Here is a 57,206-nt window from a genome sequence, read left to right as displayed (position 1 = left end):
GTGCTCGCCACCGCCGATCTCACGCCCGGCGTCCGGTATCTCGGCGACATGCTCTGCGCGCGAATCGATGTCGCCTACGGCGTGCGTTTGATGGCGGCGGGCACCCGCTCCGGCGACGACCTCGTCCGTGCGCTCGCCTTCCTGCTGCGCGCCAATATGCGCGAGAACGCCAGCTATACCGCCGGGTCGATCCGCGATGCGCGCCAGGCTCTCGCATTGCTCGAGGGACGCGATGTCTGGGGCACCGCGATGTGCTCCCAGCATCTCGGGCAGATGGCCTCGCAGGCGGCGCGGTACGAGGAGGCCGTGGCCTACTACCGGCGCGCGGTGGAGCTGATGCAGGAGTTGCGCTGCTTCGAGGAGAGTGTGGAACTGCGCAGCTTCCTCGCGGTCTCCATGGTCGGCGCCGGACAGCTGGCCGATGCGCGGCGGGAACTCGAACACGCGCTGGGCGTCATCGACGACGGCGTCGGATTGGACGAACCGGTGACGCAGCCGAACCACCGCAAGGGTGCCGTCGTAGCCGGGATGGCGGAACTCGAACTGGCGGAAGGTGATATCGAGCGCGGTCTGCGCACGTTCCGGCGCAGCCTGCAACTGTTCAACTGGCCGTATGCCGGGGCCGGTCCGGGGCCGGGGGACATCATCGTCGCCAGCGCCGTGCTCGACGCCCACATTCTCCACGACGCCGTGCACGAGGTGCCGGAGTTGCCCGGTCAGGTGGCCAGGGTGGCGCGGGAGCGGCTCACCCAGTTCATCGACCTTCCGCAGATCGGCGGCGCCGCCGGTGCGCTCGGTTCCTATCTGGTCCGGACCGGAACCGATCCGGAAACCGGTGCGACGCTGTTGGCGCTGGCGATGAAAGTTGTCGGCCGCCAGGACTATTCGTCGATGCGCTGGAATCGGCATCTGGATCTGGCGCGGGCCACCGTCGGTACGGAGATGATCGATGCCGGACAGGATGCGGTCTCGAGTCTCAACCGCCGTTCGGCCGCACAGCGCATCCTCGCGATGCTGCCGGAACTGGAAACTCTGCTCGGCGCCTGAGGCGGCGGTCGCGCGATCTCCGCGGGAGGTGGCGACGGCTGCCCACAGCACTGTCCGCCGGTCACCTTCGCGACCGGCGGACAGTGTGGCGGTGGATTCGATCACGCCCGGCGCATGTAGGCCCGGATGGCCAGCGGGGCGAAGATCGCGATCACGACCGCCGAGCCGATCAGGCACCACGCCAGGTTGCTGCTGTAGACGTTGCCGTTCATCAGCTCGCGGCACGAATTCACCATGTAGTACACGGGATTGGCCTTGTTGATGCCCTGCATCCAGCCGGGCATGGTGCTGACCAGCGCGAACGCTCCGGACATGAAGGTCAGCGGGAACATGATCATCATCGAGATGCCCTGGACCGAGGCGGCGCTCTTACCGGTGACACCGACCAGCGCCCAGATCCAGCTGACCGCGAACGAGCAGAACACCACGACCAGACCGGCGACGACCACGCCGACGACGCCACCCTCGGGCCGGTAGCCCAGGATCAGGCCGACCACGATGGTGAGGACGGTGGCGATGCCGTAGCGCACCATATCGGCGATCAGCGCGCCCGCCAGTGCCGAAACGCGGGCGATGGGAAGGGATTTGAAGCGGTCGAAGACGCCCTTGTCCATATCCTCGCGCAGCTGGGTGCCGGTGACGACCGAGGTGAGTACGACCGTCTGGACCAGGATGCCCGGAATCAGCACCGGTAGGTAGGCCTGCACGCTGCCGCCGATGGCGCCGCCGAAGATGTAGGCGAACAGGGCGGTGAACAGGATCGGCTGCACGGTGACGTCGAACAGCTGTTCCGGATTGTGCTTGATCTTGAGGATGCCGCGATACGCCATGGTGAGCGAGTTCTCGACGGTCTGGCGCAGTGAGATGCGGTTGCTGGCAACGGGAATCGCGGCGCGCGCGGCGTGCCGGCCGGTTGCGGGGGCGGGAAGTGTGGTGGTCACGATATGTCCTTCGGGGGAGTGGGGAACGTGGCGGGGGCCGGTCTCATGCCGCGGTGCCCTCGGAATCGGTATCGGCGTCGTCGGATTCGGCGGCGTGGCCGGTGAGGGCGAAGAACACCTCGTCCAGGCTGGGCTTGCTGACGGTGATCTCGTCGACGCGGATATCGTTGTCGCGCAACCGGATCAACAGATCCGCGGTCACGCTCGGATCGCTGAGCGGGGCGGTGACGCGACCGGCCTCGGGCGAGATGCTCGCCTCGACCAGCTTGCCGTCGGCGCGGGAGAGGAATTCGCCGATCAGGGTGCGGGCGCGTTCGATGGCGTCGCGGTCGGCGACGGTGATCTGCAGCGCGGACTGCCCGACCGAACCCTTGAGTTCGTCGGAGGTGCCGTCGGCGATCACCCTGCCGTGGTCGATCACCGCGATGCGGTCGGCGAGCTGGTCGGCCTCGTCCAGATACTGCGTGGTGAGCAGCACCGTGGCGCCCTCGCGCACGAGCCGGCGGATGGTCTCCCACATCTGCGCGCGAGTGCGCGGATCCAGGCCGGTGGTCGGCTCGTCGAGGAACAGCAGCGGCGGCGTCGCGATCAGGCTGGCCGCCAGGTCCAGGCGCCGGCGCATACCGCCGGAGAAGTTCTCGAGTGCCTTGGTCGCCGCCTCGGTGAGCCCGAATTCCTCGAGCAGTTCGGCCGCGCGACGCTTGGCCTGCGACCGGCTCAGCCCGAGCAGCCGGGAGAAGATGATCAGGTTCTCGGTGGCGCTGAGCTTTTCGTCGACCGAGGCGTACTGGCCGGTGACACCGATCAGCGAACGGACCGCGGTGGGTTCGGCCACGACGTCGTGGCCGAAGATCCGGGCCCGGCCGTCGTCGGGGCGCAGCAGGGTGGCGAGCATGCGGATGGTGGTGGTCTTGCCGGCCCCGTTCGGGCCGAGCACGCCGTAGACGGCGCCCTGCGGCACCGCCAGGCTCACGCCGTCGACGGCCCGCTGCTCCCCGAAGACCTTGACCAGCCCGTCCGCCTCGATGGCGAGTGCATCAGCAGGTGCGTAAGAAGTCATGCCACAACTGTGCGGGGGCCGACTTGCACCCGTCTTGCACCGCTGTTGCACGGTCGCGCAAGGGCGATCGCGGGCCGCTTGCATATCGCACCGCCCACGCAAGTGGCGGCATCATCGCAGGTGGAAGCGTTGATCAGAGCTGCGACGCGGTGATCGGTGTCACCGCGGCACGGTCACTGGGTCGCCTGCTCCAGCAGGTGCTCGCGCAGCTTCACCCGATTCGGCTTGCCGGGGCCGCGCATCGGGATCTCGTCGAGGATCGCCAGCTCCCGCGGGGCGGCGATCGGGTCGAGCTCAGCAACCACATGTGCGCGCAATTCGTCCAGCGTGGGGGTCGTGCCCGGATTGGGCACCACCGCCACCGCCACCCGCTGACCCAGCCGCGGATCGGGCAGACCCAGCACCACGGCCTCGTTGATCGCCGGGTGGGTGGCGAGCACGGCCTCGACGACCTGCGGGATCACCAGCAGGCCACCGGTCATGATGGCCTCGTCCAGGCGCCCGGTGATGGTCAGCACGCCGTTGTCGAAGGTGCCGGCGTCCTCGGTGCGGAACCAACCGGGTTCGGCGAACGCCGGGTGGTCGGGGATGCCGCGATAGCCCTTGGCCAGCATGGTCCCGCCGAGCAGTACCCGTCCGTCCTCGATGCGCACCTTCGCACCCGCCAGCGGCACGCCCTCGTAGACGCAGCCACCGCAGGTCTCGCTCATGCCGTAGGTGCGGACCACGTTGATGCCGGCCGCGCGGGCCCGGTCGAGTACCGGCTGGGGTGTCGCCGCGCCGCCGACCAGTACCGCGTCCAGCGCCGCGAGCGCCTGCGCGCCGACCGGATCGTCGAGTGCCTTGATGAGCTGCGTCGGCACCAGTGAGGTGTAGCGCCGGGGCGCGGTCATACCGGACACCGCCGTCGCCAGCCCGCCGGGCAGGAAACCACCCGAGACGTCCAGCACCACCGGTTCGGTGCCCGCCTGGATGCTGCGCAACAGCACCTGCACTCCGGCGATGTGATGGGTGGGCAGCGCCAGCAGCCACTGGCCCGGACCGCCGAGCCGCTCGTGGGTGGCATCGCCGCTGGCGCGCAGGGCGGCCGAGGTGAGCATCGCGCCCTTGGGGACGCCGGTGGTGCCGGAGGTGGTGACCACGAGGGCGACGTCGTCGTCGATCTCCTCACCCGGGCGCAGTGCGCTGGAGAGTCGATGGGATTCCCGGCGATCGCCGGTGGGGATCGGCAGCCACGCCGGACCGTTGCCCTCCAAGGCTTCCCGCAGATGCGGCAAGATGTCACCCACCGCGGCTCCGGTGGGCATGGGGAGGGTCCGCAGGGTGGTGCTCACGTTCGCGATCGTGTCATGTCGAGGTCGATGACCCGTGAACGGGTCCGCACTTCCTTCGCTGAATAAGGGGAGAAGGTCAGTCCGACGTCGGTGTCGCCAGCGGCCAACCACCCGCTGCCAGGTGCGATGCCACTCGAGCGATATCGTCCTCGCCCGGCAGCTCCTTGGCAACTCGGGCGATCGCCGCCTCGATCTCCTCCTGGGCGATCTCGTCGTCGCCGGCGCGTTCGCGCACCAGCTCCTCGACCACCAGATGCACCTCGTAGTCGGTGAGCCGGCGATGCAGGACGGCCAGCAGCGCGACATAGTCCGATTGGGGCACACCCTGCGGATATCCGGCGCGCAGCCAGCCCAGCACCTTCTGCAGAACCGACGGCGCGGCCTCGTTCGATTCGGGTTGCTGTGGCGATGCGGATTCGGTGGTCACGTATGTCCTTTCGACGATCGGGGCGGCGCCTCGCGGCAGCTCAGCCCTGACCGAACAGATGGATGCCGAGTCGGGCGGCCAGAAAACCTCTGGCAACGAACAACACTCCGGCGATGACGGTCAGCAATACCACCGAATAACACAACCCCGCGCAGGCCGCAGCCGCGCGCCGGCGGGTGGAATCCGGTTGTGGCGCATCTCCCGCGATCGAATGCAGCCGCACCCCGAGCGCGAAGATCGCCGGCAATCCGGCCCCGAAGATCAAGGCGGCGGCGGTCACTCGCCACAGCTCGGTCAGATCGTCGATCAGGGTCTGCATCAGAAGTTCCTTGCGGCGCGATGGGCGGCGCGTGAGTCGCCGGAGGGGGAGGTCGTGTCACCGGAGTCCGCGGCGCCCGAATCGGTGGGCCCCGAATCGGGGGTACTCACGGTCTGCCCGGGGGCGGCGGACCGGGATTCGACGGCCGGTCCGGTGCCGTCGGCCCCCGGCAGGCTCGTCCACTGCTCGTTCACGTTCGCGGCGTGCACCGGGGTCCGGCGCGAGCGCAGATAGATCAGGCCGGCCGTCGCGATCAGGAGAGCGAAGACGACCAGCACGCCGGGCAGTCCGCCGATCAGATGCGCCAGCGCCCAGCAGATCGCACCCGCCAGCCCGGCCAGCGGCAGGGTGAACACCCAGGCCACCACCATGCGCCCGAGCACCGACCAGCGCACCTCGGCGCCCGGGCGGCCCATGCCGGTACCCAGGATGGCGCCCGTCACCGTCTGCGTGGTCGACAGCGGCAACCCGAAATGCGCCGAGGTGAGAATGATCGCGGCACTGGTGGATTCGGCCGCCAGGCCCTGCGGCGGGGTGATGTCGACCAGACCCTTGCCGAGGGTTCGGATGATGCGCCAGCCGCCCAGCGAGGTGCCGGCGGCGATGGCCACCGCACAGGCCACGATCACCCACAGCGGCAGCGGGTCGCTGGGTTGCGCCGACCCGTAGGCGATCAGCGCCAGGAAGATGATGCCCATGGTCTTCTGCGCGTCGTTGGTGCCGTGAGCCAGCGACACCAACGAGGCCGAGCCGATCTGGCCCCATCGGAAACTGCGGTTCACGATCCGCTGATCACTGCTGCGGGTGATCCGGTACACCAGCCAGGTGCCGATCGAGGCGACCAGTGCCGCGACCACGGGCGCCAGCACCGCGGGCACGATGATCTTGGTGAGCACGCCCTTCTGCCCGGCCGACCAGATCACCCCGCTCCAGCCGAGCGCGGCGATGGTGGCGCCGATCAAGCCGCCGAACAGGGCGTGTGAGGAGCTGGACGGCAGGCCGAAGAGCCAGGTGAGCAGATTCCACAGGATCCCGCCGACGAGGCCCGCGAAGACGATGGCGAGCAGGTCCGCGCCGCCCACCTCGTCCAGCCGCACGATGCCCTCGGCGACCGTGGCGGCCACCTCGACACTGAGGAAGGCGCCGATCAGATTCAGCCCGCCGGACAGCAGCACCGCGGCGCGCGGGCGCAGGGCGCCGGTGGCGATCGAGGTCGCCATGGCGTTGGCGGTGTCGTGGAAGCCGTTGGTGAAGTCGAAAACGAGAGCCGTGACGACGACGATGAGCAGAACGAACAGTTCGGCGGTCACGCCTCCAGTGTGCGTTATCGATCCGTTAACGCGATGGCCAGGTTCCCGACATGTCCGACCGGCCGGGATGGTAAGGCGGGGTCATTCCGGTGGCCTGCGGGTGTCGCGGCGCATCGGATGGTCGGCGGGCACCTCGACCAGAACGATCGGAACACCGTCCGGGTCGCGCAGCCACATCTCGATCAGGCCCCAGGGTTCGCGCACCGGCGGCCGGTCGATGGGGATGCCGCGGGTCGCCAGTTCCGTGGCCGCGATGCTCGCGTCGCGCACCTGCAACCACACCGCGCCCGCGAAGCCGGCGGGGGCCGTCTCGTCGCGTCCGTGCGCGGCCACCTCGATCAGCGACTGCCCGGCGAAGAACACCGTGCCGCCCGGATACTCCCGCGCGATCGCCAATTCCAGCCCGTCTCGGTAGAACGCCAGCGTGCGTTCGTAATCGCTCGGCCGCAGGATGATTCGACTGCTGAGGATGTCCACGAATCGAGCCTAGAGGGACCGCCTCGGGCCGAGAGGCGGCTTCGCGAGGTCCGCCGCGATCCGTCCGGACTCCGTGACCGAATGACGGCCACGGAGTCGCCGGGAGGCCGCTCAGAAGTAGTACGGGTAGGGACTCCAGTCCGGCTCGCGCTTTTCCAGGAACGCGTCGCGGCCCTCGATCGCCTCGTCGGTCATGTAGGCCAGGCGCGTCGCCTCACCGGCGAACAGCTGCTGGCCCACCAGGCCGTCGTCGGTCAGGTTGAACGCGTATTTGAGCATGCGCTGCGCCTGCGGGGATTTCGCGAGGATGTCGGCGGTCCACTCCAGCGCCTCGTCCTCGAGCCGGTCGTGGTCGACGACCGCGTTCACCGCACCCATGTGATGCATCTGCTCGGCGGTGTAGGGGCGGCCCAGGAAGAAGATCTCCCGGGCGAACTTCTGCCCGACCATCTTCGCCAGGTAGGCACTGCCGTAGCCGCCGTCGAAGCTGCCCACATCGGCGTCGGTCTGCTTGAACCGGGCGTGCTCCCGGCTGGCCAGGGTCAGGTCGCAGACCACGTGCAGGCTGTGCCCGCCACCGGCCGCCCAGCCGTTGACCAGCGCGATGACCACCTTCGGCATGAACCGGATCAGCCGCTGCACCTCGAGGATGTGCAGGCGTCCGGCGCGGGCCTTGTCGACGGTGTCGGCGGTCTCACCCTCGGCGTACTGGTATCCGCTGCGCCCGCGGATGCGCTGATCGCCGCCGGAGCAGAACGCCCATCCGCCGTCCTTGGGACTGGGCCCGTTCCCGGTGAGCAGGACCGCACCGACATCCGGCGTCGTCCGCGCGTGGTCGAGCGCGCGGTACAGCTCGTCGACGGTGTGCGGCCGGAAGGCATTGCGCACCTCCGGACGATCGAAGGCCACGCGCACGGTGCCCTGTTCGATGTGCCGGTGGTAGGTGATGTCGGTCAGGTCCTCGAAACCCGCGACGGGCTCCCAGAGTTTCGGATTGAACGTCACCCGAGCCATCATGCACCCCACCCGTCACCGGCTGTTCGCCCCCGCCGGGGCGGGCCGTCAGCAATGTGATGTTCGTCCGATTCGTCCTGTAACCGGAGAGCTACCGACGGGTTGGGTTGGACGGTGTAAGAACTGGCGTTACCGTGCAGGTATGAGTGAGCGCGCGGAACCGGCGATCGACACCAGTGCGGTCGATGCCGATCGGTACGAGAAGCACGGCGGATTTCCCAAGGTGGAGGAAGCCGAACTCGGCGCGAACTACGCGCCGTTCCTGGAGGCGATGCGCACCCTCCAGGACCTCACCGTCTCGGTCGATTGTCCCGACGAGGTATTCGGGCAGGCCCTCGTTCAGGCCAACGCGCTGGCCGAACTGCTCGAGCCCTATCGCGCACCGGAATTGCAGGGCCCGTCGGGACGCGTGCCGGCGCTGCCGGGGCGCGGCAGCCTCCTGCTGCCGCCGTGGGTGATGACCGAGGCCGGTCCCACCGGTGTCCGGATGCGCGGCGAATTCCGCCGATATCACCTCGGCGGCAACAACGCCGTGCACGGCGGCGTGCTGCCGCTGCTGTTCGACGATCTGTTCGGCTCGCTCGTGCACTATGCGGGCCGGCCGATCAGCCGCACCGCATTTCTGCACGTCAACTACCGCAAGGTGACCCCGTTGGAGACGCCCCTGACGGTCGAGGGGACCGTCGATCGGGTGGAGGGGCGCAAGACTTTCGTCTCCGCGCGACTGCGCGACGAATCCGAAACGTTGCTCGCCGATTGTGAAGGGCTCATGGTGCAGTTGCTGCCCTGGCAGCCGTAGTCGGCGAGAGGACGGTGTGTCCGGTGCGTCCGATGCGTATAGTTACCCGCGCTCGCTCATCGAAAAACTATCCGGAGGAACCTGAAAGTGGTTGCAGCACTGTCTGAATCCCTGCTCGATGACGCCAAACGCCCGGCCTTCCTGGCCGACGCCCAGGAGGTTCTGGATGCGGAGGTGTCGGATAAGGGGGGTGCATCGGGCCTGGCCGTGAAGGGCGGCTACGCCGCGGTGAAGAAGGTCAGCCCGACCATCGTCTCGGACGCGCTGGAGTCGTTCGCACCCAAGTTCGTCGAGCGACTGGAACCGTACTGGGCTCAGTACCAGGCGGCGGGTAGCGGCTCGTTTGCCGATCTGCTGGTCGCCAACTCCGACGAGGTTGCCGAGTCGCTGCTCGCGGTGACCGACGCTCGTGCCGAGGCCTCGTCGCGTCCGGCGCTGAAGAAGGCGTACTCGTCGCTGCGTTCGTCGGCGAAAAAGCATGTGGTCGAGGCGCTCCCGCGCGTCGGCGACCTGGTCCAGCGGCACGCCGGCTGAGTTGCGGTTCTGCGACCCCGTCGTTCGGCATCCGGATGGAGTGTGATCCCCGGATGCCGAACGGCGGGGGGCCCGCGGCCGGCTCGATCAGCCCGGCGTCGACTTCCCGAACCGCTCGGCCTGGAGATTGGGTTAGCAAAACCTAACTCGATGAACGGGGTGTGAGCGGGTCGACGTCCCCTCCGGCCGGAAGGTCTGACAGTCTGAGAGTGTGAATCCATCGACAGCACAGGCCCAGGTCGTGGTGGACGAGCTGGTGCGCGGGGGTGTGCGCGATGTCGTGCTGTGCCCGGGCTCGCGCAACGCGCCGCTGGCCTTCGCGCTGCAGGCGGCCGATGCGGCGGGGCGGCTGCGACTGCATATGCGCATCGACGAGCGGACCGCCGGATTCCTCGCGGTCGGCATGGCGGTGTCCACCGGGGCCCCCGTGCCGGTGGTGATGACCTCGGGAACCGCGGTGGCCAACCTCGGGCCCGCGGTGCTGGAGGCGAACTACGCCCGGCAGCCGCTGATCGTGCTCAGCGCCAACCGTCCCTACGAGATGCTGGGCAGCGGCGCCAATCAGACCGTCGAGCAGTTCGGCCTGTTCGGTAGTCAGGTGCGTGCCGCGATCAGCCTGGGCCTGGCCGAGGAGGAACCGGGTTACCGCAGCCAGAACAGCGTGTGGCGGGCCGCGGTCTGCCGCGTCCTGGCCGCCGCGCGCGGCACCCGGTCCGGCAACGCCGGGCCCGTGCACTTCGACATCCCGCTGCGGGAACCGCTGGTCCCCGATGCCGTTGCGGGCGAGCCGATTCCGGCCGGACGCATCGGCGACGCGCCGTGGACCGAGACCCAGTACGCGACCCTGGACGTCCCGCTGGAGATCGATCTGACGCCCGATACCGTCGTCATCTCCGGTCACGGCGCGGGCTATCGCGCCGAGCTGGCGCAGCTGCCCACGGTCGCCGAGCCCACCGCCGCGATGCCCGGCCCGGCCCTGCATCCACTGGCGCTGCCGTTGCTGAAGCCGCGGCAGGCGATCATCACCGGCCGTCCCACGCTGCATCGGCAGGTGTCGAAGGTGCTGGCCGATCCGGATGTCACCGTCTTCGCCCTGACCACCGGCCCGCGCTGGCCCGATGTCTCCGGCAATGTCGTCGGCACCGGCACCCGCGCGGTCACCTCCGGGGCGCCGCGTCCGGAATGGCTCGAGCAGTGCCGCGAACTCGACGCGATGGCCTGCCGCGCGATCCGGACCGAACTGGCCCGCCATCCCAAGCCGACCGGCCTGCATGTGGCCTCCGTGGTGATGGACGCCCTGCGCGAGGGGGACCAGCTACTGCTCGGCGCCTCGAATCCGGTGCGGGACGCGGCGCTGGTGTCGCATCCCCATCCCGGGGTGAAGGTGCTGTCCAACCGCGGTGTGGCCGGTATCGACGGCACGGTGTCGAGCGCGGTCGGCGCGGCGTTGAGTCATCCCGGCCGGACCTTCGCGCTGATCGGCGACCTGACCTTCCTGCACGATGCCTCCGGCCTGCTGATCGGCCCGGGGGAGCCGCGTCCGGCGGATCTCACCATCGTGGTCGCCAACGACGACGGCGGCGGCATCTTCGAACTGCTCGAACAGGGTGATCCGCAGTACGCCGGCGTCTTCGAGCGCATTTTCGGCACTCCGCACGGGATGGATCTGGCAGCGCTGTGCGCCGCCTACCGGATTCCGCATCGGCAGGTCGATCCGGCCGAGCTGGCGGTGGAACTGACCGGGCACGCCCACGGCATTCGCGTGCTGGAGGTCGCGACCGAGCGATCCAGCCTGCGCGAGTTGCATGCCGCGGTGCGCGCCGGCATCGAATAGGTCAGTATTCGGCCTCGGGCTCGTCGTATTCGTCGTCGAGCGGCACGGGAATCGACTGCTCGATGAGGTCGGCCTCGGCGGCTTCGCGGTCGGCCGTGGCCACGGGCAGATCGACTTCGGATTCCTCCGGAGCGACCTCGAGGCTCTGCTCCAGCTGATCGGCCTCCGGAACCATGTCCACGGAGGTGGTGTCGATGGTGGGATCGGTCATCGGTTGCTCCCTTCCGCTGGGGGTCCGACATGTCGGATACGGCGATCCGGCACTGTCGAGGATGCCCTCACCCGCTCCGGCTGGCAACCCGCTCGCGTGCTGTCACCGATGAATTCCGGCGGCTCGCCCCGTCCCTTCTGTGGGTGCCTGTGCCGGTACAGGCCGTATTCGGAGGAGGATCACATGGCGACACCCCACTTCGATCTGGAGAGCGCCACCGATGCGATGGTCGAGATCGTCAGCGGCATCGGCGCGGAGGATCTGCCCGCGGCGACCCCGAGCCCGGGCGTCACCGTGCGAGATCTGCTGTTCCACACCATCGGCTTCAGCGAGGCGTTCCGGCAGGGCGCCACCAAGGAGGGCATCGGCCGTTCCGCACCGCCGGAGCAGGCGCCGGACGCCGACCTGCCCGGCGGTTGGGGCGAGCTGATCACCGCCCAGTTGAAAGCCCTCGCCGAGGCGTGGCGCGACCCGGCCGCCTGGGAGGGCGATACCGAGGTCGGCGGCGTCACCGCCCCCGCGCCCGCGATGGCCGGATTCGCCCTGAACGAGGTCGTGATGCACAGCTGGGACCTGGCCCGCGCCACCGGCCGCCGCTTCGAGCCCGCCGACAAGGATGTGGCGGTGCTGCTGGAGCAGTTTCGCGATACGCCGCGCGAAGGCGTTCCGGGTCTGTTCGGCCCGGTGATCGAGGTCCCGGCCGATGCGTCGGACTGGGAGCGCCTGCTCGGCCTGACCGGCCGCGACCCGTACCGGCCGGCCTGAGCGCCGATCGGCGCATCAGACCGGCAGGCGCATTCCGCGTTCTGGCAGATCCCAGGTCGGCGTGCCGTACACGGTGAACTTGTCGATCCCGGATTCCGGCGAAACCCCCAGGCCGAGAACGGAGAACGTCACGGTGGCGTGGGTGGTTTTCGCGGCGTGGGTCATCGCATCTATCGCGTCCGTGGTGCCGTGGTGCCGTGCTGCGAGCTCGGACGCGAGTTCGTCGATGTTCTCACCTCGTCGCGGACAGAACGACAGCGTGAAGGTAGTTCTGTCGCCGCGCCGGGCACGACATGCGATGAAGTCGTTCTTGTAAAGTCCGGCGGCGTCCACACCGCACTCGACCAACTCTCTCAGCACCTCCCAGGCCGGATCGCCGAAACTTCGCACGAGCTTCATGGGCAGGACGACATCGCGACAGCGAGGGCGCAGGTAGGCCTTCTCAGTGACCTCGCCGAGTGCGTCGATTTCGATCGCAACGAAGATGGGAGCGAAGTACTTTTCGTCGTCGGGCAGAGTGAGCACTTCCTCGAAACCGGGCCAGGCCCGACAAAGTCGCTCGAAGGCTCCGGGTGAGGCGTTGGGGGTGCCGTAAACCTTCAAACCCGCCAGCCGATGTGGCAATGCAGCGTGATGGACCACCCCCAGCCATGTCCACAGCGGTTTGCGCGCCGACTGCCGCAGGCTGAGGGGATAGATCGCCTCGAGAAAGGTTTCGATCGTTTCGACAACCGACCTGTCGGCGACGGGCAGCAGCGCGGCCAGCTCTCTGATTGCGGCCGACAGCGCGATGAACCTGGCCGAGTTGCCTCGGCCCGGCGGAATGATCTCGGTGCCGTAACGAACGGCGGGAGTTCGTGCCCCTCGTCCTCCGGTAAGGCTGATTTCGAAGGGCATTCCGGTGCTGGTCAGTTGACTGGCACGTCTGCCGTCGGGTCCGCGCGCGTTCAGGCGTCCCGCACACGCACTTCGCAGGGCAGTGCGCAGGACGTCTGCCGCGCAATCCGGCGCCATGCGCTGTGCGACGTCGACGAGAAAATCTCCAGCACTTCGGACCAGGGCATCGGTCATATTTGCCGGCTCTGCTCGGCGCTGACGCCTGGGCCCGTCGCTGTCGTCGCCGCGACGGATTGCGCGGTATTCCGTTGACTCTGCCCGGCATCACTCGGGTCTGCGCCGGAGGGATGGAAGAACGTGTAGTCCGTCAGTGACCCTTGCGTCATCAAGTTGAGCGGTTTCATCTGACCGTCGACGACCATATACGCGTTGTCCGGGCCTTCCCGCACGATGACCGCACTGTGGTTGCCCCACCGCACGATGTCGCCCGTGTGCGCCGCTGAGGGGTCGATCTGTGTCAACTGGCCGAGTGCGTTGCCGTAGGCGCCGTCGGCGTTACAGCCGTTCGGATTGTTCATTTCCTTGTTCACGACGTCGGCCACGACAGCGGAGACTTTCTGCGCGCTGCCATCCGGCAGTTTCATGTCGACCATCGAATGGCTGTTCGCGGGAACGGGTCCGGGCGAAGTAGCCGACGCGGACACCACGCCGGGTTGGAACCCGGTCAGGGGTTGGCTACTCGTGGCCGCCGCAGGCTGCACGAACGGTGCACTCGGAGGCTGCTGTCCTTGCCTGCCGAAACGTGAACCAGAAGTGCCGTCCGGGTTTCCGACGCCTCCCGAGTTTCCGACACCGCTCCCGAACGGCCCGTTGCCCTGGCCCATTCCCCCGAGTGCTGAACCCAGTCCGGGCATCATGTTCAGCAGGGGATTGACCGGTTGGGCGGAGTTTTGTGCCGATGTGGCAGCCGCCGGCGCAGCGGTGGCGCTGTTCTTGATGTCGTCAATGGCTTGGTTGAGCCATGATGCGGGCTCGGTTGTCGAGGTCTGTGTGCCGTCGGTGCCGGTTGCATCGGTGCCGGTTGTGTCGGTGCCGGTCGCGTCGGTTGTCGTGCCGTCGCCGGTCGCCGACGGATCGGTCGCGGTTCCATCGGTGAGACCGGCGGGAAACAGATCCGAGAAGTTCTGGGGTTGATCGTTCCCCTGACCGTTCAGAGCATCCTGCCCGGTGGTCGTAGTACCGCCGTTGTTGTTGCCTCCATTGTTGTTACCGCCGTTGTTGTTGCCCCCGTTGTTGTTACCTCCGTTGTCGTTACCCCCGTCTTTCTTGCCTCCGTTGTTGTTGCCGCCGTTGTCGTCGCCACCGTCGACCTTCGCAGCCTTGTCGCTGTAATCCTTGATGGCGGCCTTGTATTTTTCGTGCCAATCGTCGACTGCCGCGTGAATCGCGGAGACGTAGAACATCTGCTCAGCCTGAGCGGTCAGATAGAAATTGCCATCACTGGACTTCTGGTAGACAGTGGTCTTGATGGGATGCTGCGGATCACCGGAATAGTAGTTTATGTCGTCACCATCCCGGGTGGAGTACGGGCCGGGCGCTTTGTTGTCCGCCGGGAGGTAATCGATTTTCAGTTGGTCGTTGAGATTGTCTTTCACCGTCTTCAAGTCGGTGAAGACTTTTTTCCCCAAAATCTTGGTATCGAGGGTATCGAGGTTGACACCGTTGAGCTTTGCCTCTTGGTCATGCTGTCGATCGGTCAGCTGCTTCACGATCTTCTCATGATCGTCCTTGATCTGGGACCAGCCGTCGACTTCTTTCACATTCGGATCCGAATCGAGGATCTTGCTGAACGGAGGTGCGTCCTTCGCCTCATGCGCGCCGAGGGTGTCGAATCCCCACTGCATTGTGAACTGCGTATCCCCGATCAATGCCGTCAACGAGTCGCTGGCGCCCTTCGGGACGTAGAGGTCCACCCACTCGAGATGATTTTTCTCATCCCTCGTCTCCCAGCCCCATCCGTCCCGGAAGGTGACCTTTTCCTTCGCCTCGTTCTCGGTTTTCCGCGCATCCAGTACAGCCTGCGGGTCCGGTTTACTCAGGGAGTCCACCAGAGTGGCATACTTGGGATCGAATCCCTGATCTTTCGCATCTTTCGCCAGTCGCGTCAGCGGTGATTCCACATAGCCGTTCGACATAGCCATGCTCAGTTTGTCGAAGACTTTCTTCAGGTCGGCATCGCTCAGCCCATTGATTTCTTCCAGGGTGTTCTTCACTTCGTCACCCTGGAAGTGATGGTCGTCCTGCCAGGGACCCCAGCCGCCGAAATTGTCCCGATCCTCGATGTCGCTGATGACTTTATCTGCGTCTTTGTCGCCCATCAGGCCCTCCTCAGGCTGCCGGCACTATCCGGCGCCGCCGAACCGTTCACCACCGCTGGAACCGGAGCCGCCGAATCCGCCGTCACCACTGCGGCGGAAGGGCCGGCGCCGAACCGCAAGGTGGCTACCAGGGGACTCGCTTCGACTTCCCCATACACGTACAGCGCATCGCGCAGCGTCTGACGATCTGGTGTCGGGCTGCCGGCCAGTGCCAGCAATTCGTCCGCACGTCGCTCCAATACCGCGACAGATGAGGTGCCCGAAGCGGTGTCACCGGCGAGGACGCTTGCAGCACCCTTCGCACGCATTCGGTCTCCGCTCGGCGTGGCAGCGGATACGCCGATCGGGCGCCCCGGATAGGGCTCGATCAGCGGCCCCGACCCCAGGATGGTCAGCAACCGCGCTCGACGAGTGCGACGTGTCGCGACCTGTGAATCGGTGGCGGGGGAGACGGACCGCAGGCGTTCGTCCGCAATGCGGGCCAATTCGATACACCTCGCCCTGATATCCCGGTCGCTGATCGTTTCCGCTTGCGCCTTCAGCCAATCCGCCCCGGTCAGCGCCAGCCGATCGACCAAGCCCGGGCCGGGCACCGACAGATCGACACAGGCCTCAGCGGGGGCGACGAAGCCCTCCGTGGCGACGTGGGCATCGAGATCGGCGATGATCTCGCTCGAGATCATCGCCGATGACGCCAGCGCGCTGAGCCGCACTCCGGTCCGGGAAGCGGCTAATCGAGCGAAGTTCACCAGCCTTGTGGCGGAATCGGGAACGTCTTCGAGGAGTGCGATCTGGATCTGCCCGGATACGCCGAACACCTCGGCCAACTGCCAGGGTGAAACGACTTCCGATGGAAGGTGCAGTCCGGCGGGCAGCCACCCGCGCCCCTCGCTGGATGTCAGCATGACCACAGCGCCGTTCGGTGTACGCAGGACAGCGACTGCCCAGTTCACGTCGGGAGTCGAGGTCCCTACGGCCGCCAGGATCGCGGACAGGAGGGTACGGGCCAGGCCGAGATCGTCCTCGGGGTCGCCCACCACGAGGGGTGGGAGTGCGCGCCGTCGCTCCGGCGCATGCGCTACCGAAGCGAAGGTGCCCGGTGCGAGCGGGCGTGGAAGGGATGGCGTCGCGCCCGATCCGAGCGGGCCTACCCCTGGACCCGAGCCTGCCGGCCCAGGCGGCGCGCCGGGAGCCCATCCGAATCCTTGCGGACCGGCCGGCGGCACCGGAGCGTAGGAATAACCTTCGGCCGTCGCAGCGGTATCGCGGAACTCCGCAACCTGGCTCGGCCCCGACTCGGACGCGCCGGGTAACGCGGAAACGGGCACCCCTTCCGGCGCCGCGTCCTCGATTGTCGTGTTCGCCGATCGAAAACTCGGTCCGGTAGGCGCGGGATCGTGTGCCGAAGAGATGAAAGCGTGGCCGTCCGAATCGGTGGTCGATTCGGCCGGACCGGAATGCATCCCGGTCGGCGTCCGGTCCAGCGGTGACGGCTGGGGCGAACTCGGGGGGACTCCAGGCCGCGGTGGTGGTGGCGAACCGATGAGCCCGTGGGAGTTGGGCCCGTCGCCCGGCGGCGAACTCGGAGCTCCGGCATTTCTGATGCGGTGACCGCTGGTATTCTCCGTGTGCTCCAAGGCATTCGCGGCTTCGATCAGCCTGTCCCGGGCTCGGTCGTGGTTGTCCGCGAGGCGTTCCGCGTTGTCGTGGCGGCGTTGGTAATAGTCCTGTAGCGCGGCGCGCACCGGCTCGGCAATCGTGCCGTAACCGGACGGGAATTCCGATAGCCAGTCGTGTGGAATCTGTCCCCATTCACGGAGCTTCTTCGCACGCCGACCATGGTCCTCGGCCCGCCTTCGCAGGTCATCCGGGTCCTGGTCCATGTAATTCGGCATACTCGGCCGATCCTCCCGCCAGTATTTCCAGTCCTATTGTTCCGCCTTCCCAGAAATGGGGACTGTCAGCGGGAAGTGGTGTCGGACCGTCGCCACTCGGCGACGACCTCCCGCAGCGGCCGTGGGACATGGTCGGGACCGTTCATCGCGATGTGATATTGCCGCCGAGCGTCTTCGGTACTCTCCTTGATCGCCGCAATGATCTCGTGGGCCAACTCCTGGTTACCGAAGCGATCGCAGGTGCCGGGAGCAAGGTACAGGTCCGTCAACCGGCCCTGTGCGTCGACCTCGGGGATGACGAGGCCGCTGGGCGAAGGTCGCCGCGCAACGATCGCGTCGGCTCGTTCCCGCATATCGGCGACTCGGTTCCGCAGTTCACGCGTCATGTCGAGCGCGATCTGCACATCGGGATGTATCTCTCTCATCAATCCTCGCTTGCCCCCGCAGAACGCCACCGCACACACATTCCGAACCCGTCCGAACACACCAAGTGTGGCAACTACCGCGGTCGATGCCGGTTCCATATTCCCGGCGATGGGAACCCTGCTCCCGACGAATGCTGAGCCGACTGATGAGCTGCGTGTGGACACCTACTTCGGGTGAAACAGGCCTGCGGTGGCCGCTGCCGCCGCGGCGTCGGCGGCGGTCACCGCCACCGCATCGTCGATCGGGTCGCCGGAGATCAGGAAGCGGTAGTACAGCGGGGCGGAGACCGCGGAAACCACTGCGCGCGTATCGGTTCCGGGGGCGAGTTCGCCCCGTTCCATCGCGGCCGCGACGCACGGCTCCCATTCGGTGATCCGCACGTCGTAGAACCGGTGCAGGGCCGCGGTGGTTTCGGGGTCGCAGATGGCCGCGGCCACAAGTGCTTTGAACAGTGGCCCCTGACGTGGATCGGTCAGGGTGCGCGCGACGAGGCGAGCATTGGCGGTGAGGTCGCCGCGCAGCGATCCGGTGTCGGCATGCGGCAGTGAGGTTTCCGCCATGTCGGTGAGCAGGTCTGCCACCAGCCCGGCCGGGGTGCGCCAGCGGCGGTAGACGGTGGTCTTGCCGACCTCCGCGCGGGCCGCCACCTCGGCGAGGTCGAGTTCGGCGAAGCCGCGTTCGGCCAGCAGATCCCCGGCCGCGCGCAGGACGGACTCACGGACGCGGGCCGTGCGACCCCCCGGGCGCACCGAGCCGGGTGCGGCGGTGTCCGAGCTCATAACGGTCCTCCAGTTTCATTAGCGTCCGATCGAGTGTATCGTCTCCGCTATTAATGAAACTTCAGTTCCGTTAGGGGTTGATCATGGACTATCGTCGACTGGGCGCCTCGGGTCTGCTCGTTCCGGCTCTCAGCTTCGGGGCGGGCACCTTCGGTGGCCGCGGTGAACTGTTCGGCGCGTGGGGCGATACCGACGCCCAGCAGGCGCGCCGGATGGTCGATGTGGCGCTGGAGGCCGGCGTCACGATGTTCGACACCGCGGACGTGTACTCCGACGGCGCCTCGGAAGAGATTCTGGGCCAGGCGATTCGCGGCCGCCGGGATCGAGTTCTGCTGTCCACCAAGGCGGGCCTGCCCACCGGGCCCGGAGCCGCCGAGGCGGGATCGGGACGTTCCCGGCTCATCACGGCCGTCGATACCGCGCTGCGCCGGCTCGGCACCGACTACCTCGATCTGTTCCAGCTGCACGCCTTCGACGCCGCGACGCCGGTCGAGGAGGTGCACGACACCCTCGCTGATCTGGTGCGCGCCGGGAAGATCCGTTACCTGGGCGCCTCGAATTTCGCGGGCTGGCAGCTCATGAAATCGCTGGCGGCGGCCGACCGGGGCGGTCATCCGCGATACGTCGCCCATCAGGTCTACTACTCGCTCGTCGGCCGCGACTACGAGTGGGAGCTGATGCCGCTCGGCCGTGATCAAGGCGTCGGCGCGATGGTGTGGAGCCCGCTGGGCTGGGGCCGGCTGACCGGCAAAATCCGGCGCGGACAACCACTTCCGGCGGGCAGCCGGCTGCACCGCACCGCCGAGGCCGGACCGCCGGTGAACGACGAACTGCTCTACGACGTCGTGGACGTCCTCGACGAACTCGCCGCCGAAACCGGGAAATCCGTCCCGCAGATCGCCCTGAACTGGCTGCTCTCCCGCCCGACCGTCGCGACGGTCATCGTCGGCGCCCGCAACGAGGAACAGCTGCGTCAGAACCTCGGCGCGGTCGGCTGGCAGCTCGCCCCCGAGCAACTGGCCCGTCTGGACAAGATCAGCGCCGTGACGCCGCCGTATCCGTACTACCCCTACTACCGCTTGCCGGATTTCGCGCGCCTCAACCCGCCGATCGTCGCCGCGTAGCGCACTCAGTACACGTCGCGCACGTACCGCTTCTCCGCGGTCAGCTGCTTCTTGAAGGCCAGCGCCGCATCCTCGTCGAGGTTGCCGTGGATGCGGGCGATCTTCAGGAGGGCGTCGTCGACGTCGCGGGCCATGCGCGCGGCGTCGCCGCAGACGTACAGGTGGGCGCCGTCGCGCAACCACGCCCACAGCTCCGCGCCGTGCTCGATCATGCGGTGCTGCACGTAGATCCGTTCGCGCTGGTCCCGCGAGAAGGCGAGGTCGAGCCGGGTGAGGAAGCCCGAGCGGAACATGTCCTCGAGTTCGGTGCGGTAGTAGAAGTGGTCCTGGGCGTGCTGATCGCCGAAGAACAACCAGTTGCGCCCGCGGCATCCCAGCGCGCGGCGTTCGTGCAGGAAGCCGCGGAACGGCGCGATGCCGGTGCCCGGGCCCACCATGATCATCGGCGCGTTCGGATCCAACGGCGGCCGGAAATGCGGTGCGCGCTGCAGGAATACGGGTACGCCACCGGTTTCGTCCCGGTCGGCGAGGAAGGTGGAGCAGACTCCGCCGCGCGGGTCCTCGGCCGCGCCGTAGCGCACCACGCCGACGGTGAGCTGTATCTCGCGCGGACTCACCAGCGGGCTCGACGAAATCGAATATTGCCGCGGTTGCAGCTTTTTCAGCACCGAGAGCCACTCCACCAGATCGGCCCGCACGGGAAAGTCGCGCAGGACGTCGACGGCATGGCGATCCCACAGATAGCGGTCCAGTTCGTTGCGGTTGTCGCGGCGCAGCAGTTTCGCCAACTGCTGACCGGGATTGCGGGCGGCGATGAAGGACAGCAGATCGCCACTGATCTTGGTGATGTCGAAATGCGTGCGTAGTGCCGATTCCAGCGGCACGTCGCGGCCGTCGATCTCCACCGGCCGGGCGCCGTCGAGCCCGGTCGCCGCCAGCCAATTCCGCACGGCGGCAACCCCGTTCGAGGGCCATATGCCGAGGCTGTCGCCGACCTCGTAGCCGGCGTCCAGACCGCTCAGGTCGAAACCGAACTGCCGCACCTCCTTGCCGGATCCGGGCCGCGACAGGAGTTCGTTGCGGACCAGCGGGGCCAGGACCGGAGCGTTGCGGGTGAACGGCGCGGGGATCGAGCGGGGGGCGCGGGTGGGCGCGGGGGAGCGGGCCTCGACGCGGTCGAGCACGCGCACACCGAGCCCCGCGGGCGCGCCGGCACGACCGCCGCCGGTGGACGGCACTACACCCCCGGAGCCGCCGGACGTCTCGGCCACACCGCTACCGCTGGGCGCACCCACACCATGGTCGCCGGTGGGCGCATTCCCGCGACCGTCACCCAGCGCGGCGAGGACCGCGGCGGTCCACTCGTTCGACAGATCATCGTGATCCGGTTCGCTGTCGACGCGATCCAGCAAGCGGACACCGCCCCGTTCGGACAGCAGCCGATCCACCTTGCGGCCGTAACCGCAGAAATCGTCGTAGGAGGAGTCGCCGAGGGCGAAGATGCCGTACCGCAGATCGTTGAACCGAATCCCACTGTCCTGCAGCCGATCCCAGAAGTCGGCGGCATTGTCCGGTGGGCCGCCGTCGCCGAAGGTGCTGGTGACGAGCAGTACGTCACCGGTCAGCTCGGGCAGATCGCACGCGTTCATCTCGACCAGCCGGGGCGCGTGCCCGTGTTCGGCGAGCGCCGCCGCCACCGTCGCGGCCAATTCTTCGGCGGTACCGGTCTGGGAAGCCCACAGCACGGTCACCGGCCGTTGCTGTGGACCGACCGGCGCGGCGGGTGAGGGTGCTGCCACTGTGGCGCCGGGCGGGGAGCCCGCCGCCCGCGAGTACATCCCCGCCAGCAGCCCGTCGATCCACCAGCGGCTGCGGTCGGACAGCGGCGCCGATTCCGGGAGGACAGGCTGTCCCTGAACCGGAAGCGATTGCAGCGCGGCCAGATACCCGCCCAGATAGATCCGCTCCGCCTCGCTGAGCATGGGCGCGCGCGCGGAATCGAGTCCCAGCATGGCGGCGAGTGGATGCGATGCCGGCGCGCCGCCGGATGTGATCGGGCTGCCGCCCGCGGCGTCGACACGGTGGTCCGGTTCGGTGCCGCCCCGGTTGTCCTCGTCGATGCCGTCGCGGGTGTCCCGGGCGGGGCCGACGCGTCGCAGCGTCACCGCGCACACCTTGAATTCCGGCTGTAGCGAATCCTGATCCACGGCATCGTTGGTCACGGCATTGATCGTCAGATATTCGCCCTGCTCGTCGTTCCAGTGGAACGGTGCGAAACACGAACCCGGTCGCACCCGATCGGTGATCCGTACCGGCAGCACGGCTCGGCCACGGCGAGAAGCGATGTCGATCTGGTCGCCGGGACGCACATCCAGCGCGCGCGCATCGTCGGGATGCACTTCGAGAAACGGCGCCGGATTCAATTTGTTCAACTTCGCGACCCGGCCGGTTTTGGTCATCGTGTGCCATTGATGTTGGACGCGACCGGTGTTCAGGACGAAGGGATAGTCGTCGTCGGGCATTTCGGCGGCCGCCATATGCGGCCGGGGCCAGAACACGGCGCGGCCGCTCGCGGTGGGAAAGGCCGGCGCACCCGCATCGCCGGTGCGATAGCGAATCGGATTGCGGCGCTGCGCGGAATCGGCACAGGGCCACTGCATCGGCCCCTCGCGCAGTGCGGCGTAACTCATTCCGCTCAGGTCGTATCCGGTCGCCGGATTCGCGAAGCCACGGATTTCGTCGAAGATCTCGGCGCTGGAGCGGTAGTCGAATCCGTCGAAGCCCATCGCCGTCGCGATCCGAGCGATCCATTCCCAATCCGGCAGTGCCGCGCCGAGCGGATCCACCGAATGCTGCAGGAGGGTGACCGTGCGTTCGGAATTGACCATCACGCCGTCGGATTCGGCCCACAGCGCCGCCGGCAGCAGCAGATCGGCATAGGCATTGGTCGCGGTGTCGAGATAGGCGTCCTGGGTGATCACCAATTCCGCCGCCTCCAGACCGGCGATGACGGTTTTGCGATTCGCCACCGAGGCCACCGGATTACTGCAGATGATCCAGCACGCCTTGATGGTTCCCTCGGCCAGTTCCCGGAACATCTCGATCGTGCCGCGTCCGGATTCGGCGCGAATCGTGCCGGGCGGCAGGTGCCATGCGGTTTCGACGAAGCGGCGGTCGGCCTCCACAAGGGCACTGCGCTGGCCGGGCAAACCCGGACCCATGTAGCCCATTTCCCGCCCGCCCATGGCATTCGGCTGCCCGGTCAGCGAGAACGGACCGCTGCCGGGCCGGCAGATGGCGCCGGTGGCCAGATGCAGATTGCAGACGGCATTGGTATTCCACGTGCCGTGGGTGGACTGATTGAGTCCCATCGTCCACAGCGTCATCCAGTCACCGGCCGCGCCGATCCACGCGGCGGCGGTGCGAATATCGTCCGCGGCCAGTCCGGTGATCTCGGCGACGCGGTCCGGTGGATAGTCGGCGAGAAACTGCGGCATCGCCTCCCAGCCCTCGGTGTGCGCGGCGATGAATTCGGTGTCGATATCGCCGTTGCCGACTAGCAGGTGCAGCAATCCGTTCAGCAGCGCCAGATCGGTGCCGGGTCTGATCTGCAGGAAGAGATCGGCCCGGGCGGCGGTGTCGGTCCGCCGCGGATCCACCACGATCAGTTTGGCCCCGGCCTTGAGCCGATCGGCCATGCGCAGGAACAGAATCGGATGACAGTCGGCCATATTCGAGCCGATCACGAAGAACAGATCGGCACGGTCGAGGTCGTCGTAGGAACCCGGCGGGCCGTCGGCGCCCAGCGATTGTTTGTATCCGGTGCCCGCGCCGGCCATGCACAGCCGTGAATTGGATTCGATATTGATCGTGCGCAGGTAGCCCTTTGCGAGTTTGTTCGCCAGATACTGCGCTTCCAGCGACATCTGCCCGGAGACGTAGAGCGCGACGGCATCGGGACCGTATTCGTCGACGATCGCGCGCAACCGCTGTGCCGCCTGCCGCACGGCCTCCTCGACGGCCAGTTCGACCGGTTCCCGTCCGCGCTGGGGCCGGTGCAGGGCGGTCGTCATCCGCCCGGGCGCACGCATCAATTCGAGGTGGGTGGCGCCTTTGGTGCACAGCCGCCCGGAGTTGACCGGATGCAGTTTGTCGCCGCTCACCTTCGCGATGACGGGTGCGCCGGCGGCGTTCCGCTCGGTCTGCACCGTGATGCCGCAGCCCACGCCGCAGTAGGAGCACGCGGTCCGGACGGTGCTCGTGGAGTTCTCGGCGCTCGACACATCCCCGATGATGGCGAGCCGCCGTTGCGACGGATTTACCGAACGTTATCGGCAGATGACGAAAATCCTCACCACTTCGGCATCTGCACGGTGAGATTTCCGGTTCACGCCCGGTCGGGCGCCGTTTCCGCGGGCGAGACCACGGCGTGCGGTGAGCTACTTCACCCCAGTTTGTAACCGCGATGCAGTGCGACGATGCCGCCGGTCAGATTGCGCCACTGCACCGACGACCAGCCGGCATCGGCGATCCGCATCGCCAACTGCCGCTGATTGGGCCACGCCCGGATCGATTCGGCCAGGTAGACGTAGGCGTCCGGATTGCTGCTGACGGCCTCGGCGACCTTCGGCAGCACCTTCATCAGGTATTCCATGTAGATCGTGCGGAACGGCCCGAAGACCGGGGTGGAGAACTCCGCCACGACCAGGCGTCCGCCCGGTTTGGTGACGCGCAGCATCTCGCGCAGGGCGGCGTCCGGTTCGGAGACGTTGCGCAGGCCGTAGGAGATGGCGACCGCATCGAAGGAGTCGTCGGCGAACGGCAGGGCGGTGGCGTCGCCGTTCACCATCGGCACCCGGCGGAACCGCCCCGCCTCCAACATGCCCTTGGAGAAGTCCACGGCCAGGCACCAGGCGCCCGACTTCGCGAATTCGGCGGTGGAGACGCCGGTTCCGGCCGCCAGGTCCAGCACCCGTTCCCCGGGCCGCAGGGCCAGCGCCCGGCGGGTGGCCCAGCGCCAATAGCGGTCCTGCCCGCCGGTGAGCACCGTATTGGTCAGGTCGTACCGCTTCGCGACCCCGTCGAACATGGACGCGACCTCATGCGGTTGCTTGTCCAACGAGGCCCGAAACGACTCTGTCTTCGCCACGGAAGTGACCCTAGCGTCCGCCGCCCGGGGCAGGGACGCGGGCCGGTGCGCGATCACGGGGAGGATTGGGCGCCTGCGCTATTCGATCGTCCGGCTCGACAGTGCGTAGGTCAGATGCTTGACCATCTCGGTCGCCAGCACCGCCTGACCGGAGGTCGAGAAGTGGATGCGATCCGCGCTGAGCAGGTTGTCGCGATCGTTGACCGGGTGATCCCACATGTCGACGACGACCGCCCCGTAGTCGGCGGCGATTCGGCGGGTGAGGTCGTTCATGGTGCGAATTCGCTCTGGCCAGTCCGGAAACGCCGGTACGACATAGGCGCTTGCGAGAGTGAACGTCGTCAGCAGGGCGCCGGTGCCCGCCGCGACGTCGTACATTCGCCGCATCGCTGTGTCGATCTCGTCGAAGTCGGGATCGCGCCGCGTGATGTCGTTCGGACCGCACGGCAGATGCAGCAGGTCCGGACGGAAGTCCACGATGCGGTCGAGTTGGCGGGCCGAGGTCTGCGCCGTGGTGGCCCCGACCTTCGCCGTACAGAGATAGCGCAGGTCCGGGCGTACGCGCCGCAGTACTTTCACGAGTCGCTCGGGCCAGCCCGCGTTCGAGTAGCCCGGCGTGGGATCGCCGACGCCGGCCGACAGACTGTCGCCGGCCACGGCGAATCGTCGCCACGGCACATCGAACAGCAATGCGGCCGCGGTGGTCTCGGAGAGGCAGAACGGATCGGATTCCTCGGCCGTGGCGGCGGAGGTGATCGGGGGATTCGACATGATGACCTGCTTCATTTCGAGCGACGGGCACGAGGCGTGATCCCGAATGCCGTTGCCACGCCGACGACGGCTACGACCGCGACGAACAGCCAGCCGTGCCGGAAAGCGGTCACCATCCGGTCGGTGGTGTCGAGCGATCCGAGCAGCGCGATCAGCACCGCGACGCCCAGGACGTAGCCGAGTTGGCGGGCGGTGTTCACCACGGCGCTGCCGGTGGCCGACCGTTCCGGCGGCAGATCGACGGCGGCGGAGGCGATCATCGTGGGCAGGGCGAGACCGATTCCGATGCCGGAGATCACCCACCCCGGCAGAACCGCGGTCGCGTACTGCACCGGAGTGGCGGCTGTGAACAGCACCAGCAGGACGCCGGCCGCGAACAGCGCATTGCCCAGGGCCACAACGACTCCCGCCGGTATCCGCCGGATCAGTCGCTGGCTTACGGCGGCGAAGATCGGCACCATGATCGGGCCGGGGACGATGGCGAGCCCGGTTTCGATCGTGCCGAAACGGGCCGCGTTCTCGAGCCACAGCGTGATGCTCAGGAACCACGCCCCGAATGCCGTGCAGAAGGCCAGCACGGTGGCGTTGGCCCAGGCGAACGTCGGCACCCGGAACAGGTCCGGCGGCACCACCGGATCCGGATGCCGGCGCATCCGCAGCACGAACAGGACCGCGCCGAGCACCGCCACGGCCGATGCCGTCCACGTCGCGCCGCCGGTCCACGCATCGCTTTCGACCAGCGCCAGCGACAGCGCCCCGATCGCCACGATCAACGCCACCACCCCGAGCAGATCGGGCACGCGGGCGGAGGTGCGCTGCGCGAGATTCGGCACCAGCCATACGGCCGCGAGCCCGGTCACCACACCCACCGGCAGATTGATCAGAAAGACCCAGCGCCAGGAGATCTCGACCAGCGCTCCGCCGACCACCGGGCCGCAGGCCGCGGCGAACGAACTCGTCGTGGCCCAGATCTTCACCGCGCCCGGCACCCGCGCCGGCGGCAGCACCGTGAGCAGCAACCCCAGACCGGCCGGTGTCAGGGCCGCGGCGCCCACCGCCTGCAGCAGCCGGAACGCCACCAGCGCCCACAGCGTCGGAGCCGCGGCACAGGCCACGCTCGCCGCGGTGAAAAGGCCGAGGCCGGAAAGGAATCCGGCCTTGCGGCCGAAACGATCGGAGAATCGGCCCGCCGGAATCAACAGGGCCGCGTAGACGATCGCGTAGCCGTTGAGCACCCAGCTCACATCGGCCAGTGACGATCCCCGGTAGGACTCGACGATCTTCGTGAAGGCCACGTTCACCACGAAGACGTCGAGCATCGCCACGAATGCGGCCGAGCACAGGATCCACACGATCGCCGTCGAACGGTCCCGGACCGGCGTGGATTCGTCCGCGGTCACGGACTGTTCGGCTGTTACGCCATCCATCAGGCATCCCTCCTCGTCACCATCGGCGGTGCCGTCGAGCGCCGATGTGGTCGAAAGAATACGGTCGACCGTATGTTTAATGCAATAGGTCGATTCGCGGCGATCGGTGACATACGATCGACCGTATGGTCGTATCCGAGGAGCGCGAGACAGCGGAAAGTGCCGATCAGCGGCTACGCCGCGGTGCGCGCTCGCGCCGCGCGGTGACCCGCCGTGCGATCGAGATCGCCTCGGTGGACGGACTCGACGGGCTGAGTTTCGGCCGGTTGGCCGAGGATCTCGAGGTCAGCAAGGCCGGCATCCAGACCCTGTTCCGAACCAAGGAGAAGCTGCAACTCGCGACCGTCGACGCGGCGCGGGAGGTGTTCGTGGAGACCGTCGTCCGTCCGGCGCGGGACGCCCCGGCGGGCATCGCGCGGCTTCGCGCCCTCGTCGACCGATGGATCGACTATGTCGAGCGCCCGGTATTTCCCGGCGGATGCTTCTTGGGCGCCAATCTGCCCATTTTCGACAGCCGGCCGGGGCCGGTCCGCGACGCATTGCGCGAACAGCAGCGCGACTGGGTCGCCGTTCTGGCAGCGCAGTTCCGGCGCGCGGTCGACGCCGGCGAGATCGCCGACGTGGATCCCGAGTCGGCCGGCTTCGAGGTCGCGGCCGTCCTGAATGCCGTCAACGTCGCGTTGCGCCTCGGCGACGACGACAGCGTGGCGATGGCACGAGGGGTCATCGACCGTCTGCTCCGGAAGGCAGCCTGAACCGTCGGGCGCGCCGGGTCGTCTCGGGATCGCCTGCGATACGGCGTTTCACGCGCTGCGGTGCAGAGCTTCCTGCCCGCCGATCACCTCGTGATAATGCCCCATCAACTCGGTGCAGATCGCGGGCCAGGTGCGGTGCAGCACCGATTTGCGTGCCGCGCCGGCGAATCGGGCTCGCAACGCCGGATCACGAAGCGCCGCAACCGCACTCGGCAGCAGTTCCGCGAAGCGGTCGACGGGAAGCAGATATCCGTTGCGGCAGTGGGCGATCAGATCGCGCGGACCGCCGGCATCGGGTCCGATCACGGGAGTGCCGCAGGCCAGCGCCTCCTGCACGCCCTGGCAGAAGGTCTCGTGCTCGCCCGGGTGAACCATCAGGTCCAGGCTCGCATAGGCCTGGGCGAGTTCGGCGCCGCCGAGTTCGCCGGTGAAGACGGCCGTCGGCAGCAGGCGTTGCAGATGCGCTCGCTCCGGTCCGTCGCCGACCACGACCAGCCGGATATCAGGATCGTTCGCCAGCGCGGCGAGACGTTCGACATGTTTCTCCGGCGCCAACCGGCCGACGAATCCGACCACCAGGCGGTCGCCGTCCGCCCACCGCGCGTGCACGTCGGCGTCGCGTGCGCCGGGTGTGAACCGCACGGCATCCACGCCACGGGCCCAGCGGTGCACGCGGGCGATGCCGTGCCGCTCGAGGTCGTCCATCGCCGCTGTCGAGGGCGCCAGGGTGCGCGCCGCGCGATTGTGGATGCGCCGCGTCCACGCCCACGCCGCCCGGTGTGCCGCGCCCAATCCGTAGCTGGCCGCGAATCCGGCGACATCGGTCTGATACACGGCCACGGCCGGCAGATCCAGGCGCAAGGCGGCCGCCGCACCCCCCGCACCGAGCAGAAACGGCGAGGCCAGATGCACCACATCGGCATCGAAATCCTCGATCGCCGAGGTCAGCAGCGGTTGCGGCAGGCCCACCGGGAGTGAACTGACCCGGGGCACCATGACCGCCGGCACCCGGATCACCGGAAAGCGGCTGTACGAGCGAGGTGCCGCGGCCTGGCCGCGGGGAGTGTCCGGGGCGATGACGAGCGCATCGTGTCCGTTGCGGTCCAGGTGGGCCAGGACCTGCAGCACGGAGTTCACGACACCGTTCATATTCGGCAGAAACGATTCGGAGACGATCGCTACACGCACACCTGCAGTGTGCGATGCGCGGCACGCCAGGACACCACACCCATGTGACGTATGTGCGAAGTTCGGGCGAACAGCTAGCCGGAGGTGCGCACCGAACGGCGCTCGAAGCGGCGCACCACCAGCAGCACCGGCAGCGCCACCACCCACACCACCACGATCACCGACAGCGCCGGAATGACCGCGACCCGGGCGTCGCGCCCGGCGACCCGGACCAATTCCGGGTCGCTGCGGCTGTATTCGACATTGATCCGCTCACCGGCGGTGAGTTTGGTGGGATACAGCACCCCCACCTTCGGATTGTGTGTGACACCGTCCGGCGTCACGTAGGTGACCGCGGAGCGCAGCCGGCCCGCCGACAATACTTCCGCGCTGGTCACGCCCTTGTCGGAGCTGATCAACATGTCGTCGCGCCAGGCCGCCAGCACCAGCAGTACGGCCAGCACGCTCACCGCGGTGGCGATCACCACGAGGGTGATCCGGGTCCGGCGCAGCCGAGGCGAACCGGCAACGGCTCGGCGCTCGCGCGCAGCAGACTCGGTGGTTTCCGACACCGCAACAGGCTATTGCATGCTTCCGATAGCGTGTGCGCTCATGTCCCGAAACTTCCGCTTCACCGTGTCATACACCGTCCCGGTCGAGGAATTGCACCGGGCGCTCACCAGCGACGAATTCTGGCAGGCCCGCTTCGAGGGCGCACAGACCGCGACCATCGAACTGGCGCACCCGAACGGGCCCGGCACCATCCATCTGCGCATGACCGAGACGGCCCGCCAGGATAAGGTTCCAGCCATCGTCCGCAAGGTGCTCAAGGCCGAGCTGGTGCTCGAACGCACCGACGACTGGGGTCCGCTGGAGGGCAATTCCGCTGCGGGCACCTTCTCGGCGACCTCCTCGGGCATCTCCTCCGAGATGACCGGCAAATACCTGCTGCGGGCCGCGGGCACCGGCTCCGAACTGGAGGTCAGCGGCAGCGTGAAGGTGAAGGTGCCGCTGGTCGGCGGGGCCATCGAGCCACTGGCCGAACAGTTGCAGCACCGAGTGGTGAACAGCGAGCGCAAATTCGTCGAGCAGTACTTCGCCGCCAAATCCGGGACATAGATCCGGCACATCGCGGAAAGTGGGTGCGAGCAGCGCGGCCGCTCGCACCCGTCGCACGATCGGCTACTGCGCCCCCGGACCGAAAGCGCCGCCGTCGAATTCACGCTGTTCGACCAGGACGAGCCAATTTCCGGAGTTGTCGCGCAGCACCGCTTCCACGCCGTACGGGCGCTCGGCGGGCGGCTGCACGAAGTCGACGCCCTTGGCGGTGAGCTCCTCGTAGGCCTTCTGGCAGTCCTCGGTGCGCAACCCCAGCGCGCCCATGGTGCCGTTGCCGAGTGAGCGGCGGATCGCCTCGGCCATCGTCTCGTCGAGCGGCGGCCCCGGCACCATCAGCGTCACCTCGAGTTCGGGGTGATCCGGTTGGGCCACGGTGACCCAGCGGAAACCGTTGTCGCCCATGGAGATATCGGCGGTTTCCACGAAGCCCAGCTTGTCGATGTACCACTGCTTGGCCGCGGACTGATCGGTCACATACACGGTGACCAGCGATACGTTGGTGATGGTCGTCATGAGCTCAGGCTATGAGCCCGCGGCGCCCGCCGGCTTCTCCGAAATTGCGCCACCGGGATCGGGCGCGGGCTCCGGCGGTTTCCGATCGGAGAGCCCGTGCATGAACACATAACACCCCGGAATGCGCGGGACTCCGTCCGCCGCGAATTTCGCCTGATAGGCCGACGGCGTCATCCCCACCAGTTCGGTGAATTTGCGGCTGAACGAGCCCAGGCTGGTGTACCCGACCAGCATGCACGCCTCGGTCACGGTGATGTTGGTGGCGCGCAACAGGTCCTGCGCGCGTTCGATGCGCCGCTCGGCCAGATACAGCGCGGGGGTGCGGCCGTAGGTGGCGGCGAAACAGCGCAGGAAATGATATTTCGACACCCCGGCGGTCGCGGCCAGCTCGTCCACGTCGAGGGGACGGGCGTATTCGCGATCCACCAGATCCCGCGCCCGGCGCAGATGCGGCAGCAGGTCCTCCGGCACCGACGGCGTTCGATCGCGACGCGGACGCGCCCCGCCGCGGTCGTTCTCGCTGCGACTGTCCACGCTGCCTCCTGCCCGCCCGTCGGCGCCGCGTATCGCTAGCTGAACGGCGCCGGATCGTCGAAACGCAGCGATGCCCGGCCCGCCGCCCGCCAGGCCCTGGCAGTGAGGTCGGCATCCTCCTCGTCGACGAGATTGCCCATCACCCGCACGGCCGTGCGCTGCAGCAGCGCCGAGCGCATCACCGGCGGTCCGCCGGTCGGCACCATCCGCGGGTGGGTGGCCAGCGCCGCGATCCGGCGGGCCACCGAGAAGGTGCGCCCGTAGCGGGCCCGCAGCAGATCCGGCCACACCGTGGTCAGATCCGGTTCGCCGAGCAGTCCGGACAGCAGATGCCCGCCCTCGAGCCCGTAGTCGATGCCCTCGCCGTTGAGCGGATTCACACATCCGGCGGCATCGCCCACCAGCACCCAGTTGCGGCCCGCGATATTGGACACCGCCCCGCCCATCGGCAGCAGCGCCGAGGCGACGGCCCGCGCCTCGCCCTCGAACTGCCACTCCGGCCGGCGCAGCGAAACATAATGCTGCAGAAGCGGTTTCAGCGCGATATGCGAAGGTCGGCGTTCGGTGGCCAGTGAGCCGACGCCGATGTTGACCTCGCCGTTGCCGAGCGGGAACACCCAGCCGTAGCCGGGCACCAGACCGCCTTCGGCATCACGCAATTCCAGATGCGACGTGATCCATTCGTCGTCGCTGCGGGCGGAGCGGATGTAGGCGCGTGCGGCCACGCCGTAGGCGAAGCGGCGATGCCAGACGCGGCCCAGCAACTTCCCGACCGGCGAGCGCACCCCGTCGGCGACGATGAGGATGTCGCAGCGGATTTCCCGCGCGCCCGATTCGGTCTGCACGGTGACACCGGTGACCCGATCGTCCGCGCGCGCCACATCGACCACCCGCACTCCGTCGACCATGCGCGCACCCCATTTGACCGCGGTCTCGCGCAGTTTGTCGTCGAGTTCGGTTCGGGGAACGGCACTTCCGTAGGTGGGAAAGGACCCGCCCGGCCAGGGCAGCAGTGCCTCCCGGCCGAATCCGGCCATCCGCAGGCCCCGGTTGACGGTATGCGCGCGCAGCCAATCGCCGAGCCCGAGCGCCTCCAGTTCCGCGGTGGCGCGCGGCGTCAATCCGTCGCCGCAGGTCTTGTCCCGGGGGAAGACCGCGGAATCGGTGAGCAATACCTCGCGCCCCGCCCGCGCCGCCCACGCCGCCGCCGCTGAACCGGCCGGTCCCGCACCCACCACCAGCACCTCGACGTGCTCGGGCAGGACGGTGCCGCCCTCCCGTTCCGGTGCTGTCGAACCGCCGTGAGCTGAACCCATAGCCCAATAGTGGCAGAGGTGCAGCTCCCGGTTCGCTCGGGCGGCTTTTGGGCCGAGCCGATCGGTAGGGGCCGGGAGACCACTACCCGGGTGAGCGCTGAAGAGATTCCGTCGAACCAGGTAGCCGCTGCCGACTTCTGGGTATGCACTTCCGGGACGGCGCTCCAACCCAGTTTTCGGCCCGCCTCGATTTTGGACCGACGGAGCGAGGGAGCGCAGCGACTGAGCGGAGGAGGGAAAAATCGAGGCCCAAGGGGCCGAAAACCCGCCGGAGCGAAGCGGAGGCCACAGGCAGAGTGACGGTGTTCATGGGAGCGGGGAGGGCAACACGCTAGGTTCTTCGGTGTGGGGACGGACGCGGCATTGGGAGAAGACATGAGTGCATCGGCTGTGAGCGATGAAAGCACCGTGGTTGCCGGGGTCGATCTCGGCGATCCCGAGCTCGCGGCGACCGTGCGCAACGGGCTCGACGAGGTGGAGAAGCTGCTGGTCAGCGAGCTCTCCGATGGGGAGGACTTCCTGCTGGAAGCCGCGCTGCACCTGGCGCGTGCCGGCGGTAAGCGGTTCCGGCCGCTGTTCACCATCCTCACCGGCCAGCTCGGCCCGCGCCCGACCGACCCCGATCTGATCACCGCCGGCACGGTGGTGGAACTGGTGCATCTGGCCACGCTCTACCACGACGACGTGATGGACGAGGCGTCCATGCGCCGCGGCGCCCCCAGTGTGAACTCCCGATGGGGCAACAGCATCGCCATCCTCTCCGGCGACTACCTCTTCGCACACGCCTCGCGGCTGGTGTCCACCCTCGGCCCGGACGCGGTGCGCATCATCGCCGAGACCTTCGCCGAACTGGTCACCGGTCAGATGCGGGAAACCTTGGGCGCCAAGAAATCTCAGGATCCGGTCGAACACTATCTGCGGGTGGTGTGGGAGAAGACCGGCTCGCTGATCGCCGCGTCGGGGCGCTTCGGCGGCACCTTCTCCGGCGCGAGCCTCGACGACGTCGAGCGGCTGGCACGCCTGGGCGACGCCGTCGGCACCGCTTTCCAGATCTCCGACGACATCATCGACATCTCCTCGGTATCCGAGCAGTCCGGTAAGACGCCAGGCACCGACCTGCGCGAGGGTGTGCACACCCTGCCGGTGCTGTACGCGCTGCGCGACGAGGGCGCCGAGGGTGACCGGCTGCGCACGCTGCTGGCCCGGCCGCTGGAATCCGACGACGAGGTCGCCGAGGCGCTGGAACTGCTCTCGCGCTCGCGAGGCATGGTGCTGGCCAAGCAGAAGCTGCAGGGCTACGCCGATATCGCGCACGCCGAACTCTCGGCCCTGCCGCAGGGGCCGGCCAACGACGCGCTGGAACGCCTGGTCCGATACACCATCGAGCGGGTCGGCTGAGCCTTCCGTCGCGGCGGCCGACGGGGTGCCCGGACAGCCGGTTCGCGCTGGTGTGATCGATATCGCAGCGCGGAGAGCCGGACCGCGGGCGGAACCCGAGTTCGCCGCCGATCGTTGATCCGACATGCATGGTTACGCGAACGGTTTGAAGACCTTCGGGCTGATGGTGGGCCTGTCGGCACTGATCGTGTTCGCAGGTGCGATGTTCCGCAGCCCCACGATTCTGATCATCGCCATCCTGCTGGCCGTGGGCATGAACGCCTACGCCTATTTCAGCAGCGACAAGCTGGCCCTGCGGGCCATGCACGCGCAGCCGGTATCCGAACTCGAAGCGCCCGTGATGTACAAGATCGTGCGCGAGCTGGCCACCACCGCGCGCCAGCCCATGCCGCGGCTGTACATCAGCCCGACGAACGCGCCCAACGCGTTCGCCACCGGTCGCAACCCGCGCCATGCGGCGGTGTGCTGTACCAGCGGCATCCTGCAGATCCTCGACGAACGGGAACTGCGCGCGGTGCTCGGCCACGAACTGTCGCATGTCTACAACCGCGACATCCTGATCTCCTCGGTGGCCGGCGCCCTCGCCGCGGTCATCTCCGGCCTCGCCAACCTGGCCTTCTTCGCGAGCATGTTCGGCGGCGGCAGCCGCGACGGTGAAGGCCCGAACATCCTCGGCGTGTTGTTGGTCTCACTGCTGGGCCCGATCGCCGCCACCCTGATCAAACTCGCCGTCTCCCGCTCCCGCGAATACCAGGCCGATCAGGACGGCGCCGAACTCACCGGCGACCCGCTGGCCCTGGCCTCGGCGCTGCGCAAACTCGAACGCGGCACCCAGGCCGCGCCGCTGCCGCCCGAGCCGCAGCTGACCGCGCAGTCACACCTGATGATCGCCAACCCCTTCCGGGCGGGCGACAAGATGGCGCGCTGGTTCTCCACCCACCCGCCCATGGGCGAACGCATCCAGCGCCTCGAGCACATGGCGGGCGGGCCCCGCAGGTACTAGCGGTAGTTGACGAACTGCAGGGCCACGTCCAGGTCCGCACCCTTGAGCAGGGCGATGACGGCCTGCAGATCGTCGCGCTTCTTACCGCTGACCCGCAGTTCGTCGCCCTGGATCTGCGCCTTCACGCCCTTGGGGCCCTCGTCGCGGATCTTCTTGGCGATCTTCTTCGCGTTCTCCGGGGAGATGCCCTGGACCAGGGTTCCGGTGATCTTGTAGGTCTTGCCGGAGGCCGCCGGCTCGCCCGCGTCGAAGGCCTTCAGCGAGATGTCGCGGCGGATCAGCTTCTCCTTGAACACCTCCAGCGCCGCCTTCACCCGTTCCTCGGATTCGGCCGACAGCACGATCTTCTCTTCACCCGACCACTCGATGCTCGCACCCGTGCCGCGGAAGTCGTAGCGGGTGTTGAGCTCCTTGGCCGCCTGGTTGAGGGCGTTGTCGACCTCCTGCCGGTCGACCTTGCTGACGACATCGAATGACGAATCGGCCACGCTGCGCTCCTGTCTGACGGCTCACATTTCACCCGGAACTCCGGTAGGGAACTTTCTACCCCGGCCGCCGCGCAGCGGTCACGGCACCCCCGCTGGCCAGCCGGTTTGCATCCGGGCGCCCTGGTCGTTGTATTCTGCTCTGCGCGCTGGCAACAGTGCGAAAGGCGGATTGCCCGAGTGGCCAAAGGGAGCTGACTGTAAATCAGCCGCGCAAGCTTCGGAGGTTCGAATCCTTCATCCGCCACCCTCTCAGGGCCCTCCCTAATCGGCGAGGGCCCTCTTCTTGTTCGAGGGTGATTTGTGGGGGCCCGGCCCCCACACCCCCACGCCGGAGGGGCTTCGCCCCCCGGACCCCCCTTCCAGCCGGTGGCGTTTCTCGTGTCGGTTGCGTTCCCGAGCGTTCGTCGCAGAAAATACGGCTCTTACCAGCTGGTTTGGTAACTTTGCCGGGGAGTGTGTAACCTCGTTCAAGGCTTCAGCGCCCCGGGTTCGAGCATTCGAGTTCGGAGCGAATGTAGCCATGCCCCCTTAGCTCAGTCGGCAGAGCGTTTCCATGGTAAGGAAAAGGTCAACGGTTCGATTCCGTTAGGGGGCTCGCCGGATTGCCGGTGGTGACCGACTCGGCACTCCACACAGAGCCGAACCTGGTTCCGCCCGCATTGCCGCGCATATGGCGGTGTAGCTCAGGCGGTAGAGCAAACGACTCATAATCGTTGTGTCGCCGGTTCGAGTCCGGCCATCGCTACCCATACTGATTGACCCTCTAGGTTGACCGGAAAGAAGGCATAATCGTGGCCGCGAAGTCCACCGATGTCCGGCCAAAGATCACCTTGGCCTGCGAGCAGTGCAAGCATCGCAACTACATCACCAAGAAGAACCGGCGCAACGACCCGGATCGTCTGGAGCTGAAGAAGTTCTGCCCGAACTGCGGCACCCACCGGGCGCACCGCGAATCTCGCTAGATCTCATCGCGTGCACGCTGCCGCGCGCGAAGTCGGCGCCCGGATTCAGGGAGGTCTGTCGATGACCTTCCCGGATATTCGTGGACCGCGCCGACCCATGCAGCACTCCATGCCGGAGCAGGTTTCCCGACCCGCTCCGGCATTTGCTGTACATGCGGTAGTTTCACGCTCCGCAGACTCCCGGTAGCGGAGTCAGATAGGGACCTACTCTCCGTGACAATCAACACCGGAACCGATGCCGTGGACGCGCAGACCGCCGACAGTGAACCGTTCGACCCCTCGGCCCACGCCGCCGCCATGGTCGGGCACCACTACCGCGTCGACGACTACTACGAGGTCGGGCGCGAGAAGGTGCGCGAGTACGCACGCGCGGTGCAGGACTACCACCCCGCGCACTGGGACGAGAGCGTCGCCCGCGACTACGGCCACGACGGCCTGCTCGCACCGGTGACATTCATCTCCCTGGTCGGCATCCTGGCTCAGCGCAAGCTGTTCGAGCAGGTCGTCACGGGTTACGACCTGAGCCAGATCATGCAGACCGACCAGATCCTGGAATTCCACCGCCCGATCCGGGTCGGCGACCAGCTCACCTGCGACGTCTACCTGCACTCGTTCCGGCAGGCCTTCGGCGGCGACATCATCGTCACCAAGAACATCGTCACGGCGCAGAACGACGAGCTGGTGCTCACCACCTACACCACCCTGGTCGGCCGCAGCGGCGGTGACGTCGATCCCAATATCGCCGACGCGGTCCGCAACATCCTCATGCACGGCATGGGTGAGGCCCCCGACCGTCCCACCGCCGAGCCGCCCATCACCGCGCCCCCGGTGCCGGTGACCACCGTTCCCGAGGTCACCGTCAGCAGCCACACGCGCTCGTTCGACAGCGTGGCCGTCGGCGACGAGCTGCCGACTCGCGTCGTCCGGCTCACCCGCGGCGATCTGGTGAACTACGCCGGCGTCTCCGGTGACGCGAACCCGATCCACTGGAGCGACGAGGTCGTGGCACTCGCCGGCCTGGACAACGTGGTCGCGCACGGCATGCTGACCATGGGCCTGGGCGGCGGATTCGTCACCTCCTGGCTCGGTGATCCGGGCGCGGTGAAGGAATACAACGTGCGGTTCACCAGCCCCGTCTACGTGCCCAGCGATCATCCGGCCGAGGTCGAATACACCGGCAAGGTGAAGTCGGTGGATCCGGAGAACCGCACCGCCGTGATCGCGATCGTCGCCAGATCCGGTGGCCGGAAGATCTTCGGACGTGCGACCGCGACGGTGCAGCTGGCATGATGGTCGGCGGGCCGGTAAGCCGCTTCGCGGTGGCGGACGGCCCGATTGGCTATCCGCCGGGGCGGTAACGTACACTCGGATTTCTGGGGTCGCCAGCCACTGCGCGCTGCTCTGAGGGGCTGGTTCCGGGCGGGTGACCGCCGGGGCCGGCACACCGGCGGAGCGGCGCGCGTGTTGTGTGGCCCCGGGTTGGCACAACTGAATAAGCACCGTGCTGGATGACATTGCGATTCCAGCCGAAGGGGCGTAGCTCAATTGGCAGAGCAGCGGTCTCCAAAACCGCAGGTTGCAGGTTCAAGTCCTGTCGCCCCTGCACTGGATGCCAGCGACGAGAGAGGGTTCACGTGAGCGACGAGCGGGACATTCGCCACGGCGCGCATGCCGCCGATGACGAAGACACCGCTGCGGTCAGCCGGCCGAGTGGTAAGCGGTCGACTCGCCGGGCTCGCGCCGGATCCTCCTCGGACACCGGCTCCGTCGCCACGATCGACCGTGGTGACAGCTCGGATTCGGCATCGCGTAAGGCGTCCAAGTCGGCGGGGAAGAAGAAGACCGCCGAACGCGGTAGGGGCAATCCCTTCAAGCGTCTGGTGAAGTTCCTGCGGGAAGTCATCGCGGAACTGCGCAAGGTGATCTGGCCCAACCGCAAGCAGATGGTCACCTATACAAGCGTTGTCCTGGTGTTCGTGATCTTCATGGTCGCGTACATCAGCGGGTTGGACCTGGCGTTCATCAAGGGTGTCAACTGGCTGTTCGGCTAGCTGACCGGGTGCGTCAGGAGCGGAGCCTGCGGAGCGACCCATGGGCGCTGCTAGCCGTCCGCCACGCGAGGACGGAAACCATCCGCCGGATTCACCTCCGGCGTAGTGGATGTACGTGACGACACAGGAAGCGAGTGCCCAGTGAGCACCCCGGAGAACGGCACAACCGACGAGTTCCCGGTCGACGACGAGGCGGCGGAGACGGCCGTCGACGAGGCGACCGTCTCGGACGGTACCGAGGCGTCCTCCGGCGAAGTCGAGGGCGACACCGATAACGACGAGACCGAGACCGGCGCATCCGCGGAGCCCGCGGCACCGGAAGAGCCTGCCGACCCCGTCGCCGAGATGAAGGCCGCGCTGCGTCGCGCCCCCGGTGACTGGTACGTCATCCACTCCTACGCCGGTTACGAGAACAAGGTGAAGACCAACCTCGAGACCCGCGTGCAGAACCTGGGCCTCGAGGACTACATCTTCCAGGTCGAGGTGCCGACCGAGCAGGTCACCGAGATCAAGAACGGCCAGCGCAAGAACGTGCAGCGCAAGGTGCTGCCCGGTTACATCCTGGTCCGGATGGATCTCAACGACGAATCGTGGGGCGCGGTCCGCAACACCCCCGGCGTCACCGGATTCGTCGGCGCCACCTCCCGTCCGTCGCCGCTGACGATCAACGACGTGGTCAAGTTCCTGGTCCCGGCCGAGCAGCAGCAGAAGAAGCCGGCCGCCGCCGCGGCGGGTGCCGCCGCGTCCACGTCGGAGACCGTCACCGAGGCCGCGTCCAAGCCGGCCATCGAGGTCGACTTCGAGGTCGGCGAGTCGGTCACCGTCATGGACGGCCCGTTCGCGACGCTGCCGGCCAGCATCTCCGAGGTCAACGCCGAACAGCAGAAGCTGAAGGTGCTGGTGTCGATCTTCGGTCGCGAGACCCCGGTCGAACTCGCCTTCACGCAGGTCGCGAAGATCTAAGACTTCCGGGGTTCCGCCCCCGGGACAGGCTTACGGAAGTCCGTAAGGAACCTAAACCAAGGAAAGAAAGATGCCCCCCAAGAAGAAGAAGGTCGCCGGGCTCATCAAGCTCCAGATCCAGGCCGGTGCGGCCAACCCGGCCCCGCCGGTGGGTCCCGCGCTGGGTCAGCACGGCGTCAACATCATGGAGTTCTGCAAGGCGTACAACGCCGCGACCGAGTCGCAGCGCGGCAACGTCATCCCGGTCGAGATCACGGTCTACGAAGACCGCTCGTTCGACTTCAAGCTGAAGACTCCGCCCGCCGCCAAGCTGCTGCTGAAGGCCGCCGGTGTGCAAAAGGGCTCCGCCGAGCCGCACCGCAACAAGGTCGCCACGGTCACCATGGACCAGGTCCGTGAGATCGCCAAGACCAAGCAGGAAGATCTGAACGCCAACGACATCGATCAGGCGGCCAAGATCATCGCGGGTACCGCTCGCTCGATGGGTATCACCGTCGCCGACTGACGGTCCTCGTCTCCGCCGGTGACCGGCGGGATGTGCGTGGGAGGGACGGCCAGTCCCGACAACCACTTCTGACTTACGAACAGGACAGAGAATCATGGCAAAACGAAGCAAGGCTTATCTCGAGGCGGCCGCCAAGGTCGACCGCTCCCAGCTCTACACTCCGCTGTCGGCCACCCGGCTGGCGAAGGAGACCGCGACCACGAAGACCGACGCGACCGTCGAGGTCGCCGTCCGTCTGGGCGTCGACCCCCGCAAGGCCGACCAGATGGTCCGCGGCACCGTCAACCTGCCGCACGGTACCGGTAAGACCGCGCGCGTCATCGTGTTCGCGGCCGGCGAGAAGGCCGCCGAGGCCGAGGCCGCCGGTGCCGACGCCGTGGGCGCCGAGGATCTGATCGAGCGCATCCAGGGCGGCTGGCTGGACTTCGACGCCGCGATCGCCACCCCGGACCAGATGGCCAAGGTCGGCCGCATCGCGCGTGTGCTGGGCCCCCGCGGCCTGATGCCGAACCCGAAGACGGGCACGGTCACCACCGATGTGACCAAGGCCGTCAACGACATCAAGGGCGGCAAGATCAACTTCCGCGTCGACAAGCAGGCCAACCTGCACTTCGTGATCGGCAAGGCCTCCTTCGACGAGAAGAAGCTGGTCGAGAACTACGGCGCCGCGCTGGAGGAGATCCTGCGTGTGAAGCCGTCGACCGCCAAGGGTCGCTACGTCAAGAAGGTGACGATTTCGACGAACACCGGACCGGGCATCCCGGTGGACCCGAACCGCACCCGCAACCTCACCGAAGAGGACGCGTAAGCGTAGGTAGCTTTCGAATCCGAAGGGCCGGTAGGGATTTCCCCGCCGGCCCTTCGGTATTTCGGGAATCGCGGCGGAGCAGAGGCCTGCAGAGACGGCCGATTTTGGGTTTCAGCTGCTCATCCGCTATTCTGTACTGCGGTCGCTGACCAGTTCGGCGATCACCCCCAATCGTTCTACCGAAGACCGTTGGTTGCTGCCGTCAGGCAGTCGAAGGTCCGGCGATATTGCCGGCGGCCCACGCAGGGAGAGCCGAGGTGAGGGACGACATATGAGCCCGTGTGTTCATGTCGAGTTTCCTGTGCGCCCCGGGACCACTCTGCGTCCGGGGCGTTTGCTTTGTCGCCGGGTCGACGTAGCCTCCCCGGGCCCAGCCTCCGTGAGTCGGTAGTTCATCGCAGAACCGACCATCCAGAGAGGAGGCGAAGTATGGCGAAACCAGAGAAGGTCACCGCGGTCGCGGAGATCACCGAGCAGTTCAAGAGCGCTACGGCCACCGTGGTCACGGAATACCGTGGTCTGTCGGTCGGCAGCCTCACCCAGCTGCGTCGTGCGCTGGGCAGCAATGCCACCTACTCCGTCGCCAAGAACACCCTGGTCAAGCGTGCGGCCGCCGAGGCGGGCGTCGAAGGCCTGGATGACTTGTTCGTCGGTCCGACCGCGATCACCTTCATCACCGGTGAGCCGGTCGACGCCGCCAAGGCCCTGAAGACCTTCGCCAAGGACAACAAGGCGCTGGTCATCAAGGGTGGCTACATGGACGGCGCCCCGCTGTCGGTCTCCGAGGTCGAGCGCATCGCCGACCTGGAGTCGCGCGAGGTGCTGCTGGCCAAGCTGGCCGGCGCCATGAAGGGCAACCTGACCAAGGCGGCCGGCTTGTTCGCCGCGCCGGCCGGCCAGGTGGCTCGCCTGTTCGCCGCGCTCGAGGACAAGCAGCGCGCCGCGGGCGGTGCCGAGGCGGCTCCCGCCGCCGACGCCGAATAAGCCGACACGAACAAGTCGACAAACCAACTCTTATCTCCCCGCCGACGCGGGGATGAACTACCGAAAGGAAACACCATGGCCAACGTGGACGAGCTGCTCGAGACCATCGGCAACATGACCCTGCTGGAGCTCTCGGACTTCGTCAAGAAGTTCGAGGAGAAGTTCGAGGTCACCGCCGCCGCTCCGGTCGCGGTTGCCGCTGTCGCCGGTGGCGCTGCCGCCGGTGGCGCCGAGGCCGCCGAGGAGCAGGACGAGTTCGACGTCATCCTCGAGGGTGCCGGCGACAAGAAGATCCAGGTCATCAAGGTCGTGCGCGAGATCGTCTCCGGCCTGGGCCTGAAGGAAGCCAAGGACCTGGTCGAGGGTGCCCCGAAGCCGATCCTGGAGAAGGTCGCCAAGGACGCCGCCGACGCCGCCAAGGCCAAGCTGGAAGAGGCCGGCGCGAAGGTTTCCGTCAAGTAATTGCGGTAATCGAGTCCGGAAAAGAGCGGTCCCGTTGCGGGGCCGCTCTTTTCGCATTTTCGTGGTGAATGTTGTGGACCGCCGCGACCAGCTCATTACCGTCGACATTTCTACCGACCAGTCAGGTAGGGTGTCCTGCACCAGCGGCATGCGATACAGTGGCCGCACCCCAGTGTGACGCGTCACACCGCGCTGAAATACGGTGACGCGGCCATGGGCGCTCGTCAGAAGAAATATGGAGGTCGGCGTGGGCGTCGAAGTCAGGACCGAAGGTGTTACGAAATCTTTCGGGTCCCAGCGGATTTGGCAGGATGTCACTCTGACTCTGCCCACGGGGGAAGTCAGCGCTCTGCTCGGCCCCTCCGGTACCGGTAAGTCGGTGTTCCTGAAGTCGCTGATCGGTCTGCTGCGCCCCGAGCGCGGCTCGATCTACATCGACGGCACCGACATCACCACCTGCTCCAACAAGGAGCTCTACGAGATCCGCAAGTTGTTCGGCGTTCTGTTCCAGGACGGCGCGCTGTTCGGTTCGATGAACCTGTTCGACAACGTGGCCTTCCCGCTGCGCGAGCACACCAAGAAGAGCGAATCCGAGATCAAGCAGATCGTGATGGAGAAGCTCGAGCTGACCGGTCTGCTCGGCGCCGAAGGCAAACTGCCCGGTGAGATCTCCGGTGGTATGCGCAAGCGTGCCGGCCTGGCCCGCGCGCTGGTGCTGGACCCGCAGATCATCCTCGTCGACGAGCCGGACTCCGGTCTGGACCCGGTGCGTACGACCTATCTGTCGCAGCTGCTGATCGACATCAACGCGCAGATCGACGCGACGATTCTGATCGTTACCCACAACATCAACCTGGCTCGTAGCGTGCCCGACAACATCGGCATGCTCTTCCGCCGCCAGCTCGTCATGTTCGGTCCCCGCGAGGTGCTCCTGACGTCGGAGGAGCCGGTGGTGAAGCAGTTCCTCAACGGCCGCATGGTCGGTCCGATCGGTATGTCGGAGGAGAAGGACGAGGCCCAGATGGCGCGCGAGCAGGCGCTCGCCGACGCCGGCCACTACGACAACGGCACCGAGGAAATCGAGGGCATCATCCCGCAGATGAAGGCCACCCCGGGCATGCCTGTGCGCCAGGCCGTGGAACGCCGCCGCCGCCGCGTACTCGAGATCATGCACACCCTGCCGCATTCCGCGCAGGTGGCGATCCGTGAGTCGATGGAAGAGAACGGCGATACACAAGTCCTTCCGGCGTATACGGGTAACGGTCCGCAATATCAGGGCGGCACGTACGACACCACCGTGCGTCACGACACAACCAACGGGTAACATACGCAACCGTGAATCAACCCCTGGCACGGCTGCGCACTCCGGTCGAGTCGGGATTTGCGCAGGCCGGCAATATTTTTGCGCTGCTCATTTCCGTGGCACGCAACACCCTGCGCCGGCCTTTCCAATGGCGTGAGTTTATTGAGCAGTCGTGGTTCATCGCGAGTGTCTCGATCCTGCCCGCCGCACTGGTGGCAATCCCGTTCGGCGCCGTTGTGGCATTGCAGACCGGTTCACTTATCAAGCAGCTCGGTGCTGAATCGTTCACCGGCGCAACCAGTGTGCTGGCAACTGTGCAGCAGGCCGCGCCCGTCGTCACCGCGCTGATCATCGCCGGTGCCGCGGGTTCGGCCGTTGCTGCCGACCTCGGCTCCCGCACCATCCGCGAAGAGATCGACGCGATGGAGGTGCTCGGCATCGATCCGGTGCAGCGCCTCGTCGTGCCGCGCGTGCTCGGCATGATGCTGGTGGCGCTGTTGCTCAACGGCCTGGTCTCGGTGGTCGGCATCTGCGGTGGATATTTCTTCAATGTGTTGCTGCAGGGCGGAACTCCCGGCGCCTACCTGGCGTCGTTCTCCGCGCTGGCGCAGCTCCCGGACCTCTGGATCGGTGAATTCAAGGCACTCATCTTCGGACTGCTCGCGGGCGTGATCGCCGCATACAAAGGTTTGAATCCCAAGGGGGGACCGAAAGGTGTTGGTGACGCGGTGAATCAATCCGTGGTGATCACCTTCCTGGTGCTCTTCTTCGTCAATCTGCTTTTGACGTTGGTGTACCTGCAGGTTGTCCCGGCCAAGGGTTCGTGACGATGGTTGTTTCCCAGCGTTCTCCGATCTTTTCGAGGCGGATGCGCCGAGTAGGCGCTGCGCTCAAGTCGCCGGTGAACGTCATCGATCGCGCGGGCGATCAGATGTCGTTCTATTCCAAGGCGATCGCGTGGATTCCGCGCACGGTCGTGCATTACCGCAAGGAGGTCATGCGGCTGCTGGCCGAGGTGACCTTCGGTTCGGGTGCACTCGCGGTCATCGGCGGCACCATCGGCGTCGTGGTGATGATGTCGGCCTCGGTCGGTGTGGTCGTCGGCCTGCAGGGCTTCAAAGCGCTCGACGCCCTGGGCAGTTCGGTGCTCACCGGCTTCCTGACCGGCTACATCAATACTCGCGAATTGGCGCCGCTGGTCGCGGCATTGGCGTTGTCGGCGACGGTCGGCTGTGGTTTCACCGCGCAATTGGGTGCGATGCGAATTTCCGAGGAAATCGACGCGCTCGAGGTGATGGCGGTACCCGGCGTTCCGTTCCTGGTGACCACACGCGTGATCGCCGGATTCGTCGCGGTCATTCCGCTCTACATCGTCGGCCTGCTCGGCACGTTCATAGCGTCCAGGCAGATCAGCGTGTGGTTCAACGGGCAATCCACGGGATCGTACGACCACTATTTCGGTCTGTTCCTGCCACCCGAGGACGTGCTGTATTCGTTCGTGAAGGTGCTGGTGTTCGCCTTCGTGATCATCCTGATCCATTGCTATTACGGCTTCAACGCCACCGGCGGACCGGCCGGCGTGGGCGTGGCCGTGGGCCGCGCGGTGCGTGCGTCGATCGTGCTGGTGAACATCCTCGACTTCTTCCTCAGCCTGGCGATCTGGGGTACGACGACAACAGTGCGGGTCGCGGGATGAGCGGACAGGGCCGCGGCGCGACCGACGGGTTCGGAGGCGGCAGCGTGCGTAACCACGCAGAACGGTCCCGAAAGGTGGGAGCATGAGCGCGCGCAGTGTGCAATTCTGGCGCTCTACCGAGAAACTCCGCATCCGCACGCTGGGCATCGTGTTCTTCGTGGTGATGGCGCTGTTTCTCGGTACGACGATCGCGTCCTACAACAAGGTGTGGGTCAAGGTCGTCAAGGTGGATCTGATCACCGATACCGTCGGAAACGCATTGACCCGCAACGCGGATGTGAAAGTCCGCGGGGTCAATGTCGGCGAGGTGCGGTCCAGTGAATCCGCGAACGGCAAGGTGACGCTGCACCTGGCGATCGATCCGGACAAGGCCTCGAAGATCCCGTCCAATGTGACGGCCCGGCTGCTGCCGAAGACCCTGTTCGGTGAGCGTTATGTCGACCTGGTCTGGCCCGAGCAGCCCAGCCCGAAGCATCTGCAGGCGGGGATGACGCTGTACCAGGACGCCAGCGGCAACGCGGTCGAGGTGAGCCAGCTGCTGGATTCGATCATGCCGCTGCTGCAGGCGATTCCGCCGCAGTATCTGGCCTCGACGCTGGGCGCGCTCTCGCAGGCGCTGGGCGGTCAGGGTGAGGAACTGGGCCACACCATCGATCGGCTGGACGACATCTTCCGCGATATCAACGGCGTGATGCCGCAGCTGCAGGACGACATCCACACCTTCGCGACGGTCGCCGACACCTATTCGGACGCGTTGCCGCAGCTGGTGGATGCCTTCGACAATCTGCGCACGCTGAATGCCACCATCGTGCAGAAGCGTTCGCAGTTGGACACGCTGTACTCGGTCCTGACCCCGACGTCGTCGAAGACCGCCGACTTCCTGACGGCCAACCACGACAACATCATCGACATCGCGGCCGATTCGCGGGGCGCGCTGGAACTGCTGGCGACGTACTCGCCGGAATACGCCTGCACGATGAAGAACTTCGCGCAGCTGAAGCCGCGCATCGACAACATCTTCGGCAAGGGCACCGATACCCCGGGCTCGCGCGTGACGATCGAGATCACCAACCCGCGTGGTCGTTATCTGCCGAATCAGGACGAGCCGCGCTGGCTGGACACGAATCGGCCGCCGGCATGTTTCCCCGAATATCCGCTGGGCGTGGACCCCGGTCAGTACCCGACCGGATCGGCCAACGACGGCTCTTACCAGCCGCCGACCCGCAATCCGGGCGACCAGAACATCGGTCAGCTGCCCCCGGCACAGTTCTCGGTCTACGGCGCGCAGAGCGCGACGAGTATGGGTTCGCCCGCCGAACAGCACACTCTGGGTGCGATCTACGGTGCGGCGAACGGGGTTTCGCCCGATCAGGTGCCCGGCTGGGTGAGCCGGATCGGCGCCCCCGCGATGCGTGGAAGTGAGGTGAGTGTGCGATGAAGGCAAAGTTGCGTGGTCTGGGCGGACCCCTGACCAAACTGGGCATCTTCGTGCTCGTGACAGTGCTCGCGACCGCGTTCCTGGCGCTCACCATCGCCAACTATTCCGGCGGCGGCACCGAGTTCAAGGCGCGGTTCAGTGATGTGACGTCGCTGAACAAGGGCGACGAGGTGCGCATCGCCGGTGTACGGGTCGGCAAGGTGACCAAGGTGTCGGTCGTCGACCGCAGCCTGGCCGAGGTGCATTTCCAGCTCACCGACCGGGATTGGCTGCCCGCCTCCACCACCGCGACCATCCGCTACCGCAACCTCGTGGGACAGCGGTACATCGCGCTGGAGCAGGGCGCCGGCCAGCAGGGCCGCAAGATCACCGAGGGCGCCACGATTCCGCTGGAGCGGACCAAGCCCGCGCTGAATCTCACCACCCTGTTCAACGGTTTCCGGCCGCTGTTCCAGACGCTGTCGGCCGAGGACGTGAACAAGCTGTCCTACGAGATCATCCAGGTCTTCCAGGGTGAATCGGGCACGATCACCGATCTGGTGCGCAACACCGCGAGCCTGACGAACAAGATCGCCGACAAGGACGCCGTGATCGGCGAGATCGTCAAGAACCTCAACCAGGTGCTGGATGCGGTCAACGCCCGCGACGGACAGCTCAACGATCTGATCGTCAATACCGAGGCGCTGGTCAGCGGGCTCAATGCCGAACGCGGCACGATCGGCTCGGCGGTGCAGTCGCTGGGCAATCTCGCCTCGGCGACCGCCGATCTGCTGGTTCCCACCCGGCCGACCCTGCAGGGTTCGATCGCCGGTCTGAACCAGTTGACCGGGACGCTGAACGATCGCTCCGGCGAGGTGAACCAGGCACTGGAGAATCTGCCGATCAAGATGGAGAAACTGGGCCGGGCGGCCAGCTACGGCTCGTGGTTCCAGTTCTATCTCTGCGGTATCGATATCGTCGCCGGCCCCGGGGTACAGGATGCGCCGCAATTGAACCTGCCGGCCCAGATGCCGACAGTGAATCAGCCGGTCTACACCAACCCGGCGCCGCGCTGTCACGGGAAGGGTGGCCGCTGATGGAAGACCGGGTTCTCTTCGGCAGGCGCAGCCCGGCGTTCATGGGCGGGCTCGGCCTGTTCATGGTGCTGCTGGTCGCGCTGTCGGCGTTCTTCTTGGACAAGCTGCCGATCATCGGCGCGAGCACCAGCTACACCGCGGAATTCTCCGAGGCGGCGGGCCTGAAAAAGGGTAACGAGGTTCGCATCGCGGGCGTGAAGGTCGGCGATGTGTCCGATGTGCGCCTGGACGGCGACCGCGTGCTGGTCGACTTCCGGACCAAGGACGCGTGGATCGGCGATGCCACCACCGCGTCCATCCAGATCAAGACCCTGCTCGGGCAGAAGTATCTGGCGCTGGATCCCAAGGGTTCCCACCCGGCCGATCCGGACAAGCGAATCCCGTTGTCGCGCACGGTTTCTCCGTACGATGTGGTCGAAGCCTTCAGCGACGCCGCGTCGAGTATCGAGAAGACCGACACCGCGCAGCTGGCCACCAGCTTCCGGGTGCTCTCGGATGCGTTCTCCGGCACCCCGCCGGAGATCCGCGGCTCGATCGACGGCGTCGCCCGGTTGTCGGAGACGCTGGCCAAGCGCGACGAAGAGCTCAAGCACCTGTTCAACGCGACCAACAAGACCACCAAGGTGCTCGCCGATCGCAACGAGCAGTTCGAGCGGTTGCTGGCCAACGGCGGTCAGCTGCTGGCCGAGTTGAACGTCCGCCAGCAGGCCATCTCGCAGCTGCTCAACGGAGCGAAAACCGTTGCCGCCGAATTGAGTGCGCTGGTGCACGACAACGAGCAGCAGATCGGTCCGGCGCTGACCAATCTGAAGAAGTCCATCGACATGCTCAACGACAATCAGCAGAACATCTCCAAGACGCTGAAGCTGGCGGCGCCGTTCTACGGCCTGTACGCCAACGTGCTGGGTAACGGGCGCTGGTTCGACGCGGTGATCGTCAACCTGATCCCGCCGGCGCTGCCGGAGATTCCGGGTAACCGCCCGCCGATCCGCACTCTGGGAGGCAACTGATGCAGGCTGCTCTCGGTAAGGGATCGCGCCGGGATCCGCTGACCGCGATCCGGGAATCCGGCCGCGGCACCAAGATCGCTCTCGCCCTCGGCACGGTCGCCGTGGTGGTCCTCGCCGGTGTGCTGTGGTGGGTGTTCAGCAGTTACAACACCACCAAGATCACCGCCTACTTCGACAAGTCGATCGGCATCTACGAGGGCTCCGAGGTGCGCATCCTCGGTGTCCCGGTGGGCAAGGTCGATTCGGTGACGCCGCAGGGCGATCAGGTGAAGGTCACCATGCACGTCGACCGGAAATACGACATTCCGGCCGACGCCAAGGCCGCTCAGATCACGCCGTCGGTGGTGTCGGACCGCTACATCCAGCTCACGCCCGTCTACAAGGGCGGGCCGAAGATGCCGCGCAACGCCACCATCCCGCGCGACCGCACGGCGACCCCGGTCGAGGTCGACCGGCTGTACAAGAGCATCCAGGAACTGTCGGATGCGTTGGGGCCCAACGGCGCCAACAAGGACGGCGCGGTGAACGAGCTGGTCCGCACCGGTGCGGCGAATCTGACCGGAAACGGCGACGCGCTGGCCAACAGCCTGACCCAGCTCTCGCACGCCGCCCGGTATCTGTCCGATGCCCGTGGTGACATCTTCGACACGATCAAGAATCTGCAGGTCTTCGTGCACACCCTGGCGGTCAACGACCAGCAGGTGCGCGAATTCAACACGCAGCTGGCGGATCTGGCCGGATTCCTCTCCGGTGAGCGGGAAAACCTCGGGCAGGCACTGAATCTGCTGTCGATCGCCCTCGGCGATGTCGCCCGGTTCATCGACAACAACCGGGATCTGGTGGCCGACAACGCCGACGCGCTGACCAAGCTGACCCAGACGCTGGCCGACCAGCGCCAGGATGTGGCGAACGCGCTGCCGGTGCTGCCGCTGGCGCTGAGCAACCTGATCAACATTCACAACGGTGAATCCGGCACGCTGGACATGCGTGCCAACTTCACCGATCTGCAGAACCCGTTCGGCGCCGTCTGCAAGATGCTCGACCTCGGCCAATTGCGGCCGGGCGACCCGAAATTCGATGCGATCAGCCGGCAGATGCGCCCGATTCTGGATCAGTGCAAGGTGATCACCGATCAGATCAAGGACGGTGTGCAGACGCCGTCGCTGGTGTTGCCGTTCGGCATCCTCAGCGGTGAGAACATCCAGAAGACCCCGGCTCCCGGCAGCGTGCCGGGCACCCCGTCGGACCGGCAGCCGCCGTCGCAGCAGGAAGGTGGCCAGCGATGACGCCCTTCGCATTCCGCAGGACGGCCCGCGGACTGGGTGCCGTCGCGGTGGTCGGCGTGACCGCGGTGCTGGTGGGTTCGTGCTCGTCGGACGGTATCTACAGCGTGCCGCTGCCCGGCGGCGCCGATGTGGGTGACCACCCGATGCATATCGACGTGCGCTTCGACGACGTGCTGGATCTGGTGCCGCAGTCGGCGGTCAAGGTCGAGGGTGTGCCGGTGGGGCGGGTGGAGTCCATCGACGTCGCCCCGGACGGCTGGACCGCCAGCGTGCACACGGTGGTCAACTCGTCGGTGAAGCTGCCCGCCAACGCGCACGCCGAGGTGCGGCAGTCCAATCTGCTCGGTGAGAAATTCGTCGAGTTGTCCGCGCCGAAGGACGAGGCCTCGCCCGATCGGTTGAAGGACGGCGCGGTCATCCCCGTCGACCGGACCCGGCACGCGGTCGAGATCGAACAGGTTCTCGGTGCGCTGTCGCTGCTGCTCAACGGTGGTGGCGTGGCGCAGCTGCAGCCCATCGTGGTGGAACTGAACAAGGCGCTGGCCGGCCGGGAGAACCGGGTGCGGTCGCTGCTGGATCAGGCCGACACCCTCATCGACGGCCTCAACCAGCAGGTTGCCGATATCCAGCACGCGCTCGACAGCCTGGGCACGTTGTCCAGCCGGGTGGGGCAGCAGTCCGATCAGATCGGCAAGATCCTCGACGAGCTGCCGGCCGGTATCAAGATTCTCGACGAGCAGCGGCCGCAGCTGATCGGCTTGCTGAAGCAGCTCGACCGGGTCGGTCAGGCGGGCGTCGACGTGCTGGACCGGTCCAAGGACAACCTGATCCGCGATCTGCAGTCGCTGCGGCCGACGCTGCAGGAGCTGGGCCGTTCGGCGCCGGATCTGGTGACCGCCTTCCCCCTCATTCCGACTTACCCGTTCCCGGACGAGGCGATCAAATCGACCTTCGGTGGTTCGGTGAACACCTGGCTGTCGGTGGACACGCAGATCGGCGTCCTGATGTCGAATCTCGGTGTGGGCAAACCGGATCCGGTGTACATCCCGCCGAAGTACGGGCCGCCGGTGCCGGTGGATCCGACCAATCCGTATTACAACGGCAACGGCCCGCGGCCGGGCTGGCCGACGGTATCGCTGGTGCCGCTGCCGCCGACCGTGGTGGCGCCGGCCCCGGCCAAGCCGGGTGACCCGATCGGGTCGATTCTGGATCAGTTGGGAGTGAAGCCACGATGAGTAGATTGGTGCGCTACCAGCTGGTCGCCTTCGCGGTGATCGCCGTGCTCGGCGTGGTGTTCGTCGGCGCGAAGTACATCCACCTCGACCACATGCTCGGCTTCGGCCAGTACCAGGTGAAGGTGAAGGCGAAGACCACCGCCAACCTGTCCAAGGGCGCCGAGGTGACCTATCGCGGTGTGCCGGTCGGGCGGGTGGACTCGCTCGATGTCACCCCCGACGGCGTGATGATCTATCTGGAGCTGGATTCCGGGAAGCCGAAGGTCCCGGCCGGCGCCAAGGCCGTGATCGCCAACCGCTCGGCGATCGGTGAGCAGTACATGGATCTGGTGCCGGATACGGCGAAGGGTCCCTACCTGCGCGACGGTTCGGTCATCGACGGGGCCGAGACCCCGATTCCGGTCGAGGATCTGCTCGCCAGCGTCAACCACTTCTCGAGCACGACGGATCTGACGGCGTTGAGCACGACCGTCACCGAACTCGGTAAGGCCTTCGACGGACAGGGCGACAACCTGCGCATCCTCGTCGATTCGCTGAACAAGTTCTCCCAGACGGGAATCGGGGCGCTGCCGCAGACCGTGCAGTTGATCCGGGACGCTCAGACCGTACTCGGCACGCAAGCCGATCAGTCTCCGGCGATCCGGACCTTCAGCGACGGCCTGGATCGGCTCGCGGTGCAGCTGCGGGCCAACGATCCCGATATCCGGCGGTTGATCGGCACGGGCGCCGACGCCGGCGACCAGATCGGCAAGCTGCTCGATCAGAGCGCGCAGCCGCTGACCACGGATCTGTCGAATCTGCGGCTGCTGCTGCAGGCGGTGTCGCCGCAGACCTACACGCTGAAGCCGCTGCTGCAGATGCTGCCGCTGCTGTCGGTCGGTGGTTCGGCGACCGCGCCCGGCGACGGTACGACCCACTTCGGCCTGGTGCTGGAAACCAACAACCCACCGGCCTGTACCGTCGGGTACGAGGGAACTCAGCGCATTCTCGACCAGATGAAGGCGCAGAACCCCAATTTTGACGACACCCGTGACGATTTCCCGTTCAACACGGACGCGAAATGCACGGTGCCGTTCGGAAGTCCGACCGACGTCCGCGGCGGCGCGCGTGCGCAGTACGCCGATCCGAATGTCCCGCAGCCGTGGGATTCCAAGCCCAAGACCGATCCGGACAAGCTCAACCTGAGCCCCGTCGCCATCCAGCTGGCCACTCTCATCGGAGTGACTCCGAAGCGGTGAGGCGGGCACGGAGGCAAGTCCGGAAAACCGACGACGCTAGGGTGTCGCTGTGAGTTCTGATCTGCCCAACCCCTCCTCGCAACCTGCGGTGGAGCCGCCGGACGATGCCGAAAAGGCGGTAGCTGATCCGTCGCCGGCCGCCGCCCGGCCCAGCTCCTCGACGCTACGCACGGTCGTGACCTCGGTCGCGGCGGTGTGGCTGGTGGCGGCCCTGGTGCTGGCGGCCTGGTTCGGCGCCGGCTGGGTGCGCGCGATGTGGTTCACCGACGGTCCGCGCGCCGATGCGCGCGATACCGCGCTGGATGCGGCCCGGCAGGCGGCGATCAACCTCACCTCGATGAATCCCAGCGATGTCGAGGGGTCGATCACCACCATGCGGTCCTCGATGACCGGCGACATGCTGACCCAGCTCAACGAGAACCACGACCGCATCAAGGATGCCGCCGAGAAGTCGAAGACCAAGATCGACAGCAAGGTGCTGGGCGCGGCGCTGAGCTCGCTGGACAGTGAGCGCGACAAGGCCTCGGCGATCGTGGTGCTGAAACTCACGCAGACCGCGCCCAACGTTCCGGTGCAGTCCTTCCGGGCCACCTGGACGCTGGATATGAAGAAGGACGGCGACACCTGGAAGGCCGAGCAGGCCAATTCGCTCGGCCAGCTGGTGTCGCTGGACACCCCCGGTCCCGCCGGGGCGGCACAGCCGCCCGCGAACGGAAACGCCGCGCCGACGCCGGCGCCCGCGAATCCGTCCCAGGCGCCCGCCCCCCAGCCGGGATCGTAGGAGAGGTACACCGATGGCATCCCGTCCGCCGATCAACAAGGTTTCCCCCCGGCTCACACCCGGCGATCGCTCGTCCGACGCCGCCGATCGCACGATCCGGCGTCGTGGCGCGGCCGATCGCGCCGCATCCGGCGGGAAGTCCGCCAAGCCCGCCGGTAAGTCCGCCAAAGCCAAATCACGCACCAAGACCGTGCGCGCGGGTGCCGCGGGCACCCGCCCGGCCCCGCCGGTGGCGTCGCGCCGGCCCCGGAAGTTGCCCCGCCCCGGTCGGTTGCCGCGGCCCGCATTGGCCACCTGGGGTCTGGCCGCGGGACTGATCGTGGCGAGCCTGCTGCTGACGGCGTTCGCCGTGGTCGCGGCCTTCAAGCCGGGGGTGGACGACGGCAACAAGGCCTTCGTCGACACCAAGGCCACCCAGGAAGTGACCGCAGCTGCCGACAACGCGCTCAAAACGGTCTATTCCTACGACGTGAAGACCGTCGGCGGCTACAAGGACGCCGTGCACAAGGTCGTCACCGGCAAGATGCGCGGCGATTTCGACAAATTCGCCGATACGACGATCTCCGCGATCCAGCAGGCGCAGTCGACCGCGCAGGCCACCCCCGATCCGATCGGTGTGACTTTGCTCACTGATGATCGGGCGGAACTGCTGGTGAATCTGACCGTCAGCGCGACCAAGAACGGCGCTCCGCAGGAGAGCGCCTCGGGTCCGATCGTGTTGCACATGCAGAAGGTGGACGGTCACTGGCTGGCGAGCGAGATCGCCGACCGTTGAGTGGCCCAGACGGATTCGGAAGTATGTTCGAGCCCGTCACCTGCGGAATCTTCCCAGCTCAGCGGCGGATATTCGCCCGCGTGACGGTGTGATTCGCCAGCGCCACAGGGGATCTCGCAGTTATCGAGGTGGTCTCGCCACTTGACGACTTACGTCCGAACCGTCACGCTATTCACAACAGCGGCAGCTGTGACAGGGTCGAGTACCCAGGTCGAGGCGCCGCCGGAGACTCGAACGCAGCCAGCGGAAGCGGGTCCGGCGCGCCGAACATCCGGAACTCGGTTCGGATGGTACTTTGACACCCCTTCTTCGTGGGTGTAGGTTTGGACTTTGCGCTGGCTGCCTCCTGTCCATTCCTTGATCGCATCACGAAAGTTCCACCGTTGAGGTGTTACTTCCGTTGTTTGCTGTTCGGGTTTTGTCCGGGTTGTAACCAGCAGAACTCGTAGCAGACAAGCGACGGTCGCTTGGTGTCTTGTACGTACAGGCACCGGGCGACGCGCGTGAGGTGCTGGAAGGACGCATCTTGGCAGTCTCCACCCAGACCAAGGCCGGTATTCCCGGAGCCCCGAAGCGGGTGTCTTTCGCGAAGATTCGTGAGCCCTTGGAGGTTCCGGACCTTCTCGATCTACAAACCGAATCGTTCGCGTGGCTGGTCGGTGCCCCCGATTGGCGTGAGCGGGCCATCGCCCGGGGCGACGCCAGCCCGGTCGGTGGGCTGGAGGAGGTGCTCGAGGAGCTCTCGCCGATCGAGGACTTCTCCGGTTCGATGTCCCTGTCCTTCTCCGATCCGCGCTTCGAAGAGGTCAAGGCCTCGATCGATGAGTGCAAGGACAAGGACATGACCTACGCGGCGCCGTTGTTCGTGACCGCGGAGTTCATCAACAACAACACCGGTGAGATCAAGTCTCAGACGGTCTTCATGGGTGATTTCCCGATGATGACCGACAAGGGCACGTTCATCATCAACGGCACCGAGCGCGTGGTCGTGTCGCAGTTGGTGCGTTCGCCGGGTGTGTACTTCGACGAGTCCATCGACAAGGGCACCGAGAAGACGCTGCACAGCGTCCGTGTCATCCCGTCGCGCGGTGCGTGGCTGGAATTCGATGTCGACAAGCGCGACACCGTCGGTGTGCGTATCGACCGCAAGCGTCGTCAGCCGGTCACCGTGCTGCTGAAGGCGCTGGGCATGACCACCGAGGAGATCACCGAGCGTTTCGGTTTCTCCGAGATCATGCTGTCGACCCTGGAGAAGGACAACACCGCCGGCCAGGACGAGGCGCTGCTCGACATCTACCGCAAGCTGCGTCCGGGCGAGCCGCCGACCAAGGAGTCCGCGCAGACCCTGCTGGAGAACCTGTTCTTCAAGGAGAAGCGCTACGACCTGGCTCGCGTCGGCCGCTACAAGGTCAACAAGAAGCTGGGCGTCAACGCCGGCGAGCCGATCACCGGTTCGACGCTGACCCGCGAGGACATCGTCGCCACCATCGAGTACCTGGTGCGTCTGCACCAGGGCGACAACTCGATGACCGTGCCCGGCGGCGTCGAGGTCCCCGTCGACGTCGACGATATCGACCACTTCGGCAACCGTCGCCTGCGTACCGTCGGCGAGCTGATCCAGAACCAGCTGCGCGTCGGCCTCTCGCGTATGGAGCGGGTCGTGCGTGAGCGCATGACCACCCAGGACGTCGAGGCCATCACCCCGCAGACCCTGATCAACATCCGCCCGATCACGGCGGCGATCCGGGAGTTCTTCGGCACCTCGCAGCTGTCGCAGTTCATGGACCAGAACAACCCGCTGTCGGGTCTGACCCACAAGCGTCGTCTGTCGGCGCTGGGCCCGGGTGGTCTGTCCCGTGAGCGCGCCGGCCTGGAAGTCCGCGACGTGCACCCCTCGCACTACGGCCGCATGTGCCCGATCGAGACCCCGGAAGGCCCGAACATCGGCCTGATCGGTTCGCTGTCGGTGTACGCGCGGGTCAACCCGTTCGGCTTCATCGAGACCCCCTACCGCAAGGTGGAGAACGGCCGCGTCACCGACGAGGTCAAGTACCTGACCGCCGACGAGGAGGACCGGCACGTCCGGGCCCAGGCGAACTCGCCCGTCGACGCCGACGGCAACTTCCTCGACGACCGCGTGCTCGCCCGCCGTGGTAACGAGGAGATGGAATTCGTCTCCCCGGCCGAGGTCGATTACATGGACGTCTCCCCGCGCCAGATGGTGTCGGTCGCGACCGCCATGATTCCGTTCCTCGAGCACGACGACGCCAACCGCGCCCTGATGGGTGCGAACATGCAGCGTCAGGCCGTGCCGCTGATCCGTTCCGAGTCGCCGCTGGTCGGCACCGGTATGGAGCTGCGTGCCGCGGTGGACGCCGGCGACGTCGTCGTCAACGAGAAGCCGGGTGTGGTGGAAGAGGTTTCGGCCGACTACATCACCGTCATGCACGACGACGGCACTCGTAAGAGCTACCGGATGCGGAAGTTCGCCCGCTCCAACCAGGGCACCTGCGCCAACCAGCGTCCGATCGTGGACGAGGGCCAGCGGGTCGAGCACGGCCAGGTTCTGGCCGACGGCCCGTGCACCGAGAACGGTGAGATGGCGTTGGGTAAGAACTTGTTGGTGGCGATCATGCCGTGGGAGGGTCACAACTACGAGGACGCGATCATTCTGTCGCAGCGTCTCGTGGAGGAGGACGTGCTGACCTCGATTCATATCGAGGAGCACGAGATCGACGCTCGCGACACCAAGCTCGGTGCCGAGGAGATCACTCGTGACATCCCGAACGTGTCGGATGAGGTGCTGGCGGATCTGGACGAGCGTGGCATCGTCCGCATCGGTGCCGAGGTGCGTGACGGTGACATCCTGGTCGGCAAGGTCACCCCGAAGGGTGAGACCGAGCTGACTCCCGAGGAGCGGTTGCTGCGTGCGATCTTCGGTGAGAAGGCCCGCGAGGTTCGCGACACCTCGTTGAAGGTGCCCCACGGTGAGTCGGGCAAGGTGATCGGTATTCGTGTGTTCTCGCGTGAGGACGACGACGATCTGCCTCCCGGCGTCAACGAACTCGTCCGCGTGTATGTGGCGCAGAAGCGCAAGATCCAGGACGGTGACAAGCTCGCCGGCCGTCACGGTAACAAGGGTGTGATCGGCAAGATCCTGCCGAAGGAGGATATGCCGTTCATGCCGGACGGCACTCCGGTCGACATCATCTTGAACACTCATGGTGTGCCGCGTCGTATGAACATCGGCCAGATCCTGGAAACACACCTCGGGTGGATCGCCAAAGCCGGCTGGCAGGTCGACGGCGCCGAATCCGGCAACCTGCCGGACTGGGCGAAGAACCTGCCCGAGGAGATGCTGGGTCAGGAAGCCGACACCAACATCGCGACCCCGGTGTTCGACGGTGCGCAGGAAGACGAGCTGACGGGTCTGCTGGGTTCCACCCTGCCGAACCGCGACGGCGAGACCATGGTCGACGCCA

General features: G+C 66.8%; 54 protein-coding genes and 4 tRNA genes (1 of these 58 running past the window's edge). 34 read left to right on the top strand and 24 right to left on the bottom strand.

Annotated features, from left to right (window positions below):
• A protein-coding gene (locus NN2_RS19705; RefSeq protein ID WP_245658780.1) for an AfsR/SARP family transcriptional regulator crosses the window boundary here: on the top strand, window positions 1–1,047 show its 3' portion. 2,304 nt of this gene lie to the left of the window's left edge; the window shows 1,047 of its 3,351 coding nt (coding positions 2,305–3,351); its start codon lies off the left edge, out of view; it ends in the stop codon at window positions 1,045–1,047.
• A 101-nt stretch (window positions 1,048–1,148) separates the two neighbouring features.
• On the opposite strand, the gene NN2_RS19700 is transcribed toward NN2_RS19705, so the two are convergent.
• The 8 genes from NN2_RS19700 to NN2_RS19665 form a co-directional block, all read right to left on the bottom strand.
• A complete protein-coding gene (locus NN2_RS19700; protein WP_063015402.1) occupies window positions 1,149–1,988 on the bottom strand; it encodes an ABC transporter permease in 840 nt (279 codons plus the stop codon).
• Window positions 1,989–2,031: 43 nt separating this feature from the next.
• A complete protein-coding gene (locus NN2_RS19695) occupies window positions 2,032–3,048 on the bottom strand; it encodes an ATP-binding cassette domain-containing protein (RefSeq protein ID WP_063015401.1) in 1,017 nt (338 codons plus the stop codon).
• A gap of 173 nt (window positions 3,049–3,221) precedes the next feature.
• Window positions 3,222–4,355, bottom strand: a complete 1,134-nt coding sequence (gene menE / locus NN2_RS19690) for an o-succinylbenzoate--CoA ligase (protein ID WP_063015426.1) — start codon at window positions 4,353–4,355, stop codon at window positions 3,222–3,224.
• A 103-nt stretch (window positions 4,356–4,458) separates the two neighbouring features.
• The gene (locus NN2_RS19685) at window positions 4,459–4,809 is read right to left on the bottom strand and encodes a DUF3349 domain-containing protein (RefSeq protein ID WP_082857116.1); all 351 of its coding nucleotides are present in this window, start codon (window positions 4,807–4,809) and stop codon (window positions 4,459–4,461) included.
• Between the two features lie 40 nt (window positions 4,810–4,849).
• On the bottom strand, window positions 4,850–5,128 hold the full coding sequence (locus NN2_RS19680) for a hypothetical protein (RefSeq protein ID WP_063015400.1): 279 nt from the start codon (window positions 5,126–5,128) through the stop codon (window positions 4,850–4,852).
• Window positions 5,128–6,438 carry an inorganic phosphate transporter gene (locus NN2_RS19675; RefSeq protein WP_063015399.1) on the bottom strand — a complete coding sequence of 437 codons (1,311 nt, stop codon included), beginning with the start codon at window positions 6,436–6,438 and terminating at the stop codon, window positions 5,128–5,130. Before NN2_RS19675 ends, NN2_RS19680 begins: the two co-directional genes overlap by 1 nt.
• Before the next feature lie 81 nt (window positions 6,439–6,519).
• The gene (locus NN2_RS19670) at window positions 6,520–6,915 is read right to left on the bottom strand and encodes a VOC family protein (protein ID WP_063015398.1); all 396 of its coding nucleotides are present in this window, start codon (window positions 6,913–6,915) and stop codon (window positions 6,520–6,522) included.
• Between the two features lie 111 nt (window positions 6,916–7,026).
• A complete protein-coding gene (locus NN2_RS19665; RefSeq protein WP_174553946.1) occupies window positions 7,027–7,929 on the bottom strand; it encodes a 1,4-dihydroxy-2-naphthoyl-CoA synthase in 903 nt (300 codons plus the stop codon).
• A 142-nt stretch (window positions 7,930–8,071) separates the two neighbouring features.
• On the opposite strand from NN2_RS19665, the gene NN2_RS19660 reads away from it, so the two are divergent.
• The 3 genes from NN2_RS19660 to menD all read left to right on the top strand — a co-directional run bounded on the left by NN2_RS19660 (window position 8,072) and on the right by menD (window position 11,096).
• Window positions 8,072–8,728: a PaaI family thioesterase gene (locus NN2_RS19660; protein ID WP_063015397.1), complete on the top strand. Its 657-nt coding sequence runs from the start codon at window positions 8,072–8,074 to the stop codon at window positions 8,726–8,728.
• 87 nt (window positions 8,729–8,815) lie between these two features.
• Entirely contained in the window at window positions 8,816–9,262 is a 447-nt protein-coding gene (locus tag NN2_RS19655) for a DUF6918 family protein (RefSeq protein WP_030516248.1), read from the top strand.
• 211 nt (window positions 9,263–9,473) lie between these two features.
• Complete coding sequence (gene menD / locus NN2_RS19650; RefSeq protein WP_063015396.1) at window positions 9,474–11,096, top strand: 2-succinyl-5-enolpyruvyl-6-hydroxy-3-cyclohexene-1-carboxylic-acid synthase; 1,623 nt, start codon at window positions 9,474–9,476, stop codon at window positions 11,094–11,096.
• 1 nt (window position 11,097) lies between these two features.
• Here menD and NN2_RS19645 read toward each other — a convergent pair whose 3' ends face one another.
• Window positions 11,098–11,307, bottom strand: a complete 210-nt coding sequence (locus NN2_RS19645) for an Rv3202a family protein (RefSeq protein WP_063015395.1) — start codon at window positions 11,305–11,307, stop codon at window positions 11,098–11,100.
• Window positions 11,308–11,490: 183 nt separating this feature from the next.
• Here NN2_RS19645 and NN2_RS19640 point away from each other — a divergent pair, with 183 nt between their 5' ends.
• Window positions 11,491–12,072: a TIGR03086 family metal-binding protein gene (locus tag NN2_RS19640; protein ID WP_063015394.1), complete on the top strand. Its 582-nt coding sequence runs from the start codon at window positions 11,491–11,493 to the stop codon at window positions 12,070–12,072.
• 15 nt (window positions 12,073–12,087) lie between these two features.
• Here the strand turns inward: NN2_RS19640 and NN2_RS19635 are convergent, their stop codons facing one another.
• The 5 genes from NN2_RS19635 to NN2_RS19610 all read right to left on the bottom strand — a co-directional run bounded on the left by NN2_RS19635 (window position 12,088) and on the right by NN2_RS19610 (window position 18,387).
• Window positions 12,088–13,143 carry an acyl-CoA synthetase family protein gene (locus tag NN2_RS19635; protein WP_156511376.1) on the bottom strand — a complete coding sequence of 352 codons (1,056 nt, stop codon included), beginning with the start codon at window positions 13,141–13,143 and terminating at the stop codon, window positions 12,088–12,090.
• Window positions 13,140–15,287: a hypothetical protein gene (locus tag NN2_RS19630; protein ID WP_063015392.1), complete on the bottom strand. Its 2,148-nt coding sequence runs from the start codon at window positions 15,285–15,287 to the stop codon at window positions 13,140–13,142. The genes NN2_RS19635 and NN2_RS19630 overlap by 4 nt, the downstream gene beginning before the upstream one ends.
• A complete protein-coding gene (locus tag NN2_RS39265; protein ID WP_501193553.1) occupies window positions 15,287–17,170 on the bottom strand; it encodes a hypothetical protein in 1,884 nt (627 codons plus the stop codon). Before NN2_RS39265 ends, NN2_RS19630 begins: the two co-directional genes overlap by 1 nt.
• A gap of 77 nt (window positions 17,171–17,247) precedes the next feature.
• Window positions 17,248–17,607 (bottom strand): YbaB/EbfC family nucleoid-associated protein, encoded by a 360-nt coding sequence (locus tag NN2_RS19615; RefSeq protein WP_174554991.1) that lies wholly within the window; start codon window positions 17,605–17,607, stop codon window positions 17,248–17,250.
• A gap of 165 nt (window positions 17,608–17,772) precedes the next feature.
• Window positions 17,773–18,387: a TetR/AcrR family transcriptional regulator gene (locus NN2_RS19610; RefSeq protein ID WP_063015389.1), complete on the bottom strand. Its 615-nt coding sequence runs from the start codon at window positions 18,385–18,387 to the stop codon at window positions 17,773–17,775.
• An 83-nt stretch (window positions 18,388–18,470) separates the two neighbouring features.
• Between NN2_RS19610 and NN2_RS19605 the strand changes: the two genes are divergently transcribed.
• On the top strand, window positions 18,471–19,511 hold the full coding sequence (locus tag NN2_RS19605; RefSeq protein WP_063015388.1) for an aldo/keto reductase: 1,041 nt from the start codon (window positions 18,471–18,473) through the stop codon (window positions 19,509–19,511).
• A 5-nt stretch (window positions 19,512–19,516) separates the two neighbouring features.
• On the opposite strand, the gene NN2_RS19600 is transcribed toward NN2_RS19605, so the two are convergent.
• From NN2_RS19600 to NN2_RS19585, 4 genes are all read right to left on the bottom strand, one after another.
• Window positions 19,517–23,806, bottom strand: a complete 4,290-nt coding sequence (locus tag NN2_RS19600; protein WP_063015387.1) for a bifunctional nitrate reductase/sulfite reductase flavoprotein subunit alpha — start codon at window positions 23,804–23,806, stop codon at window positions 19,517–19,519.
• A gap of 149 nt (window positions 23,807–23,955) precedes the next feature.
• Window positions 23,956–24,660 carry a demethylmenaquinone methyltransferase gene (locus NN2_RS19595; protein WP_063015423.1) on the bottom strand — a complete coding sequence of 235 codons (705 nt, stop codon included), beginning with the start codon at window positions 24,658–24,660 and terminating at the stop codon, window positions 23,956–23,958.
• Between the two features lie 78 nt (window positions 24,661–24,738).
• Window positions 24,739–25,431 carry an SGNH/GDSL hydrolase family protein gene (locus NN2_RS19590; protein ID WP_063015422.1) on the bottom strand — a complete coding sequence of 231 codons (693 nt, stop codon included), beginning with the start codon at window positions 25,429–25,431 and terminating at the stop codon, window positions 24,739–24,741.
• 11 nt (window positions 25,432–25,442) lie between these two features.
• Window positions 25,443–26,858, bottom strand: coding sequence for an MFS transporter (locus NN2_RS19585; protein WP_082857113.1), 1,416 nt, complete (start codon window positions 26,856–26,858; stop codon window positions 25,443–25,445).
• Window positions 26,859–26,983: 125 nt separating this feature from the next.
• Between NN2_RS19585 and NN2_RS19580 the strand changes: the two genes are divergently transcribed.
• Entirely contained in the window at window positions 26,984–27,613 is a 630-nt protein-coding gene (locus tag NN2_RS19580; protein WP_063015386.1) for a TetR/AcrR family transcriptional regulator, read from the top strand.
• A gap of 48 nt (window positions 27,614–27,661) precedes the next feature.
• Here the strand turns inward: NN2_RS19580 and NN2_RS19575 are convergent, their stop codons facing one another.
• Window positions 27,662–28,801 (bottom strand): glycosyltransferase family 4 protein, encoded by a 1,140-nt coding sequence (locus tag NN2_RS19575; RefSeq protein ID WP_063015385.1) that lies wholly within the window; start codon window positions 28,799–28,801, stop codon window positions 27,662–27,664.
• Between the two features lie 74 nt (window positions 28,802–28,875).
• On the bottom strand, window positions 28,876–29,352 hold the full coding sequence (locus NN2_RS19570) for a DUF3592 domain-containing protein (protein WP_063015384.1): 477 nt from the start codon (window positions 29,350–29,352) through the stop codon (window positions 28,876–28,878).
• A 40-nt stretch (window positions 29,353–29,392) separates the two neighbouring features.
• On the opposite strand from NN2_RS19570, the gene NN2_RS19565 reads away from it, so the two are divergent.
• Window positions 29,393–29,899, top strand: coding sequence for a DUF2505 domain-containing protein (locus NN2_RS19565; RefSeq protein ID WP_063015383.1), 507 nt, complete (start codon window positions 29,393–29,395; stop codon window positions 29,897–29,899).
• Window positions 29,900–29,962: 63 nt separating this feature from the next.
• On the opposite strand, the gene NN2_RS19560 is transcribed toward NN2_RS19565, so the two are convergent.
• From NN2_RS19560 to NN2_RS19550, 3 genes are all read right to left on the bottom strand, one after another.
• Window positions 29,963–30,412, bottom strand: a complete 450-nt coding sequence (locus tag NN2_RS19560; protein ID WP_063015382.1) for a VOC family protein — start codon at window positions 30,410–30,412, stop codon at window positions 29,963–29,965.
• Between the two features lie 9 nt (window positions 30,413–30,421).
• Window positions 30,422–30,883, bottom strand: coding sequence for a helix-turn-helix transcriptional regulator (locus tag NN2_RS19555; protein WP_030516268.1), 462 nt, complete (start codon window positions 30,881–30,883; stop codon window positions 30,422–30,424).
• A 98-nt stretch (window positions 30,884–30,981) separates the two neighbouring features.
• On the bottom strand, window positions 30,982–32,262 hold the full coding sequence (locus NN2_RS19550) for a geranylgeranyl reductase family protein (protein WP_063015381.1): 1,281 nt from the start codon (window positions 32,260–32,262) through the stop codon (window positions 30,982–30,984).
• A gap of 375 nt (window positions 32,263–32,637) precedes the next feature.
• Between NN2_RS19550 and NN2_RS19545 the strand changes: the two genes are divergently transcribed.
• A complete protein-coding gene (locus NN2_RS19545; protein WP_030516270.1) occupies window positions 32,638–33,660 on the top strand; it encodes a polyprenyl synthetase family protein in 1,023 nt (340 codons plus the stop codon).
• A gap of 124 nt (window positions 33,661–33,784) precedes the next feature.
• Window positions 33,785–34,663: a zinc metalloprotease HtpX gene (gene htpX, locus NN2_RS19540; protein WP_063015380.1), complete on the top strand. Its 879-nt coding sequence runs from the start codon at window positions 33,785–33,787 to the stop codon at window positions 34,661–34,663.
• Here the strand turns inward: htpX and NN2_RS19535 are convergent.
• Window positions 34,660–35,151, bottom strand: a complete 492-nt coding sequence (locus tag NN2_RS19535) for a YajQ family cyclic di-GMP-binding protein (protein ID WP_030516272.1) — start codon at window positions 35,149–35,151, stop codon at window positions 34,660–34,662. The two genes, htpX and NN2_RS19535, sit on opposite strands and share 4 nt — an antisense overlap.
• Window positions 35,152–35,314: 163 nt before the next feature.
• On the opposite strand from NN2_RS19535, the gene NN2_RS19530 reads away from it, so the two are divergent.
• The 24 genes from NN2_RS19530 to rpoB all read left to right on the top strand — a co-directional run.
• Window positions 35,315–35,395 (top strand) — tRNA-Tyr (locus tag NN2_RS19530).
• 278 nt (window positions 35,396–35,673) lie between these two features.
• Window positions 35,674–35,746 (top strand) — tRNA-Thr (locus NN2_RS19525).
• Window positions 35,747–35,823: 77 nt separating this feature from the next.
• Window positions 35,824–35,896: transfer RNA gene (locus tag NN2_RS19520), tRNA-Met, on the top strand.
• Between the two features lie 46 nt (window positions 35,897–35,942).
• Window positions 35,943–36,113 carry a 50S ribosomal protein L33 gene (gene rpmG / locus NN2_RS19515; RefSeq protein ID WP_011211653.1) on the top strand — a complete coding sequence of 57 codons (171 nt, stop codon included), beginning with the start codon at window positions 35,943–35,945 and terminating at the stop codon, window positions 36,111–36,113.
• Between the two features lie 219 nt (window positions 36,114–36,332).
• Window positions 36,333–37,403, top strand: coding sequence for a fused (3R)-hydroxyacyl-ACP dehydratase subunits HadA/HadB (locus NN2_RS19510; protein WP_063015420.1), 1,071 nt, complete (start codon window positions 36,333–36,335; stop codon window positions 37,401–37,403).
• Between the two features lie 240 nt (window positions 37,404–37,643).
• Window positions 37,644–37,716 (top strand) — tRNA-Trp (locus NN2_RS19505).
• Window positions 37,717–37,747: 31 nt separating this feature from the next.
• Window positions 37,748–38,164: a preprotein translocase subunit SecE gene (secE, locus tag NN2_RS19500; protein WP_030516274.1), complete on the top strand. Its 417-nt coding sequence runs from the start codon at window positions 37,748–37,750 to the stop codon at window positions 38,162–38,164.
• A gap of 141 nt (window positions 38,165–38,305) precedes the next feature.
• Window positions 38,306–39,127 (top strand): transcription termination/antitermination protein NusG, encoded by an 822-nt coding sequence (gene nusG / locus NN2_RS19495; protein ID WP_063015379.1) that lies wholly within the window; start codon window positions 38,306–38,308, stop codon window positions 39,125–39,127.
• Between the two features lie 70 nt (window positions 39,128–39,197).
• On the top strand, window positions 39,198–39,632 hold the full coding sequence (rplK, locus tag NN2_RS19490; RefSeq protein ID WP_030516276.1) for a 50S ribosomal protein L11: 435 nt from the start codon (window positions 39,198–39,200) through the stop codon (window positions 39,630–39,632).
• A gap of 94 nt (window positions 39,633–39,726) precedes the next feature.
• Window positions 39,727–40,440, top strand: a complete 714-nt coding sequence (gene rplA / locus NN2_RS19485; protein WP_030516277.1) for a 50S ribosomal protein L1 — start codon at window positions 39,727–39,729, stop codon at window positions 40,438–40,440.
• Window positions 40,441–40,869: 429 nt separating this feature from the next.
• Entirely contained in the window at window positions 40,870–41,424 is a 555-nt protein-coding gene (rplJ, locus tag NN2_RS19480; protein WP_030516278.1) for a 50S ribosomal protein L10, read from the top strand.
• 75 nt (window positions 41,425–41,499) lie between these two features.
• Window positions 41,500–41,886 (top strand): 50S ribosomal protein L7/L12, encoded by a 387-nt coding sequence (gene rplL, locus NN2_RS19475; protein WP_063002280.1) that lies wholly within the window; start codon window positions 41,500–41,502, stop codon window positions 41,884–41,886.
• A 235-nt stretch (window positions 41,887–42,121) separates the two neighbouring features.
• On the top strand, window positions 42,122–43,210 hold the full coding sequence (locus NN2_RS19470; protein ID WP_063015378.1) for an ABC transporter ATP-binding protein: 1,089 nt from the start codon (window positions 42,122–42,124) through the stop codon (window positions 43,208–43,210).
• Between the two features lie 11 nt (window positions 43,211–43,221).
• Window positions 43,222–44,016: an MlaE family ABC transporter permease gene (locus NN2_RS19465; RefSeq protein WP_051025193.1), complete on the top strand. Its 795-nt coding sequence runs from the start codon at window positions 43,222–43,224 to the stop codon at window positions 44,014–44,016.
• 41 nt (window positions 44,017–44,057) lie between these two features.
• Window positions 44,058–44,885 (top strand): MlaE family ABC transporter permease, encoded by an 828-nt coding sequence (locus tag NN2_RS19460; protein ID WP_086006975.1) that lies wholly within the window; start codon window positions 44,058–44,060, stop codon window positions 44,883–44,885.
• An 82-nt stretch (window positions 44,886–44,967) separates the two neighbouring features.
• Complete coding sequence (locus tag NN2_RS19455) at window positions 44,968–46,323, top strand: MCE family protein (RefSeq protein ID WP_030516283.1); 1,356 nt, start codon at window positions 44,968–44,970, stop codon at window positions 46,321–46,323.
• Window positions 46,320–47,399: an MCE family protein gene (locus NN2_RS19450; protein ID WP_174554990.1), complete on the top strand. Its 1,080-nt coding sequence runs from the start codon at window positions 46,320–46,322 to the stop codon at window positions 47,397–47,399. Before NN2_RS19455 ends, NN2_RS19450 begins: the two co-directional genes overlap by 4 nt.
• Window positions 47,399–48,409: an MCE family protein gene (locus tag NN2_RS19445; RefSeq protein WP_063015377.1), complete on the top strand. Its 1,011-nt coding sequence runs from the start codon at window positions 47,399–47,401 to the stop codon at window positions 48,407–48,409. The genes NN2_RS19450 and NN2_RS19445 overlap by 1 nt, the downstream gene beginning before the upstream one ends.
• Complete coding sequence (locus NN2_RS19440; RefSeq protein WP_081879585.1) at window positions 48,409–49,695, top strand: MCE family protein; 1,287 nt, start codon at window positions 48,409–48,411, stop codon at window positions 49,693–49,695. Before NN2_RS19445 ends, NN2_RS19440 begins: the two co-directional genes overlap by 1 nt.
• Window positions 49,692–50,930, top strand: a complete 1,239-nt coding sequence (locus tag NN2_RS19435) for an MCE family protein (RefSeq protein ID WP_082857112.1) — start codon at window positions 49,692–49,694, stop codon at window positions 50,928–50,930. The genes NN2_RS19440 and NN2_RS19435 overlap by 4 nt, the downstream gene beginning before the upstream one ends.
• Window positions 50,927–52,168, top strand: coding sequence for an MCE family protein (locus NN2_RS19430; RefSeq protein ID WP_063015376.1), 1,242 nt, complete (start codon window positions 50,927–50,929; stop codon window positions 52,166–52,168). The genes NN2_RS19435 and NN2_RS19430 overlap by 4 nt, the downstream gene beginning before the upstream one ends.
• Before the next feature lie 49 nt (window positions 52,169–52,217).
• Window positions 52,218–52,949 carry a hypothetical protein gene (locus NN2_RS19425; protein WP_082857111.1) on the top strand — a complete coding sequence of 244 codons (732 nt, stop codon included), beginning with the start codon at window positions 52,218–52,220 and terminating at the stop codon, window positions 52,947–52,949.
• A gap of 13 nt (window positions 52,950–52,962) precedes the next feature.
• On the top strand, window positions 52,963–53,724 hold the full coding sequence (locus NN2_RS19420) for a hypothetical protein (protein ID WP_063015374.1): 762 nt from the start codon (window positions 52,963–52,965) through the stop codon (window positions 53,722–53,724).
• Between the two features lie 508 nt (window positions 53,725–54,232).
• A partial coding sequence (gene rpoB, locus NN2_RS19415; protein WP_063015417.1) for a DNA-directed RNA polymerase subunit beta occupies window positions 54,233–57,206 on the top strand: 2,974 nt, incomplete at its 3' end.

The organism is Nocardia nova NBRC 15556 (assembly GCF_001613005.1).
Lineage (GTDB): Bacteria > Actinomycetota > Actinomycetes > Mycobacteriales > Mycobacteriaceae > Nocardia > Nocardia nova.
The sequence above is the reverse complement of the archived record's forward strand: the minus strand, read 5'-3'. Positions and strand labels throughout refer to the sequence as shown.

What these genes read in the sequence shown, in the direction of transcription:
- NN2_RS19580 (WP_063015386.1), top strand. Translation starts at nt 26,984, where the DNA reads ATGGTCGTATCCGAGGAGCGCGAGACAGCGGAAAGTGCCGATCAGCGG.
- NN2_RS19615 (WP_174554991.1), bottom strand. Translation starts at nt 17,607, where the DNA reads ATGAGAGAGATACATCCCGATGTGCAGATCGCGCTCGACATGACGCGT.
- NN2_RS19420 (WP_063015374.1), top strand. Translation starts at nt 52,963, where the DNA reads ATGGCATCCCGTCCGCCGATCAACAAGGTTTCCCCCCGGCTCACACCC.
- NN2_RS19460 (WP_086006975.1), top strand. Translation starts at nt 44,058, where the DNA reads ATGCGCCGAGTAGGCGCTGCGCTCAAGTCGCCGGTGAACGTCATCGAT.
- NN2_RS19585 (WP_082857113.1), bottom strand. Translation starts at nt 26,858, where the DNA reads ATGGATGGCGTAACAGCCGAACAGTCCGTGACCGCGGACGAATCCACG.
- NN2_RS19680 (WP_063015400.1), bottom strand. Translation starts at nt 5,128, where the DNA reads ATGCAGACCCTGATCGACGATCTGACCGAGCTGTGGCGAGTGACCGCC.
- NN2_RS19565 (WP_063015383.1), top strand. Translation starts at nt 29,393, where the DNA reads ATGTCCCGAAACTTCCGCTTCACCGTGTCATACACCGTCCCGGTCGAG.
- NN2_RS19455 (WP_030516283.1), top strand. Translation starts at nt 44,968, where the DNA reads ATGAGCGCGCGCAGTGTGCAATTCTGGCGCTCTACCGAGAAACTCCGC.
- rplA (WP_030516277.1), top strand. Translation starts at nt 39,727, where the DNA reads ATGGCAAAACGAAGCAAGGCTTATCTCGAGGCGGCCGCCAAGGTCGAC.
- NN2_RS19645 (WP_063015395.1), bottom strand. Translation starts at nt 11,307, where the DNA reads ATGACCGATCCCACCATCGACACCACCTCCGTGGACATGGTTCCGGAG.
- NN2_RS19560 (WP_063015382.1), bottom strand. Translation starts at nt 30,412, where the DNA reads ATGACGACCATCACCAACGTATCGCTGGTCACCGTGTATGTGACCGAT.
- rplK (WP_030516276.1), top strand. Translation starts at nt 39,198, where the DNA reads ATGCCCCCCAAGAAGAAGAAGGTCGCCGGGCTCATCAAGCTCCAGATC.
- NN2_RS19695 (WP_063015401.1), bottom strand. Translation starts at nt 3,048, where the DNA reads ATGACTTCTTACGCACCTGCTGATGCACTCGCCATCGAGGCGGACGGG.
- rplJ (WP_030516278.1), top strand. Translation starts at nt 40,870, where the DNA reads ATGGCGAAACCAGAGAAGGTCACCGCGGTCGCGGAGATCACCGAGCAG.
- NN2_RS19605 (WP_063015388.1), top strand. Translation starts at nt 18,471, where the DNA reads ATGGACTATCGTCGACTGGGCGCCTCGGGTCTGCTCGTTCCGGCTCTC.
- menE (WP_063015426.1), bottom strand. Translation starts at nt 4,355, where the DNA reads ATGCCCACCGGAGCCGCGGTGGGTGACATCTTGCCGCATCTGCGGGAA.
- NN2_RS19665 (WP_174553946.1), bottom strand. Translation starts at nt 7,929, where the DNA reads ATGGCTCGGGTGACGTTCAATCCGAAACTCTGGGAGCCCGTCGCGGGT.
- NN2_RS19445 (WP_063015377.1), top strand. Translation starts at nt 47,399, where the DNA reads ATGGAAGACCGGGTTCTCTTCGGCAGGCGCAGCCCGGCGTTCATGGGC.
- NN2_RS19610 (WP_063015389.1), bottom strand. Translation starts at nt 18,387, where the DNA reads ATGAGCTCGGACACCGCCGCACCCGGCTCGGTGCGCCCGGGGGGTCGC.
- NN2_RS19590 (WP_063015422.1), bottom strand. Translation starts at nt 25,431, where the DNA reads ATGTCGAATCCCCCGATCACCTCCGCCGCCACGGCCGAGGAATCCGAT.
- NN2_RS19630 (WP_063015392.1), bottom strand. Translation starts at nt 15,287, where the DNA reads ATGGGCGACAAAGACGCAGATAAAGTCATCAGCGACATCGAGGATCGG.
- rplL (WP_063002280.1), top strand. Translation starts at nt 41,500, where the DNA reads ATGGCCAACGTGGACGAGCTGCTCGAGACCATCGGCAACATGACCCTG.
- NN2_RS19470 (WP_063015378.1), top strand. Translation starts at nt 42,122, where the DNA reads ATGGAGGTCGGCGTGGGCGTCGAAGTCAGGACCGAAGGTGTTACGAAA.
- htpX (WP_063015380.1), top strand. Translation starts at nt 33,785, where the DNA reads ATGCATGGTTACGCGAACGGTTTGAAGACCTTCGGGCTGATGGTGGGC.
- NN2_RS19660 (WP_063015397.1), top strand. Translation starts at nt 8,072, where the DNA reads ATGAGTGAGCGCGCGGAACCGGCGATCGACACCAGTGCGGTCGATGCC.
- NN2_RS19450 (WP_174554990.1), top strand. Translation starts at nt 46,320, where the DNA reads ATGAAGGCAAAGTTGCGTGGTCTGGGCGGACCCCTGACCAAACTGGGC.
- NN2_RS19640 (WP_063015394.1), top strand. Translation starts at nt 11,491, where the DNA reads ATGGCGACACCCCACTTCGATCTGGAGAGCGCCACCGATGCGATGGTC.
- NN2_RS19440 (WP_081879585.1), top strand. Translation starts at nt 48,409, where the DNA reads ATGCAGGCTGCTCTCGGTAAGGGATCGCGCCGGGATCCGCTGACCGCG.
- NN2_RS19635 (WP_156511376.1), bottom strand. Translation starts at nt 13,143, where the DNA reads ATGACCGATGCCCTGGTCCGAAGTGCTGGAGATTTTCTCGTCGACGTC.
- NN2_RS39265 (WP_501193553.1), bottom strand. Translation starts at nt 17,170, where the DNA reads ATGGACCAGGACCCGGATGACCTGCGAAGGCGGGCCGAGGACCATGGT.
- NN2_RS19545 (WP_030516270.1), top strand. Translation starts at nt 32,638, where the DNA reads ATGAGTGCATCGGCTGTGAGCGATGAAAGCACCGTGGTTGCCGGGGTC.
- NN2_RS19435 (WP_082857112.1), top strand. Translation starts at nt 49,692, where the DNA reads ATGACGCCCTTCGCATTCCGCAGGACGGCCCGCGGACTGGGTGCCGTC.
- NN2_RS19430 (WP_063015376.1), top strand. Translation starts at nt 50,927, where the DNA reads ATGAGTAGATTGGTGCGCTACCAGCTGGTCGCCTTCGCGGTGATCGCC.
- NN2_RS19550 (WP_063015381.1), bottom strand. Translation starts at nt 32,262, where the DNA reads ATGGGTTCAGCTCACGGCGGTTCGACAGCACCGGAACGGGAGGGCGGC.